Here is a 57,671-nt window from a genome sequence, read left to right as displayed (position 1 = left end):
GGAGCTAAAATGGTTTTACTATCCCAGGTTGAACGAATAAAAGCCACCGAATTTGCTAATCTTGCTGAGCATCTGGAATTGTCCACACGCATGGATTTTCAGGAAGAATTTATCGACGCTCTTTCTTTTGAGCACCAGTAGAGTGACCCATGAACTACTCGACCCAGACAGGATTTTATCCCTCTATGGTGCAACGAAAGCTACTGAGAAGTCTGTCATGTACAAGAAAAGGCAACCTGACGGTTGCCTTTTTCGCATTTCATGAAGGGGATATTATGTTTTAAGCAGCATCTTCCGTCGACTCCATGGTTTTTTTCTTGGTTTTGTTATGCCCAAGGTACAAAACTAGAGTGATAAGGATGGCGCTAAGACCCCATTCTATCAGGGCGCTCTCCCCAATAAGATCGACGACAAACTTTTCACCGGTCAGCATGGTGACGGCGGTGTGAGTAATGACTGCAGCTCCAATGGGGATGATGACTGGGAAGCGGTTAATCGCCTTAATAACTAAGGTGCTTCCCCAGACTACGATCGGAATGCTCACTAGTAAACCAAAGATGACCAGAATGGGGTGACCATGAGCAGCCCCTGCAACCGCTAGGACATTATCCAGACCCATTACTGCATCGGCGATAATAATGGTACGAACGGCTCCCCAAAAACTCGAAGCGCTTTCTACCTGCTCATCGTGGCTTTCATCGGTGAGGAGCTTATAAGCCATCCACACCAGGAGCAGCCCCCCGGCAAACATCAGACCAGGAATTTTTAACAGATAAACGGCGACTAAAGTAGCTAGGGTACGAATTAAGATAGCTCCCCCGGTGCCAATAAATATAACTTTCTTTTGCTTATCTTTTGGTAGATTACGGGCAGCCATACCGATGACGATGGCATTATCCCCGCCTAAAACGAGGTCCATGAGGATGATGGCTAATAATGCTTGAAAAAACTCGGGACTGAAAAGTTCCATCTTTTTTCTTCCTTTCGCACTCAATTTCTCTAGCATTTCTTAAAGATTGGGGTAATATTGCATAAAAAAAGACCTTCTACCCTCCTTTGGGCAAAGGTCTTGCTTACAACAATGTTGTCAACAAAGCCGGGATTTTCATCCGTAATGACGACTTTGCTGTCCAGCTACTCCCCTTTGAACAATTACGGCTTAAGTATATCGTATAGGAGGGTTTTACGTCAACGAAAAAATGCTCAACAGATCAAAAAAATATAAATTATTTATTTCTTTTAATCTCTGAAATTTAGTATTGGATTTATTGTGTTTATTCTCAATTTAGTTTAAAATTCGAATAAACACGAGATGATGAGTTGGAAGTTATAAGTTTAGTGTTTTTATAAATTGTTAAGTTATAGGAGAAAAATATCATGCATGTACTTATTGCAGTAGATTCTTTTAAAGGCAGTCTAAGCAGCCAAAAGGCCGGGGAAGCAATGACCCTGGGTATTCAACGGGTCTTTCCTAAGGCCAGCACGGAGATCATCTCCATGGCTGATGGAGGAGAAGGAACTGTTGAGGCCATTGTTAGCGCTAGTAAGGGAGAGATAGTAAAAGCCGTAGTCACTTCACCCTTGGGCGATCCTGTTGAAGGAATTTTTGGGAAGCTGCCCGATGATACCGTTGTCCTAGAAATGGCTTCGGCTTCAGGATTGCCCTTGGTTTCACCGGAAAAAAGAAATCCCTTATTAACGTCTACTCAGGGGACCGGAGAACTTATCCGAGCCGCCTTAGACTTGAATCCCAAAGAGATATTAATTGGCATTGGCGGAAGTGCCACTAATGACGGCGGAGCAGGTATGGCCCAGGCCTTAGGTGCGAGATTGCTTGATCGAGAAGGTCGAGAACTGAAGCCGGGCGGCGGAGCTCTTGAGCATTTAGAGAAGATTGATATAACTGGTCTTGATTCACGTTTGCAGACGACTAAGATTACTGTGATGTGCGATGTAGATAATCCCTTATGTGGACCAAGAGGTGCTTCTGTCGTCTACGGTCCGCAAAAAGGGGCAGATCTGGGAATGGTTCAACAGCTTGATCAGAATCTTGCTCGTTTTTCCCAAATAATCCTGAGGGATCTGGGCATGGATTTTAAGGATGTTCCCGGTGCAGGTGCCGCTGGGGGTCTTGGCATGGGTCTTCTCGCATTTGCAGGTGCGAAGCTAAAGACCGGTATCGAAGCTGTTCTCGATACAGTGGACTTCGACAGTAAGCTTCAGGCCGCTGATATAGTCCTCACAGGGGAAGGGCGTATCGATGGACAGTCTATTTATGGCAAGGTACCCATGGGGGTGGCCAAAAGAGCGCACAGATATGGTAAACCCACCTTGGCAATCGTAGGCTCAATCGGGGCAGGATCGGAAGCACTTTATGAACATGGGCTGAGTTCGATTATTACTATTGTCAATGGTCCTATGTCCCTTGAAGAGTCTATGGAAAATGCTTTTGCTTTAACAGCGGATGCCACAGAACGAGGGTTTCGTATTTTACAAATTCCACTGCGTTTTACTTAACACCGACCTTGTTTGTCCTCAGCCTCTAGAGGAGTAGGGAATCCAAGGGCGGTTAAGTTGAGTATGGACATGACTAACGTTCAGAGGGGGTTGAATCTTCCCTCTGAGCGAAGTCTGGTTCAATCACTAGGAGGGGTGCTGCTAACTACATGTAAAAAGTAGTTGTACGACGCCCCTCTTCTTACATGAAAATGCAGAGAAATAATTATTCGTTTTTATCTTTCTATTTTAAAGCTAAGGGAATAGGACATTCAGATAGGAAAGAATGTAGAATAGAAGGAGAATAGTGCAAGGTTCGTAAAATTTGAGAAAAGAATTTGGAAAATTAGTTCTGAGAGATTAGATGTGGTAAAATATCAAATGTACATAGTTTATTTCAGAAGCAAAATCTATTAATTTTTAGCTTATCGAAAATTTAAAACTCATAGAAAATCTAAAACTCATAGAAAATCTAAAGCTCATAGAAATTAAAGCTCATAGATGAAGGGTGAGGAGTCTGTGCTAGTAGAGAAAAATATCACAAGCGAATCTCTGTTAATTGGATGTTTTTATGCAGAATCCTTCTTGACAACCATTCAAGAGATGAACCGTGAGGAGAACCTCTTGAGAGCTTTGAATCTCTTTACTCAGAGAAGTCTTGAGCTTTTTAAATGTAATATTGCCGCCATTTATTTGCTTAATCAAGGACGTTATCAATCTTTTTCGGTTGCATATCGTGAGGATAAGCATCTCGACTCTTTGGAGTCGCGGAGGTTTCCACAGGATTTTCCTAAAATATCCTCTCAAGTCAATTATTTGGATGATGAATGGGTTTTGCCGCTTGCTCATTTTGATAAAAGCTTAGGTGCTTTGGTCCTCGGTGGCAACTATGCTCAGCCTTCTGACCAGCGACTTGCTCTCTTTGTCGAAAAAGCGATCTCGATGATTTCTTCCTTCATTTTTGAAAGAAAGCTAAGAAGCGATTCCTTAGATCGGGAACAAGCTTTGACTCTGCTCTTACAAGGAACTGAAATTCTTGTTCGAACGGATTCAGAGGAGCAGCTTTTGTCTGAAGCAGGAGAAATGGCTATGGAAATCCTGTTTCTGCCCGGGGGCTTTTTCTTATTGGAGAGTAGCGAGGGGAGTTGGGAGATTCGCTCACCTTTTGGGCGTCTCAAGCAAGCCATGGACTGGGATTGGCTGACATGGGTTAGGCAGTATATTTCCAAGGAAGAGTGCTACCTTAGAAATGCCACAGTACATTGTCTGGAAATCGAGGATAACCCATTTAGGTGGGAAAAAGTTTGGATCTATCCACTACAGACCCATAGCGGAGTCGTTGGTGAACTTTGGCTTATGAATACCGATGAGGATCTCACCGACCAAAAGCAGGAAATCCTGGCGGCCTTTATTCGTGTGATAGGTGTTGCTCTTGAGACAATTCGTCAGCGGGATGAGCTTGCTCGTCTGGCTAATACGGATCGTTTGACAGGAATACTAAATCGGCAAGGATTTGAGCAGCGTTTTCGTGAAGAAATGGCGAGCTCTCTGAGGAGGAATTCTAAATTCCTCTTGCTACTTCTTGATCTCGATCTTTTTAAGGAGCTCAACGATAGTCTAGGTCATCCGGTGGGAGACATAGCTCTGAAAGAAATCGCTCAGAACTTACGTGCGGCAGTTCGTGAACAGGATATCGTCGCGCGAACCGGTGGCGATGAATTTACACTGGTTCTAACCGAATTAGAGATGAATGAAGAAGCCTTGCACGTCATTGAGCGGATGAGGAAGAGCATGCATTTGGAAGCATATGATCTAGGAGTGAGTATTGGCGTTGCTGAGTTTCCCGCGGAAGGACATACCTTTGATGAATTATACCGTCTAGCGGATCAGAGGCTTTACCGAGGTAAGAACTTGGGCAAAGGGAATATCATAGCGGACTGACCCTCCAAACGGGGGGTCTTTTATTTGGGATGGCTTTCGTGTTATCCTATAATAGTATGGATTTTGGGATGGAATTAGATGATTACGTTAAGGTCAAGTGATTCTGTCAGCTAAACGAGCAGGGGTGTGACTAAAATGAAAAAATACGTACGCACGATCTTCGAGTGGGGGATTTTGATTGTCATCGCTTGGGTGCTATCCTTTGGGATCAGAACGTATATCCTTGACACGAGAATTGTCCCTACCGGTTCGATGCTTCCGACCATTCAACTTCAAGATCGCTTAATTTTTGATAAGCTATTTTTCCGCTATGATACCCTGGAACGAGGGAATATCATCATGTTTACTGCTTCTGAAGGCTCCGGTGAGCACGATGACTTGGTAAAACGCATTATTGGTATGCCGGGGGAGACTTTAGAAGTCCGCGAGAGTAAAGTGTGGATAGATGGTCAAGCTTTGGCAGAGCCTTATCTTAAGGATGCTCCTGACTACGAGTATGGACCCATCGAAATCCCTGAAGATTCCTATTTGGTTTTTGGTGACAATCGCAATAACAGCAAGGACAGCCATGTCTGGGGTTTTGTTCCTAAAGAGAATGTCGAAGGACGAGTCTTGCTGCGTTATTGGCCTCTGGAGCAGTGGGGTTCCCTAGATTAGGGAAGTAATCCTAAGCATTGCTCCGGATCGCCGGATTTTTAATGAAATGATTTTAATGACATAATGGAAAGAATGAAAGGTGAAAAATATGAAGTACGCCAACTGGATGAAAAATGTAGGGGAAGGATTTATCGGGGAAATGCTTAGGGCAGCTCAAAATCCTGAGATGATTTCCTTTGCCGGAGGCTTGCCGGCCCTCGAACTTTTTCCGACCCATGAACTTCAAGATGCATTTCAGAAGGTTTTTGAGGAGCAGGGCAGTTCCGCTTTGCAATACTCTCAGACTGCAGGATATCCTAAGCTAAGGGAATGGCTCGCTAGCCAACACCAAAGGAACGAAAGACTAGCTCGTATCCAGGAAGTGATTATCACAACAGGTAGTCAGCAAGGATTGAGTCTCTTAGCCCAGACTTTTTTAGATCCGGGAGATACAGTATTCGTGGAAACCCCTACCTATTTAGGGGCTATTCAAGCTTTTGAAGGCTTTCGCGCAAACTTCCAGATGATCCCCTGTGATGTGGAAGGTATTATTCCCAGTGAATTGGAGCGGGCACTTCAGCATACCACTCCGAAGTTTCTTTATCTCATACCGAATTATCAAAATCCTACCGGAAAAGTTATGGGATTAGAACGGAGAAAAGAGCTTCTCAAGGTGGCTCAAAAGTATGATTTGCTGCTTGTTGAAGATAATCCTTATGGTGAATTGCGTTATGAGGGAGAATCGATTCCCCATCTAGTAGAACTAGGTGAACATGTTGTCTACCTGGGAACCTTCTCCAAGGTTTTAGCACCGGGACTGCGTGTCGGCTACGTACTTGCTGATGAAGATATTATCATGCATCTGGAGCAAACCAAAGAGGGTGTAGACCTCCATAGTAACAATTTGACGCAAAGAGCAGTTTATCAATATTTAAAGCAAGATCTATTGCCGGATCATATTCAAAAGCTACGCCAAGTATATGATGTCCGCCGTAAGGCTATGGTAGAAGCAATCCATACCTATCTAGGAGAACAAATCGAGATGGTGGTTCCCTCAGGAGGACTCTTCCTTTGGGGGAAACTCAGCGGAGTTCAGGATAGCTTTGATTATGTAGAAGACATGATCAAACAAAATGTCCTCTACGTGCCGGGGGCTTTGTTTTATGCCGATGGCCGGGTATCCAATGAGATGCGCCTCAACTATTCCTGCTCAACTCCCGAAGTGATTGAAGAAGGAATTAAGCGTCTTGCCAAAGGGCTGAGAAAATAGTAATAGTAATAGTAAATAGTAAATAGTAAATAGTAAATAGTAAATAGTAAATAGTAAATAGTAATAGTAAATAGGCAAGAAGGCTCGGGTCCTGGTTTGCATATAGACAAATAACAATAAGCATAAATAAATAAACAAATGAACAAATGAAGATGCCCTCCTGTGTTCGCCTCATCGGCTCGGGAGGGCATCTTTGTATACTATCATTTCATGTAAGCTAAGCATTTCTTTAGAAGATAAAAGGAAAGGCTCCCAGCAAAAAGAAGAGCTCAGCCAGCTCAATGCTGGCTCCGTAAAGGTCACCGGTCAGCCCGCCGAGCAGGCGAGCAACCTTTCTGGTGAAGAAAAAGATACCTAGAGTGGCTAAGCTAAAACCGACAAGGCCTGACCAGTTTAGAATAGTGTAGGTTAGCAGGAGGAGCAAGAGACCCTGAGAGATGAAGATCCACTTGGTATTTTGGGAGGCTTCATGAAAGCCTTTGCCCAGACCTTTTTCCCGGGCATAGGGGAAGTAATATACCCCGATGAGGAAAATCCAGCGGGCAATGATGGGCATGAAGAGGACAAGATAAAGGGCAGCAAGGGAACCGAGGGAAAATAGTTCAGCCAGTAAAGTGAATTTGAGTAGCAAAAAGACCATCGTACTAACGGCCCCGAAGGCTCCCACGTGACTGTCCTTCATAATCTCTAGCATGCGATCCGGAGTACGAGCTGAAAGCAGACCATCCATACTATCCATGAAGCCATCCAGATGGATTCCCCCGGTTAATATGAGCTCGAGGATGAGAACTAAGGCGGCGGTAATCAGAGGTGGGTAGATGGGGAGAAGAAGAGCTAGGGAAGCCCAAAGCACTCCCCCCAGAATTAAGCCCACCAGAGGATAGTAATGTTGGCTCAGAGTGAATTCTTCGGAGGTCACATTCGCCGGCTGGGGAAGAGGGATGCGCGTTAAAAAGGTCAAGGCAATCCATAATTTGCGCATGGCTTATTTCTCATCTCCCTGCAAGGAATCCAGCAGGGCCTGACCAGCGGCTTTGATTTCCACGGGATACCCGGCAACGACAGAATAAACCTTGGATGCACTCCGACCTAAAATTTGATTAGCTCGACCGGCGAGATCTCGATACACTCGAGATAAGGGATTATCGGGAACGATACCATTGCCTACCTCATTGGTTACCATAATGACCTGTGGTGTAATCTGCTGTGCTAAGCCGGAGACGGTTCTCACTTGCTCTAGTATCCATTGCTCTAATTCATTTAGGGCTTCGCTATATTCTCGCCCTTGGAGGGCCTTTTCCTCAGGGTAGCGCGAGAGAAGGAGATTCGACAACCATAGGGTGATGCAGTCCACCAAAATAACGCCTTTTTCTTGACGGTAGCGTTCCAAGACTTCAGCAAGAGCCAGAGGCTCTTCGACCAAGGCCCAGTGGGAAGGCCGTTGATTCTGGTGTTTCTTGACACGCAGAGCCATTTCTTCATCGTAGACTTGGGCGGTGGCAACATAGATAACAGGCTGACGGGGATGGGCAGCGAGAAGTTCAGCAAAGCTACTTTTCCCGCTGCGGGCGCCACCGGTAATAAGGACAAGATTAGACATAAGTTACCTCCGAATACTGGTTAGTTTTACTTATTGCTTACTCCTGCGGATTCAAAGGTGGCCATCTCTTTAAGAATATGGATCGAAGCATCTAGGAGATGGAAAGCGATCGCCGCTCCTGTTCCTTCGCCCAGTCTGAAGTCCAGGTGCATAATCGGTTTAAGCTCTAGTTGCTTTAGGGCAGCTACATGACCAATCTCCACAGAAGAATGAGAGGGAATCAGGTAGAAACGAGCTGCGGGACAAATTGACGTGGCAATGAGGGCGGCTGCTGTAGAGATGACGCCATCCAAAACGATGGGTACCTGGGAATGCGCTGCTTCAAGGATGGCTCCGGCCAGGGCGCCAATTTCCAGGCCACCAATCTTGCTGAGAACGTCTACCCCGTCCTGAGGATTCGGTTGATTGACTTGGATGGAACGGGTGATGACTTCTTGCTTATGGATTAAGGCGGCATCATCAAGACCGGTTCCGCGTCCGGTAACATCTTGGGCCGGCAAACCGGTGTAGAAGGAGATAATCGCGGCACTGGGAGTAGTATTCCCGATTCCTACTTCGCCGGTGGCTAAAACCCGGAAACCGGAATCAATGGCTTGTCGAGCGATTTTGGCACCTGTCAGCAAGGATTGCAGTGCCTCTTGACGACTCATTGCCGGCCCTTGAGCCATGTTATGGGTTCCATTCATCACCCGATGACGCATAAGCTCCGGAGGGTCTAAGGGGAAAGCCATTCCCACATCGGTGCAGATGACTTCCGCTTTAGCATGGCGAGAAAGCACATTGATCCCGGCACCGCCGTTTAAGAAATTATAAAACATCTGGGGGGTGACTTCTTGAGGAAAGGCACTGACCCCTTCTGCGACAACTCCGTGATCCCCGGCCATGACGAGAACCGCTTTCTTTTCAATCTCAGGCCATGGATTTCTTTGGATGCCACCTAAACGCTTGGCGATCTCCTCCAAGACTCCTAAGCTACCGAGAGGCTTGGTTAAGGAATCCAGACGTGTCTGCACAGCCTCCATAGCCTTTTTATCCAGGTCTTTAACACCTTGGACCAGTAGCTTTAAGGCTGCCTGACATTCTTCAAGGGAAGTCTCAGTCAAATTTTCACGAACATAAAATTTTTCCAGGAATAGTTTGTCTTGATTTAATTCTGTTTTACTCATCTTTAATCCTCTCCTTTTTAAATAAAAAAAATAAAGCCCCGCCACATATAAAGTGGTCGGGACTTTGCCTTCGTCGCCGCTGCTTTCCAAATACCCCCGGAAAGGCTTTCTTCATTCTTGGCAGGTCTCCTGGCTTCGACTCAAGCGCCTTAGACCTCCTTCCCAGCAAGCGCCAGTGGATCTAGTCAAGGCTCATCGTTCACAGTGATGGGTGCGCACCGGAATTACACCGGTTTCCCTATTCTCCCCAGTATGGGGCACCAAAGAATGGATTCATATTCTCTTAGTAATAGATTACCAAAAGCAAAGTTTTTGTCAAGAGAATAATTTGCTCTTTACTTCATGATTTTCAAGACTTATGATAATTTGCAAAGAGATAATAAGGATGTGCATCAAGATGAACATAACAAAGCTTACCCGTGTAGCCCTACTTATAGATGGCATGGTTGTTTTTCACGGTCTAAAAGAAGATCCTGTGATTGCTTCGTTTAAAAACCTCCTGCAAAAGACGGGCTCTATAGAGTGTGATCACACGGAAGTCTATCGAGAGTACCATCATTTCTGCTCCTTAGCGACCCAGGTCCATTGGCCGGAATATCTTTGGGACCGTATTATCCGGGATGAAAATGAACTCACCCGACAGGTGACACAGTATAGAGGGGGGCATGTACCTGAGCTTCGTAAGCTAGTCGGGCGTGATCTGCTCTGCTGGCGTGAGATTGCCCAGCTTACTGCTTCTGATATCAAGGACGTGATCCTTGCTCAAATGGAAAACCATGAGGTGGATCACCCCGGGCTTTGGCAAGAGGCACCTTTGGCTCCGCAGAGCTGGCCGACTTGGCCGGATTTTGCGGATAGGAGGACAAAGGTTCAGGGGCGTTCCAAGGTAACTTCTAGTAAGGAAGAGAATTATGCGGAGAATTATCTGCAAACTGCCCAGAGAACGCTTAAAGAGAGTCTTCGCGGCGGGAGTGCAGATGAGATGGTTGATGCTCTACTTGCTTATTATCAAGACATGGGTACAGGTTTATTTAATCAAAGCATGGCCATCAAATGGGGTGGCGACACTGGAAGGCTTGAGGGGGTAAAATCTGATCCCATGCGCAAGGGTCAGCTTATCAATCAAGAGCGTGAACAAGGGATTGTCTTAGAAAACACGGAATTTTTCTTAAATGGTTATCCCGCCAATAACATCATTCTCTATGGCAATCGAGGAACGGGAAAATCCTCCTTGGTCAAGGCCCTTCTTCAAGAATACTGTGAGCGTGGGCTGCGTTTAGTCGAATTATCCAAAACAGATTTGCAGGATTATCCCAAGATTATTCGCCTTCTTGGGAAGCAACCCCTCAGATTCATCATCTTCATCGATGATCTTTCCTTCGAAGATACCGAGTCGGATTATAAGAACTTGAAGACCCTGCTGGAAGGGGGCTTAGAAGGAAAACCTGAAAATGTGCTCATCTATGCCACCTCGAACCGCCGCCATTTAGTGCGGGAAACCTTCGGAGAGCGACAAGGGGATGAGGTTCATCGCCAGGATAATATGGAGGAAAAATTGTCCCTTTCCGATCGTTTTGGGATTACGGTAACCTTCCCGACCCCGGACCAAGCCGGCTATCTCAAGATCGTGGCAGAGTTAGCAGCACAGGAGGGGCTTCAGATTCCTCAAGAAGATTTGCGGCAGCAGGCTTTGCGTTGGGTCATGAATCATAATGCCCGCTCCGGGCGAACGGCCCGTCAGTTTGTGGATTTTCTAAGGGCAAAACAAAAGGCCATCTTGGAAAATTGAAGCTGGCTAAACTGGATTTTTTATAAAATTCACTTATAAAAAGGTGCTAAAAAAGATGATCCCTGTATTGGATAGGGATCATCTTTTTATATCCAAAAGGTTTCTATAGTGATTGTAGGACGTCATGTTTTGATTTGACTCCAACTACCTCATAATGGTGAGATTACCAAAAAGATGTATAAGATTGAGCAAGGTGCTTAAGCTAATACTAGAAAATAGGATGATGAGAGTGAGAAATGATGAAATATCGGGTGTCCAATCGACAGGTGTATTCAACCTTTGCCCTTACTATAGCACTATCCTTTGGTATTCCTAATCTTATCTTGCGAGAATTACACCAAGATTTCTGGCAACCCTTGTTAATCGCTTTAGCTATTGAGGTGTGCAGCGGCTGGTTGCTCTATAAAATGGGACTTAAATACCCAGGGTTAACAATGTTCGAATACAGTGAGAAAATCCTCGGAAAGTACTTAGGGAAGGTATGCACTTTTGTAATTAGCGCTTTTTTTATTGTGGTCACCATGCAGCTCGTTCAGTCGACGGTTGAGTTTTATATTTCAATAATTATGCCGGATACTCCCAGCTATGTTTTTCTGTTTTTTATACTCTTGGTTAGTACTTATGCAGTTTGCTCAGGAATTGAAATTATCATGAGTATGTCGGAAATCATCTGTTTAGTCGTAATCGCCTCATTTCTGTTTATCATTGTCTTCAATGTTAAGATGTTTAACATTGATAATATCGAGCCGATGTTCCAGCATAGCCTCTTGGAAATAGCTAAAGGGGTCATTCTACCGGCCTCATGGCTCGGGGTCTGTATCGTGATGGGAGTTCTCATGGCTTATCATAATAAACCCAAGGATATGTTTAAGATGAAGATCGGTGGAGTCCTAACCGGGTCATCAGTGCTGATAGCTCTCATCTTTGCGATTATTGCGGTACTGGGGGTAGAGGTAGGCTCCAGACAAGTCTACTCCATTTTGATTCTTGCCCAGATGGTCTCCGTGGGTGATTTCATTGAGAGAATGGAGGCTTTTCAAGTCGTCTCCTGGATGGCTGGGTCTTTTTTCAGCATCTCCTTATTTCATTATGCGAGCTCAGAGGGATTGAGACAGCTTCTTTCGAGAAAATCACGAAATGGATTAAGTTTTGTAGTGGCAATCTTTATTTTTTTAGTTTTTATATTTTTCTTGCCGACCATTCAAAACAAGACTTACTTTGTTTCTCATTTATTCTTGAAGTTTGCTTTGTGGATTGAATTAGGGGTGGTTGTAGGTCTTTTCGGAGTGTTTATTGTAAAAGAGAGAGTTAAGAAAGCGCTGAAGAAGAGGAATTAGCTATGAGCAATAACAAGCCGGTGCAGATTTCGGAGAGTCTCGAGAAAATTGAAAATCAGATACGCAGTATTTTTGGGAATAGTGCCGATCTTTCTATGCGTGAGTTTGGCCTGGGTTCTATGAATCAAGGCTTGCTGGTCTTTATCGAAGGGCTTGTGGAACAAGAATATATTAGCACCTCGATACTTAAGCCCCTTATGGATTTTTCACCACTTCGGGTAGGTGATATTCCTCCTCAACCGCTCGTGGATGTGCTCCGCAGGCAAGTCTTGATCAATAGCAAAATCGAAAAGGTAAATACCTATGAAGAGGTAACTAAAGGGTTGTTAGTAGGGAAAACGGCCCTTTTCCTCGAGCAGGCTGAGTCTGCTTTGCTGCTGAATACTTTTGGTGGTAAGACGCGCAGTGTTGATAAACCGGAAACAGAGGTTACCGTACGTGGGCCTCGGGAAGGATTTATCGAGAACCTTAGTACAAACACTTCACTACTGCGCAGAAAAATAAGTGATGAGAATTTACGTATCGAATCCATGGTTTTAGGCCAACGAACAAAAACCCAAATCAATATTGCTTACATCGAGGGTTTGGCCAATCCTAAGCTTGTTGTGGAATTAAAAAGTCGGCTCAAGTCCATTGATATTGATGCAATTTTGGAAAGCGGCTATATCGAGCAATTAATCGAGGATACTCCCCAATCCATCTTCCCGACTGTGGGCAATACCGAGAAACCGGATAAGTTGGCGGCCAAACTTTTAGAAGGGCGAGTAGGGGTATTAGTGGATGGGACACCCTTTGCCTTAACTGTGCCCTATCTTTTTGTCGAGGCCTTCCAGAACCCTGAGGATTATTATTCCCGTCCCTACTACACATCGATTATTCGTTTGATTCGCTATCTGTGCTTCTACTTCTCTACCATGCTTCCAGCCTTCTATGTAGCGATCCAATCCTTTCATCAAGAGATGCTACCCACCAGCTTATTGATTAACATGAGCGCCGGGCGTGAGGGAATACCCTTTCCGGTCATTATCGAAGCTTTAATGATGGGGCTTATGTATGAGATTCTCAGGGAGGCCGGGGTGAGGATGCCGCGCAATGTGGGGCAGGCTGTCAGTATTGTGGGGGCCTTGGTTCTAGGTGAGGCAGCGGTTCAGGCCGGCATTGTCAGCCAGGCCATGGTCATCGTGGTGTCCCTGACAGCCATTTCCGGTTTTCTGATTCCGCCACTCACAAGTTCAATGTCACTTTTGCGTTTATATTTTCTAATCGCCACCGGGTTTTTAGGCATGTTTGGTTGGTTGATTTCCTTATTAGCGCTCTCTATACATATGGGAAATATTCGTTCCTTTGGTATTATATACCTCTCCCCCCTTATTCCTTCCAATCTCGGTGATTTAAAGGACGGTATGGTGCGATTTCCACTCTGGGCCATGATCTCACGTCCATCATTATTGGGGGGCACTGGGCGCCAGAGTAAAAAGGGTATGCTGCAAAAATTGGCAAGGTTAAGAGGAAATAAAAATTAGAAGGCTTTAAGGAGTTAAGAAAATGGATTTTCCAAGCTATAAAAGATGGTTAAGCTTGATTCCCTGTGTGCTTTCTTTACTTCTTCTCTCAGGATGCTGGAGTCACCGGGAGCTCAATGCAATTGGGATCGTCAGTGGGGTAGGGGTGGATCTGACCGAGAGTGGTAAGATACAGCTGACGGCTCAAGTCATCACTCCTGCAGGTTCCAAAGCCAAGGGTCAAGAGGGAGGTAAGGAATCGGTGCGCGTGCTGACCAGCGAAGGGGATACCTATTTTGATGCTCTTCGCGGTTTTATGAATAAATCGGGGGATAGGCTTTTTTATCCCCATACTCAGGTCATCGTCTTTGGTGAAGATTTAGCCAGAGCAGGGTTAAGCCCGGTATTAGACTTTATGCAACGGGATCCGGAAATTCGCATGTTGACCTGGCTTTTAGTGACAGAAGGAAAGGCCGAGGATGTCATGCGGGGGAAATCAAGGGAGGATAGTATTCCAGCCATGCATATTAGTCGATTAATAGATGATTATAAATCGGCTTCCCAGAGCATTCCTGTAAATCTCTTGGATTTTACGAATATGATCTATGTGGATGGTTATGAGCCCACCCTAGGTAAAATCATATTCTCTGAGGAAAAGGGAGAACCGATTTATAATGCGGAAGGGGGAGCTGTCTTCAAAGGAGATAGGCTTATCGGTTGGTTGGATGGGGAGGAGGCGCGCAGTTATCTTTGGGTTATGGATAATATCAAAGGGGGCATTATCGCTTATGTCCCAGATGAAAATAGTCTAGAGGGTAGGATAGCTTTTGAGATCATCCGTGCCAAGAGTAAATTGAAACCAATTTTGGAGGAAGACGGAACATTGCGCATGGTGGTGGAAGTAGAGGCGCAATGCAACATTGGGGAGCTCATGAATCATAAAGAAATAACTCGTCTGGAAGAATTCCAGGAATTGAAGCGCATTTTAACCCAATGTGTAATTGATGAAACCCAAGTCATTGTGGACAAAGCCCAAAAAGAGCTAGAATCAGATATTCTAGCCTTTGGACTTGCGGTCAAACGACGTTATCCACAGTATTGGAACGAGCATCAGACGGAATGGGAGACTATCTTTCCTGAGCTCGATGTGGAAATTCTCGTTCATGCTCAAATCAACACCCGTGGTTCTATTCGCTAAAGTCTAAAGTGTTCGGGAAAAGAACAGAAAAACAGGGGATAGACTCCAAGTAAATTGTGGTATACAATTGGAAATAGTAGAAATATAAAGAAAAACTAAGAATTTGCAAGGAGGAACACCTGTGTTTGAAAATGATATTCTTGTAGCCGGGGGAGATCCTGGATTTGGTGCCATTAAGTTGGACGCAGGGGACACCAAAGTATTATTTCCTGCGGTCATCTGCAAGGGCAACGAAAGAATCTTTTCGACTTTAGGCAATATGAATGTGGGAAGAGGATCCGATGAAGAATTGCAGATTGCCTCCTTGGATGTCATAGTCACCAATCATTCCACAGGAGTATCCCGCCATTATTTCATGGGGAGTTTGGCCGAAAGCCTCAATCCCAATGAAGCGCATTATTGTTGGGATGAAGATAAATCCACGGATGAAGAAGCTACGGCTTTGTTGGTGGTAGCTTTAGCCATAGCTCAGAAAGAACCCAAGGCCAATATTTATTTAGGGACAGGGGTTCCGGTGAAGTACTACGCTGCCTTGAGGGATAAATATGAGGCAGAGCTTAAAGGTTCTTGGTCGGTTACTTTCCGTTCCGGTCCTTTTAAAGGCCAGACTCGCCAGTTGACCATTATTCGCTCTCGTGTGCTGCCCCAAAGTTACGGCGTTTTCATCAAAGAAACCCTCAATGAATATGGAATTCCCATTAGTCCCAAACTGTTCAATGGTTATGTCGTCGTGATTGATCCTGGCTTTAGGACTACGGACGTAGCTACCTTTTATGATGGTGTCATGCTTGACCCGCCGAATTCTTTTAGTATTGAAAAGGGCTTAAAATGGGCTTATACAGGGGTTGCTGAGAAATTAAAGGAAATGACCGCAAATCATGCGAATCCCATCGAAACCGATGATAAAGAACTGGACAAGATTTTTCGGGTTAATGGAGGGGTGTATCCTTGGAACACAGGTTCCATTAATCTTAATCCAATCATGGAAGACATGCTAGAGCAGTTGGGGACGGATATCTCCCGTGAGGTCAAAAAGTCATTGAAACCAATGATGGGCAAGATCCATACCGTCTTGGTCGCCGGCAAGGTAGGGGAGATGATTTTTAATCATTTGCAATTTGAGAATAAAGTGCTGATTGATAATCCTCAGTTTGGCAATGCCACGGGCTTTAGAATTATGGCAGCCAATCTGGTCAATAACTTAACGAAAAAGGTCAACGAGAATCCATGAGCAAGACCATCTCCTTGACCCTTAATTTGGGGAGAGAGGAAAAAGACCAAGACTTGTGGGAGCTTCTTAGGGGACTTTCTGAAGAACAAAGGGAAGATGCTGTTAAAGCGGCGTTACATATGTACATGACGACAACTTCTCCAGTGAGCAAAACTACAAGCAGTTGGTCTTTGGAGGATTTATTGGTGTCTACCACTTCAGGAGCATCAGCATCTACCGAAGCCTCTCCCGAAGAATCTGCGGAAGAGTCTCTAAAAAGCAATGCAGTAACTAGCGGAAACCCAGTAACGAGTCAAGCTAGTGAGACCGCAGAAGTTGTAAATCATCCCCTGAATCACCTCTTTGCACTTATTGGGGAGGAAGATGATCAGGACGTGTTTGAATTCTTTCGCCCGTCGTCTGGAGCCACTTCTGTTTATGTGACGACTGGAGATCCTTATAGTGCTGATAAGGTGGAAGACTCAAGTGTTACGTTGGCTACCCCTAAGCCTGTTCAAGGGAATGGCTTTATGGGATTGGATTATATCCTCGACCAAGTAATTGGCAGAGAAGAAGATCCGGAGGTTCTCAGTTTTTTTAGAAGTCAAGAGCGTTCAGAACTTGATGAATCGTAGATGGGTGGGCATTAAGTTATTAGTGAAAAGTTGTCTCTTGACGATAGGGATATCTATACTCTATAGTATATATTAAGAAGAAAATTTAAGAGAGTAGATATTGAGGAGAGACCATAGTGGAAGACGACCCATTACCTGCGCCTATTAATTATTATGTTTTTATAGAGAGAATGGAACAACGTAAACTGAAGCAGTGCGTTGCCATTGTTGTTTGCTTATTTATAGGCTTGGCCTTGTTGCTGTGCCCTTACGTTGTTTTTGAAGATTCACAATCTGGACACGCGATTTTAAAATTAAATTCTAGTATTAATCAGGCGCCAAGAGCTTTTTTCTTCGGCGCCTTAGCTGTTTTGCCCCAAAAGGCCACTTTGGATAGTGCACCCTTATCGCTTGTGAGTCAGATTGATCGCGGAACCATAGATGGGCTTGCCCAAAATCTGAAATACTGGCTGGTCATGGTTTGGTTTGGGTCTACTTATGTCTAAGAGATTAGAGAAATGTATAGAATAAAAGGAGGAGTATCCGATCGATAGTATATTATGGAGCATAGCGAAAGTGGTTGCAGCTTTGTTCCTTGTCGCTTTAAATGCATTCTTTGTGGCAGCTGAATTTTCTTTGGTCAAAGTAAGGAAAACTCGACTTGCCGAGCTCTCCGAAACAGGGTCGAAGAAAGCTACGGTTGCTCTGGAAGTAACTTCTCAGCTAGATGCCTATCTTTCGGCAAGCCAACTAGGTATAACGTTGGCCTCCCTAGGACTGGGCTGGCTGGGCGAACCGGCCATTGCGACCTTGTTGGCGCCGCTTTTTGCGAACCTCGTGGAGTGGGATGGAGTTTTAACTCACACTGTATCGGTGGTTATTGCTTTTCTTTTGATAACGTTCTTGCATATTGTTTTAGGCGAGTTAGTTCCTAAATCGATAGCCATTCAAAGCGCTGAGAAAACAGCCTTATGGACGGCAGGTCCTTTAAAGACCTTCTACAAGTTCTTTTATCCAATCATTCGCTCCTTAAATGGGCTTGCGAACCTGATTTTAAAGCGTTGGGGTGTTTCCCCAGCTAATGAATCGGACCTTGCCCACACGGAAGAAGAATTGCGGATGCTTGTCGATGCCAGCCAACGCCATGGGGTATTGGATAAGCTGGAAGGAAAACTCTTAGATAATGTCTTTGAATTTTCGGATCGAGTGGTTAGTGAGGTTATGGTTCCCCGACAAGATATGGTGTGTCTTTATATTCAGGATTCCATGGAAGAGGTTCTCCATGTCGTGAAAACAACGGGGCACACACGCTATCCCTTATGTGATGATGATAAAGATAATGTCATCGGCCTAGTTCATATGCTGGATTTGCTTTGTCTCCCTGAAGAACGGGCAACAAAGAGTATTGCTGACTTGAAGCGAGATATACTCATCGTACCGGAAGGCATGCCCATCTCGCATTTAGTCCAGAAAATGCGCGCCCAAAGAACCCATCTTGCGGTAGTAGTCGATGAGTTTGGGGGTACTGCCGGAATGGTGACCATCGAAGATCTTATCGAGGAATTAGTTGGTGAAATCTATGATGAATTTGAGAGTAAAGAACAAGCGGAAATCATCAAAGGCGCGGAAGGTGAATACCTAATTAACGGGCGGGTCTTGCTCGATGACTTAGTTGATTTACTAGAAATTGACTTTGAAGAGGAGACCGTTTCCACTTTGGGTGGTTTTGTCTTCAATCGCTTAGGTCGTAAACCGGCCAAAGGTGATACAATTGATTTTCAGAACTATATCTTTTCCGTAATAGAAGTCGTTGGCTTTAGAATCACCCTGGTGAAAGTGAGTAACAAGCCTGCTGTGAGTTCTTTGCCTTCACTGGTAGAAGCTCAAGAAGATATTGCAAAATAAGCGGTAATTTAGACTGTATTACTGACATAATTGAAAGGGGATGTTGTCGATGAGTGGAATCGGAAACCAGCTGAAAACTGTTCTTCTGATGAGTTTATTAACTGTACTTGTGATTTTAGCCGGAGGGGCACTAGGTGGCCGAGGCGGTATGCAAATGGCCTTCTTGTTTGCTATGGTTATGAATTTTGGTAGCTATTGGTTTAGTGACAAGATGGCTCTAGCTATGACTAAAGCTGTTCCGCTTAGCCGCGAACAAAGCCCAGAACTCTACGAGACGGTGGAAAATCTTGCTGATAATGCCGGTCTGCCCATGCCAAGGCTCTATATGACTCCTTCGCCTCAGCCCAATGCTTTTGCTACGGGAAGGAATCCTAATCACGCGGCCATTGCCGTGACCCAGGGCCTGATGCAGATCCTTAACCGCGAAGAGCTGGAAGGGGTATTAGCCCATGAAATGGCACATATCAAGAATCGGGATATCCTCATCAGCACCCTTGCGGCAGTCATGGCCGGGGTCTTAACCATGCTTGCCAATTGGGCACAGTGGGCATTGATGTTTGGGGGATTAGGTGGGGATGATGACGAGGGTGGTTCTGGTCTAGCGATGCTTCCGATGATTATTCTGGGACCACTGGCTGCCATGCTGGTACAAATGGGGATTTCACGTTCGCGCGAGTATCTTGCTGATTCTACCGGTTCGGAGATTGCAGGTAACTCGTATGGCTTAGCCAATGCTTTACAAAAACTAGAACGTAGCTCACAAGTTATTCCGATGAATGTTAACCCTTCAGCAAGTCACATGTTCATTGTCAATCCTTTGAAGGCCAAGAGAGTGGCCAATTTATTTAGTACGCACCCTCCCATAGAGGAGAGGGTAAAGCGTCTCTATGATATGGAACGTCGGTAATAGTAATGAGAGAAGGGCCGAGGCTGTTTAATGCAGCCTCGGCCCTTTTGATTATACGTATCAGACATACTGAACGCATTAGGATATTTCATGGCACTAGCGAAGTCCGAGCGCACCGCGGGTCTAAAAAGTAGAGCCGATGCGGAAAATGCCGAATTCGCGATGCCCGAGACTTTCGGACTTAGTGAATTTACCGTTTGCGACCTCAACCATCTCTGCGAAGATTCGTCGACCAGCCTGCTCGATGGTTTCCTCACCGGAAATGATGGAGGAAAGGTCAAGATCGATGTTGTCTTCCATGTTTTGATAGGTATCGCTATTGGCGGTGACTTTGATGACAGGAGCAATAGGTGAACCGGTCGGAGTACCACGTCCGGTAGTAAATACAACAACCTGAACACCACCAGCAAGCATTCCGGAAATAGATTCCACATCTTGACCGGGGGTATCCATAACATAAAGGCCTTTTCCGCAAGGAGGTTGACCATAGGGGAGGATATCCTGAATTGGTGAGTGTCCGGCCTTGTAGATACAGCCCAAAGATTTTTCCTCGATGGAACTGATCCCCCCTGTTATGTTTCCTGGGGTAGGTTGACCTTGTCGCAGATCCACATGCAACTGTTTAGCACGAAGCTCTGTTTGTTGGACAATCTCCATTAATTTTTGAGCTACTTCGGGTGATATTGCTCGTTTGGCCAGTACATGCTCAGCGCCGATAAACTCGGTAGTTTCGGAGAGCATGGCAGTACCACCGGCCTTAACCAGAAGATCTGAGGCGGTGCCCACAGCAGGATTGGAGGCTAAACCTGAAGTAAAATCAGATCCTCCGCATTCAATCCCCAGGGAAAGCTCGCTAAGCGGAGCCTCTACCGGCTTGAGAAGTGTGATGCTGCGAGCCATTTGACTGGCGATCTGAACACCTAGAGCGGTGGTTTTCAGGGTGCCACCGTGTTCTTGAATAATGATCACTTGCACGGGTTTACCTGATTTGGCGATCTCAGCAGCGGTTTCTTGGATGGGTATCCCTTCACAGCCTAAGCCCACCACAAGCACTGCCCCGACATTAGGGTTTTTGCCTAAACCGATGAGTGTCCGCAGGGTCTGTGTATAATCCGCACCTACTTGACAGCAGCCATGTTGATTGGGGATGGCTACAGCCCCGGGAACTTGGGCGGCAATATTGAAAGCAACAGTAGTTGAACAGACTGAAGTAGGAAGGATAAGAAGATGGTTGCGGATGCCAAACTGACCATCGGAGCGTCGATAACCGAAGATATTCATATCAATAATCCCCCTTACACTGCTCCAAATCGCCCCTACCGCGTTTGGATTCCAGGTTATGCACATGAACGTGCTGGCCGGGTTGAATATCTATCGTAGCAACACCGATGCTCTCAGCGTATTTCCGGACATCTTCATTTTTAGCAATGGTACGAATAGCAAATTTATGTCCTAAAGGAATATCTTGACAGAGTAAAACTTGCTCTTCTCTATCCCCACGAAAGTAGGAAATGGCTGTTCCGGCGGTAAAATGATCGACACAGGTAGCCACATTATCAAGTTCATGAATGACAACGGCTTGTTTTTTCATAGTTTATCCTCCAATAAAAGCAATTATCTATAGTATAACACTGTTTATTATAGCATAAGATTTGCGTTGTTGTGTTAATACAGTTCAAGAAAGTCGAGTGTAACTTAGGGTCGTTATTACATCAAATTTAGGGTCGTTATCCCCATCAAGCTTAGCGGACGAATAATTGCGAATAAACTGCGGCGATTTAAGGAATAATAAAAGGCATTCCAGTCTTAATGCCCTCAGGCATAATAAATATGAGGGGCTGATTAGTGCAAATAAAGCACCTGAAAGGAGTTGCCACATGAAGCGATGATGATAATTGCCATAAGAACATTTATTCTCTATATGATTGTCATTATGGCCTTGCGCCTCATGGGAAAACGCGAAATTGGTCAACTGCAACCTTTTGAGTTAGTCGTTATTCTTATGATATCGGATATGGCGGCCATCCCCAGTGAAGATATTGGGATTCCTCTTATTTCGGGGATTATTCCCATTATGATCTTGGTGTTGATGAGTGTTGCCTTGTCTTATCTGGAGTTAAAGAGTGAGCGCGCTCGGGATATCTTGAATGGGACTCCCTCGATATTAATTGAACGAGGTAAAATAGTCGAGCATGAATTGGTGCGCAATCGTCTGCCCCTAACAGATTTGATTGAAGAGCTTAGAATGCGGAGTATACCCAATATTGCCGATGTAGAATTTGCGATTCTGGAGACGAATGGTCAAATTAGTGTCCTGCCCAAAGCAACCAAACGCCCCGTGACCCCAGGGGACTTGAAACTCCAGCCTGAATATGAGGGATTGCCGGTGGTATTTATTATGGATGGCCTCTTGAATAAAAGAGCTTTTGCCTTATCCGGCAAAGATCAGACCTGGCTGGACCGGGAACTCCAAAAGCATCAATTGAAGGGAATAGAAGAGGTTCTGTTTGCCAGCCTTGATTCTTCGGGGCAATTATATCTTCAAGAAAAGAAGCGCACGCATAGAAAAAACAACGGTAAGTAAGTTTCCATATGAAAGTTTGAAGCATCGAGAGGAGAGATAGATATGCTGAGAACCTATCTTACAGTTGGTATAATTATCTTGGTGCTTGTCTTGGGAAGCTATTGGCACAACCAATATATTAATTCCTCCGCATCCTCTTTAGAAGGAATGCTCATCGCGGTGGAAGACATCATTCAAAATAGACATTGGGGAAATGCTAATCAGCAGATGGATCAGCTGAAAAAAGAGTGGGATGAAACAAAAAAACTATGGAGTATTTTACTCGATCACCAAGAAATTGATACTATAGACCTTAGTTTAAAGCGTGCCGAAAAATACATCCTAGAACAGGAGGCTGCTCTAAGCTTGGGGGAGGTTGCAGCCTTACGTCTATTGTTCCATCATATTGCGGATACCGAGACAATTACCCTACAGAATATCCTTTAACTCACTATAAACGAGAATCTCCTTAGTCAAGACATAGAGGAGGTTCTCGTTTTTTGCGTAATTTATCCCCTTTGATTGAGATGAATAATTAGGAGATGTGCCATATGGAAATTTAATAGCTATAATTAAAAATAATTATTGAGATTCACTATAAAAATACCTAGAAGTGGAAGGGAAATGGGTGTATGATTAAGAAAACACATTGATAAAATATTCACATTTTTGTATTTAGTCTTTATTTTTACTTATTTGATTAAAGTTATTTAATAAACATGTGTTTTTAGTGTTATATTTCACATTTTAATATCTCATCGGACTTAATTTTACTTCTTAGAAAAAATAATTTAACGAGGTGAGGATTGTGAAACGAGAGGGTAACCCATCTGAAAGTGGATATCAGCTTCTCGAAAGAAAAGGGATATCCAGAAGAGACTTTCTGAAAATGTGCACAATCACATGCACGGCACTTGGACTTGATTTGTGTTTGGCTCCCCAAATTGCGGAGGCAGCAGCAGCAAACTTGTCAAAGAAACCATTGATTTGGATGCAAGGACAGGGGTGTACTGGATGTAGTGAATCATTATTAGCTTCCCTTGATCCGAGTCCGGACCAAATTATCCTTGATGTCCTTTCCGTACGCTACCATCCCACATTAATGGCAGCCGCTGGAGAGCAAGCAGTTCAAAGTATGGAGGAATGTATAGCCAAAGGAAATTACATACTGGTTCTTGAGGGATCGATTCCAACGGCCGATCCTCGTTATTGCATGGTGGAAGGTAAATCTTTTATTGACCAATTTAAGAAGGCTGCTGCTAACGCTGAAGTTGTAATTGCTGTGGGTTCCTGTGCTTGCTATGGCGGCATTCCACGGGCAGGCTTCACGGGAGCAGTGGGGGCGCAAGATGTGCTTAGTGGGGCTAAGATTGTAAATCTACCGAGTTGCCCGGTTAAGCCGGATCGTTTAGTCAGCGTAATTCTATATTATTTGAGCGAAAACGCTTTGCCTTTACTGGACGAACTTAAGCGGCCAGTAGCCTATTATCGCTATACCTTACATGATAGTTGTGATCGCCGGTTGCACTTTGAAAAGGATGAATTCCTAGAGGATTGGAATGACGCCGAAACAACAGACTATTGCCTCTACCATAAGGGGTGTAAAGGACAAGATACTTACACCACTTGCGCCGCTTCATGGTGGAATGATGGAGTGAGCTATTGTGGTCATGCAGGGTCACCATGTGCCGGTTGTAGTGAGCCTGAGTACTATGATGGATTTGCGCCCCTATTTGTGAATCCTAAGGAGGAGAAGTAGATGGCTAAGAGAATCGTTGTAGATCCTGTAACAAGAATCGAGGGCCACTTAAGGATTGAGGTGGAAATCGATAGGGGTGTCGTTACGAATGCCTGGGCTCAAGGGACAATGTACCGAGGTATTGAAGATATTCTCCGTGGGAGAGATCCCCGTGATGCAGTATACATCACGGAACGAGTCTGCGGGGTATGTGTGGCATCCCATGGTTGGACATCGGCAATGGCGGTTGAAGATGCACATGGAGCTCATGTTCCTCGAGCAGCGCAGCTCATACGCAACTTGCTGACAGGGGCTTTATGGTTGCATGATCACCCCTTACATTTCTACCATCTCTCCGCTTTAGATTATCTCGATGTCATGGCGATTGATCACTACAAAGGAAAAGATCAAGAGCTATTGGCTGTTAAGAATAAAATTATGTCCTTAGTAAAAGCTGGAGATACCGCTCCTCTGACTCCTAGGTATCAACCCGATCGTTTTTCCATAGGCGATCCGGAAATCGTCATTACCGCTCTTGCTCATTACCTTGAAGCACTAAAGGTACAGGCTAAAGCAAAGAAAATGTCGGCCATTCTGGGAGGGAAGCAACCCCACCAATCCAGTATTGTTGTAGGCGGGGTGACAATCTACCCCCAAAAAGAGCAACTCGATAATTTTAAAGAGATATTAAACGAAGTTGTAGCTTTTATTGAGACTAAATATGTTCCTGATGTGGTTAATATTTGTACAGGTCCACTGGGTCAGCTAGGAAGGGCCGGAGTCGGTGCCGGGTCCGGTAGTTACTTAGCTTATGGTGGCTTCCCAATGGATGATCTTGGTAATGATAAGTTATTTAAAGGCGGCTTTATCAGTAGCACGTCTCCGGGTGTTGTTCAAGAGCTAGATATTAGCAAGATTACTGAAGCGGTAGCGAGTTCCTGGTACCGCGATGCAGAACCTGCTAATCCTTGGCAAGAAAGTTCGGAGATCGATCTTGATAAAAAAGGCGCATATACCTTTGTTAAATCTCCCCGCTATAACGGTGAAGTGACTGAAGTAGGACCGCTGGCCCGCATGATGGTAATGCAACATCAGCCCTTACTCAACTTAATGGGTAAGTACGGAATTAAGCCTGGGTCGGTGGCTCGTCATCTCGCACGGGCACAGGAAACATTGCTGATGACTGAGGCCATGTATCGTTGGCTTGATGAATTAGAGCAGTTGCAAAGCAGCAAGGCTAGCCGTCCTGCCATTCATGACCAGGAGCACTGGGATCCGCCGAAGCAGGGGCAAGGGGTGGGGCTTAATGAAGCTCCGCGGGGTGCCTTAGGACATTGGATTAACATCGATAACCATGTTATCAGCAATTATCAACTCGTTGTTCCCACAACATGGAATGTTTCCCCGCGTGATGATCATGGGTTAGCTGGCCCCATTGAACGGGCTCTAATCGGAGTTGCGGCGGACCCGGATAATCCGGTGAACGTTGTTCGCGTGATTCGTTCCTTTGATCCCTGTATGGCCTGTGCGGTACACCTTATTGACGCCGATGGGGTGAGAATGTTCAGGATTTAAGGAAGTTAAGCTCAATACATTAATTTGATATAAGAAAAGAAGTTGAATAGGTGAGGTGATAAAAGAAGTTATAGCATTTTTAAAATGTGGGATGCCGAGGTCAAAAGGAATTGTATTCGAGAAAGGGAGGGCTTTTTGATGTATGAAGAAAAAGACTTATCAAGGAGAAAATTTCTCAAATCGGGAATCCTGGCTGCGGGAGCGCTAGCCGTTGGTTCAAGTATCTTCAATACCACGAAGGTTGTAGAGGCAGTTGAAACAACACCAACACCAGCCCCATGTGATAGTAATTGTGAAATTCCGAGTTTTCCATATCCATATGCACATCTCGACGCGGAAAAGGCGAAGCTAGACGGTTATGCAGGGTATGGCAAATCGAAATGCTCCTATGGTGCTTTTGAAGCCATTATTGGACAGCTCGGAGATAAGGTAGGATATCCATACACTATGGTTCCAACCCAAGTTTTGGGTTGGGGTGGAACCGGCGGTGGCGGTTGGGCGACACTGTGTGGAGCGCTTATCGGTGCGGCCACGGCCATCAACTATACCATGGAAAAGAAGGATGCTGATAAAGTCGTAAGCGAACTATTTGGTTGGTATTGTGATCATTCATTCCCCGAATTCGCACCGGCCGCAGGTAAAGCGCTGGAATATGATGGGGTTATGGAGAAAAGCGTTGCCGGGTCTCCTCTCTGCCATGTATCCGTAAGTAATTGGTGTGATGCCAGTGGTCTCAAAGCTGAAAGTAAGGCCCGTAGTGAACGTTGCGCTCGTGTAACAGCCGATGTGGCAGCTAAGACGGTAGAGCTATTAAATCAATTCCACAGCAAAACCTTTAAGGCAGTTTACAAAAATGAATCGGTCGAGGACTGCATGATGTGTCATGGTAAAGGTCATTCTTTAGAAAATACCCGCGGATTAATGGATTGTGATCAATGTCATACCAATGTTGAGCCCGATAACCTCGTTGAGCATATTAAGAGAAGTTGGGATATTAAAGACTAAGCAAGTTGCGGCAAAGTTAAGGTATTCAAACTAAGCGAAGATTATATCGATACTCAAGAGAGACAGTGCCCTGTAGGTGCTGTCTCTCTTGTATGTATCAGCAGGCCTCCCAAAGCTTTTTCAAACTTTAGATAATCCAACTCTTCTCCTGTAGCATGTATATAAAACAAAAAATGTAGAACACTAAAGGGTGTTGGCTAAGGAGGTGGTATAGCAAGGAATGGGTTATTATGGAGAGAAATTTGCGAAGTGGAGCAGCATTATTGCCACCATCGGCACATCAATCTTGGCAATTACGGCTACGATTACGGTTACGGTCACCTTGAATGCCTGGAAAATTGATAGGGAATCCTCCCGACCCTACTTATCTCTTCAGGACTCGCCTAAGATTGAAGCAAAGTCAGGGTTAAGCTTGGAGTTCAAGTTTAATAATGTGGGTACTCACCCCGTTGTAAATCTGGCCAGTCGAACCCTTGTTATTGAACAAGAGCTTGAAAATAAACCCCTTCAAAATGATACGTATTATTTAGCTAATGAAATACCGCAGAATATGGCATCAAGCTTACTTATTAAGTTTAAATCTTATGAAGTCGATAATAGTGAGCCCGACGTAAGCCCCTATTATATAGTGCTTCACCTAGAATATACTGATCCCTTTATTAACCAAAAGTATCAACAAACCTTGTACTACCGCTGGGATGGCATTGCCGGAAACGAAGTTCAACCTATAGTGCATGTGGAAGTCCGGGAAAAAGAGAGCATCCTTAATTACCTTAAAAAACAAAAAATTAAAATCCAAACGTGACCTCCGTTAAAGAAAACCCGGCTTCGCCAAGCCTTTAAGGCCCACATCCGAAAAAAGCGAAGCCGCTCGTTGCCTTATGCAGAAGGATAGTAGGTAATGAAGTTACACTTTCTGACAGTGGAGATTAATCATAGAAAGCGAGAACTCAAAAATAAACTTGAGTTCTCGCTTTTAATTCGTTTAATCCTATTAAGTAAAGCTATTAGGTAGATGCTTTTAGGAAAATGAATTGACGCTTGAAAGAGAGGAGGTTATTGATTGTCCATAACAATACAATAGAGTTCCACCGGTCCATGGACACCAATCGATAAATCCATCTCGATATCCGAAGTACGACTAGGTCCAGAGATGATTTCGATGGCAGCAGGAATAGGTGACTGCTTAAGTTCAGCAAGCACTTGATCCAGACGATCTCGAATCACCGAGGCTGGGATAAAGGCGAGATGACGGATGGGAATTAAGCTCACGGCTCTTCCCCGTTGGGTGTTGCTCTTTAAGACGAGGGAACCGGATTGGACGATACCGTAATCGACACCAGTAATACCAAGTTCGGCTTTATCCATAATGGCATAGCGTTCCTCGCGATTGGCAGGAAGGTCGGCGTAGACTCGCGCAGACCATCCTAACCCCTCGAGACAGGCTCGAGCCATGGTGGGGAGTTCATTCCAGGTGATCACTTTATTGGAGCCTAACCATTCGGGCTTTTCGCCAAACCATGCCTTTAGGGCCTCGGTAGCTTCTGCAGAGGTAGCAGCTTTAGCCACTTTGCCGCCCATAGTTTCAAACATCTTGAGAAAATGTTCCAACCGTTCCTCTGGGGAGTTCGTCTGAAATAGTGGATAGGTTACTTCCACGGGGGTCACAGAGCTTGGGGTAGGGCGACCAAGTTTTTTAGCGATATTTGCGATAAATTCTTGACGATTGCTCATTATTTATCACCTCGCTTCATATTCTCCAGACTCTTCTTAAGCTCGGGCCACTGATCCCGGAAAGTCTGTTTAGCTACAGGAGGTAAGGTCTTGCTGTTTGTCCAATTGGAGAGCGGGGGCGGTCCTCCGTTAATTCTACCGTTGCGCATTAAGATAAATTGGAATTTTGAACCTAAGCGGATAAATTTGTTAAGGGTTTTTGGATGGGAGAAGTAGTAGCCATAGTATTTGAATATCTTCTTCTCCAGGCCGGGAGTATGACCCTTGAGGACCTTACGGTCGCGGTGCTTGACGATTAAATCATGGAGTGGAATGCGTACAGGGCAGGCTTCGGCGCAGGCCGCACAAAGGGAGGAGAAGTAGGGAAGATGTCCCCATTTCTCATAATCTTGTTCTAATAAAGGTGTAATTACCACCCCAATCGGCCCGGAATAGACGGAACCATAGGCATGACCGCCGACTTGGCGATAGACGGGACAGACATTAAAGCAAGCACCGCAGCGGATACAACGGAGTGAGGAACGGAATTCCTCGTCACCGAGAATCTCTGAACGGTTGTGATCAAGAATAACCAAATGCCATTCTTTAGGTCCATCTAATTCCTCTTCGCGTCTAGGCGGGGTTGTCATTGTTGTATATACGGAGAGACGTTGTCCAGTTGCACTGCGAGCTAGAAGATTAAGGAGCACACTAAGCTCTTTGAAGGATGGGACAATCCGCTCCATGCCCATCATCGTGATTTGCACTTCAGGTATGGTGCTGGTCATCCGCCCATTGCCTTCGTTAGTTACCATGGTAATGGTCCCGGTGTCGGCTACCGCAAAGTTGCAACCGGTGATGCCGATTTTACTGGCAAGGAATTTTTGGCGCAATTGCTCACGAGCAAATTTGGTCAGGGTAGGGGTATCAGATTCTAGGGGATGCCCGGCAATGGGTTCAAAGAGCTTAGCAATCTGATCCCGGTTTTTATGCATAGCGGGAACAATAATATGTGAGGGTGGTTCATCCGCAATCTGGATAATGTACTCGGCTAAGTCTGTCTCCACAACCTCGATGCCGTCTTTTTCTAAGGCGGGGTTAAGGTGGATTTCTTCCGTAATCATGGACTTGGATTTAATGACCGATTTAAAACCATGCTTTTCGAAAATATCCTTTGTAATTTTTACGGCTTCTTCAGGAGTTTTAGCTAAATGGACAATGCCACCATTTTTCTCAACATTGTCGATGAGCATATTGAGGTAATAGTCTAAGTTGAGAACCACATGATTGCGGATCTTCTCGCCGGCTTGACGCCATTCTTCCCAATTGCCTAGTTCATCAGTGATCGCTTTTTTATTATTTCTTAGCCGATCAGTTGCCCGGCGGGTGGCCTTCCGTAAAAAATCGTCGCTTAAGGCTTTATCAAGAGCTGCATTTACATCATAGTGATTATCCAGTGACATTCTTACATCCCCTTCCCGAGCAATTGTATGAGATGCATGGCTGGTATGGAACGGCCATGTTTCTCCATATATCCGGAGATATTCATAAGACAGCCCATGTCAAGTCCTGTCAGGATATCGGCCCCGGATTCCAAGACGTGCTGGGCCTTTTCGGCCACCATGGCTTCCGAGATGCGTGGCATTTTAATCGAAAAGGTACCGCCGAACCCGCAACAGAGATGAGCTTCCGGGAGAGGAACTATTTCGAGATCTTGGATATGTTGCAATAGGGTCAAGGGTTCCTCCTTCAATCCTAATAAACGAGTAGCATGACAGGAGGGATGGTAAGTAACTTTAGCTTTATAGCGAGCACCAAGGTCAGGTGTCTTAAGGACATTAACGATAAACTGGGAAAATTCATAGCTCTTATCGATGAGCTCTTTAGCTTTTTTCGAATAAACCGGATCGTCCTTAAATAAGTCTGGATAATTATGATGGATCATACCGATGCAAGAGCCGCTGGGGCCAACTACTACTTCGCTGTCTTCGAAAGCGTCAATAAGGGCACGGGCTACTGTGCGGGTATCATCCATATAACCAGAATTAAAGGAAATCTGTCCGCAACAGAATTGTCCTTCAGGAAAATCAACTGTATGCCCTAAACGGGTAAAAATCTTGGACATAGTTACACCAATATCAGGAAACATGGTGTCTCCCAGACAAGTGATAAAGAGCGAGATTTTCATGAAGCTACAGTCCCTTCCGTTTTGAAACTTAATTTTTCTTATTATTATGGCATAGACTATTCGGCTTTATCCGAGGAAAGGCACATTTGGTTCTTCATACCAAATGCTGACCAAATGGGTTTGAGCAGAGCTTTGAGTTATATTTACGATTTTGATCCAACTGGTGTCTTCAAGCCATTGATTGACCTCTTTCTCGAGAAGACGGGGGTCAGGTGAGCTAAAAGTTTTGACTCGCAAATTTAACCTCCTTACTTTGCTAAAATTCCTCTTTGTTTTATATTATACCAAAGTGGCATAAATTACTAAAGTCCTTTCCGAAAAAACTGTCTTTTCGGAGTATCTTGATCATCGAAGAGGGAAAAATAATGGAGAGGTGATGATGATGCCAAGAAATGACGGAAATAAAAAGCAAAACGAAGATTTGAAAAAGATTGAGTTGACCTTAAACAACATTCAAAAAAATGAGCAATTTCTAGCTGAAAATGCCGAAGAGCTTACCCCCCACCAACTTAAGGATGTGAGAAAACACTTAGATTCAAAAAAGAAGTTTCTCGCGGAAACAGATGGGACAATCAAATATTAAGAAAAAAGGCGGGTACCCCCCGCTTTTTCTTAATATTTAAATTTAAGAGAGGTATCCGCAAGGATACCTCTCTTAAGGAATGTATGGTTAGATGCGGGTACCTCTTTTGAGGTTTTCTTCAGCAAATTGAATCATGCGTTTGGTCATTTGGCCGCCAACAGAACCGTTTTCACGGCTGGTGCGATCGCCGCCCAATTGAACACCTAATTCATTAGCAATCTCATACTTGAATTGATCAAGTGATTGTGCAGCACCAGGGGCTGCTGGTTGGTTAGTACTTCTTTCTCCTGCCATGTAGGGTCCCTCCTTAAATGTATTAAAATATAGGTTAGTGAGACAATCTTATTATCTGAAGCCGTAACATAAAATAAACAGGTAATTGCTGGCGGTAATTAGGCAATATGCTAATGTTACTAATAAAAGGAAAAAAACCTGCTTTCATTCCTCGCTAGCAAGGAAAAGCAGGCTATCTAATGCTATCAAATACGATTATTTTTCATCTTGAGAGCAAGCGCTCACAGCTTCTTCGGCTAAATAATCTTCAGAAATGATTTTAATAAATCCTGGGTAATAGATATCAAAGGTTTGGGCGCCGTTCCATAAGAGATTGAGCAACTGTTCTCGTGATGGTTCAGAATTGGCGGAATCTAGGTAAGTGCGAAAGCGAATTTCTCCATCATCCATATCCAATTCGAAATTTCCAATCGCCAGTTCATAATTCACTCGATTTATAAAGTTGCAAACCTCTAAGCGCTTCGCAAAGGGAATTTTCTGCTTGATGTGAGTATTACAGAGTAGAGATTCTTGTTCCTCATCCACAATAATAAACGAGACAAATTCAGAATTAATTCCCCTGATTTCAATACGAAATAATTCATTTTTTTCATCATATTCAAAATTCCAGCCGTCTTGTTTTAGTGCACGATATAGAATTTCAAATAGTGTCATAGCAGGTCCCCTCCTTTACATCATAAATATTTCCACATCTTTTGGGCGATTCCTGCTAATGCCAAAAGATAATAAGCTGGAATCTTGTCCTTCTATGTCAAAAGGATTGCTTTTTTCGTAGAATTTATTGTGCTATAATAATAAGCTGGATGTTTATAGTCATCGAGACCATTGTTTTTTAGGCAAATGATAAATAAGAGATCCAAAGATCTTAATCTATACAGTAAGGAGTTAATTCTGTGAGCTTATCTCTTCAAGAACAAATCTGTTCTCGAAAAACCTTCGCTATCATCTCTCACCCTGATGCGGGGAAGACAACCTTGACTGAAAAGCTACTGTTATTTGGGGGAGCCATTCACTTAGCAGGGAATGTTAAAGCGAGGAAAACTCAACGCTATGCTACCTCCGATTGGATGGAGCTTGAGCGGCAAAGGGGTATTTCTATTACCTCGAGTGCAATGCAATTTAATTACAAGGGATATGTCATAAATATATTGGATACCCCCGGGCACCAAGATTTTAGTGAAGATACCTATCGCACCTTGACAGCTGCAGATAGCGCAGTCATGCTTATCGATTCAGCGAAGGGTGTGGAGATGCAGACGATTAAGCTTTTTGAAGTCTGTAAAAAACGCGGGATTCCCATTTTTACTTTCATTAATAAAATGGACAGAGAGGGTAAATCTCCTATCGACCTCATGGATGAGGTGGAGAAGGTCCTGGGTATCGAGTCTTATGCCATGAATTGGCCAATCGGCGGAGGAGCAGACTTCAAAGGAATCTATGACCGTCAAACAGGCAATGTCGAACGTTTTTCTGCTGAGCTACGCAAAGGGAATGATGATGTTCGCCAATCCGGCCATATCGACGAGACTGAGACGCAAGAATGGATCGGGGATGAACTATTAAATCGCCTTAACGATGAGATTGAACTTTTAGATATGGCAGGGAACACCTTCGATAAAGCGCGAATCGACAAAGGTGAAGTTACCCCCGTGTTTTTTGGAAGTGCCCTCAACAATTTTGGTGTTCCTAACTTTTTAGATAGTTTCTTGACGCTGGCCCCGCCTCCGGCTCCTCGGTTATCCAATCAAGGGGTATTAGAACCAACCCATCCGGAATTTGTCGGCTTCGTTTTTAAGATACAGGCCAATATGAATGCCATGCATCGGGATAGGATTGCTTTCATTCGTGTGTGCTCGGGTAAATATGAACGGGGTATGAACGTTATTCATAACCGAACGCATCGTAAAATGAGATTGGCACAACCTCAGCAACTTTTTGCCCAAGAGAGAACGATCCTCGATGAGGCCTTTGCCGGAGATATTATCGGTGTTCATGATAGTGGGATCCTCCGGATTGGCGATGTTTTAGCAGAAAAAGATGGCATTGAATTTGAAGCCATGCCTTTTTTCAGTCCGGAGAATTTTGCGCGAATTAGCATTGCGAATGCTCTAAAACGAAAGCAATTTATCAAGGGTATTCAAGAACTCCAAGAAGAAGGGGCTATTCATGTTTATCGAGATTTGAACATCGGGGTGGAAGCACCCATAGTTGGAGTCGTCGGGCAACTTCAGTTTGAAGTCCTGGAGTATCGTTTGCGAGATGAATATGGGGTGGAAGTTCAGATTAACAGTTTGCCCTATGAAATCGTGCAATGGATACCCAAAGATGAAGAGAAGATCCGTATTCTAAGAGATTCCAGCCTGAGTATGGTCGTGTTGGATCAAGATGAGAACTATGCTGTGCTCTTGTTAGATAAGTGGAAAGCCAATTGGTTAAGTGAGCGATATGATATCGTCTTCCATCCTCAACCTCTAAAAGATGAACTACAATAAAGCTCAATAGCCCAAGACAAAAAACACCGAATGATTTCCTAAAATCATTCGGTGTTTTTTAAATCTAGAGGACGCGCTTGGCTCCTATGAAATGGGATTGCCAATAGGAACCTAGGTTATAAATGGTGACCCCTTTTGAGCTGGAAGCATTGATGAACTGTCCATTGCCAATAAAAATCCCCACATGGTCGATGACTTTATCACCATCAAGGGAGAAGAAGACTAAGTCTCCAGCTTTAAGGTTACTAAAAGAAACTGCGGTCCCTACATTATACTGGTCACGAGACACTCGAGGTAAAGTAATACCGTGCTGAGCGAAGACATATTTAGTATATCCGGAACAGTCAAAACCACTGGTCGTAGTACCACCCCAGACATAGGGGACCCCTATATATTTTTTGGCCGTATTAATAACTGCGGTTGCTTTCGAAGTGCTGCTGGGGGTGGTGCTTGCTTTAGCTGGAGCCTTAGCTGGAGCGGGAGCTTTTGCTTTAGCGGGTGCCGTTGGCTTACTGGCCGTAGAGCTTTTAGGTTTTACAGGGGGCGCGGTCGGCTTGCTTGGAGCAGAACCACGGGATATCTCGCCGGTCTGGGTACTCGGACTAAGAGCGATGGTTGTTCTCGCAGCTTCTCTGGTCTTGGCGATAATACCTGCTGTCGATTCCGAAGTGGCAATTTTTTCAGCAACGAGAGGCTGAGAAATGGTTTGAGGGTATGCAAAAAGGGTAGTGGTGAATAGTCCGATAGATACTATTGAGATAATTCCTATTTCGATAATTTTTTTATTGTTATTTCGGTTAAATATCTTTTTCATAAATGCTCCTTTCAATTTCCACGAGAAAACAGAAGACAACCTATCAATCGTTGACGGGTTGTCTTTAGTATAAATTATATAATTCACATTTTCCTTAGTGAAAGCTTGGTTGTTTTTCTAAGTATTGTAAGGTCGAGGATTTATTTACCACTTAATAAAAACTGTGGCACACCTAATTTCGGATGGTGCACTTGGACCAAATCCGCTTTGTACACTTGGGTTAAAACTTCTGCCGACATGACTTCATCTTTTTTACCCCATGTGACGATTTTTCCCTGATCAAGGAGAAGGACATAATCACAATACTGTCCGGTGATATTGAGATCATGTAAGACCATGATGATTGTAATCCCCAGCTCGACATGCCATTGTCGTACATGATCCATGACCAAGAGCTGGTGTCCTATATCAAGATAAGTGGTCGGTTCGTCTAAGATAAGAACTTGAGGCTCTTGTGCCATGGCTCTGGCTAAAGAAACGAGCTGGCGTTGTCCGCCGCTTAAGGTACTTATCTTCTGCGAACGCTTAGTCCAGAGGTTCAGTTTTCTCAAGATGTTTTCAACGACAGCTTTATCCTGAGGACCCAAGTCGGAAAAAGGCTTTAACCAAGGAAAACGTCCCATGGAAACGACTTGCTCGACGGTAAAGGGCAGGGCAGGGGTGCCGTCTTGCTCTAAGACAGCAATTTGAAGGGCCAACTCCTTTGCTGAGTAGGAGGAAAGGGGGCGCCCGTTGAGAAGGATACTTCCAGAGGTTGGAGGAAGAATACCGCTAATGGTGCTGATTAAGGTTGATTTACCACTGCCATTAGGGCCGATAATACCGAACATATCCCCCTGTCCGATAGTGAATGAGAGGTCTTGCAAGACAGCAAGCTCCCCATAATGCTGATTAAGGTCTTGAATCTTATATAAGTTCATCTTAACCCCTCCTTAAACCGCTTTTTAATAAGTAGGCGAAAAAGGGAGCACCAACAAAGGCGGTAATCACGCCAATAGGAATCTCTTGAGATTGCAGAAGGGTACGGGCAATCGTATCAGACCATAAGAGAAAAGTTGCCCCAGCTAGGGTGGACACGGGCAAGAGAATTCGGTGGTCCGGTCCCACAAGTAGACGCATGAGATGAGGGATGATTAGTCCTACGAAGCCGATAATTCCGACGATTGATACAGCCGCTGTGGCTAACAAAGACCCTACCACAAGTATAGCTAGTTTTTTTCGCTCGACATTAATCCCCAGATGGGTAGCCGCCCGTTCACCTAAAGCGATGACGTTGAACTCTCTTTTCTGAAAGTGAAGATAGGTCAGTCCAAAAAGAAGATAGGGGAGAAGGATGAGGACATCCTGCCAAGTGCTGCTGGCCAAGCTTCCCATCATCCAGAAAATGATTTCCTGCATCTGCTGACCGGAAACTGCGATTAAGAAGGAAAGAAATGCTCCTAGTAGAGCCTGCACCACTACCCCGGCCAGAATTAAGGTTTCGCGTTCGAATTGCCCATTTTGCCTGGACAAGGAAAAGACAAAGGTCAAGGAAATCAGACCACCGGCAAAAGCGAAGAGAGGTAAGACCGATTGACCCAAGAAAGAGGAGGTCCGAAAAAAAAGAATAGCCGAGGCAGCGCCAAGGGCTGCTCCAGAGGATACGCCGAGGATATAAGGATCAGCCAAGGGATTTCTCAAAATCCCTTGGAAAGCAACTCCTGAGGTTGCTAACATGGCCCCAACGATTAAGGCTAAAAAAACCCGGGGGAGGCGTAAATTCCAAACAATAGATTCTTGAGCTACAGACCAGCTAGGATCAAGATTAATCAAGGGTAGCTGGTTCGCAATTATTTTCAAGGTCACACCCAGAGGAAGAGAAACCGAACCCATCATGACACAAAAAACAATGGAAAGTAAAAGGAGTAATGCTAAGCCCAAGGTCCAAGTCAGAGCCTTGGGGGACTTGTTTTTTAAGTTCAAGCCTTGTCATCCTCCTTTTACATAGTAACGCTCATTCTGGGAGCACATAGGGTATTTAAGGGCTTTGGTAATATTGAAAGTATTTAAAAGGGTTCACATATTTAGAAAAGTTCGGGATAAAGGGTTTGGGCGATGCTGGCCAAGCCATCAATGATTCTCGGTCCAGGTCGAGTGACCATATCACTATCCAGCGTATATACCCTAGCGTTTTTTATTGCGTCGAGGGATTGCCAGGCCGGACGTGCTAAGATGGTATCTTTCACATTCTCCATATAGTAAGAATAGGTTTCGAGAATGACTTGAGGATTTTTCGCGATGATTTGCTCCTCGCTATATTGTGCCCAATCCTTCACATCATGGGCAATGTTGATACCACCAGCTTTAACAATTAATTCATTGAGGAAGGTCCCTTCACCCGCTGTAAACAGCCCGGGGTCAACCTCGATCCAAACGTTAACTCGTTCGGAATCCTTGAGGGAGCTGATTTTATCAGCAATGGTCAGTTCCTTTTCTTTCATTACCTGAACTAATTCTTGAGCTTGTTCTTGAGTGTTTGTCAAATAACCCAGCTTTTCAATGGCTTGGTAAGTTACTGCGATGCTTTGGGGGTTGAGCTGAACCACAGGAAGCTTCAAACTGCGAATGGCGGATACGAGTTTTTCATCATGCATTCCCATAACCACTAAATCAGGGTTGAGCTGTAGGATTTGTTCCATGTTAGGGTTTAAACTATCTTCAAAAACAAACTCGACTTTATCTTGGATTCCTACGGGATAATTGTCATAGATGGTGACAGCTACGAGTTTGCTTTCAAGACCCAGAGCATATAGGATTTCCGTTGATGCAGGAGCTAAACAGACAATGCGCTGGGGCTCTGTGGTAAGTGTTGATTCTACCCTGGAATCGTCAGTATATGTCAGGGGATAGCTTGTTTGCTGAGCGGTCTCTTGCTCTGCAGTAGATTTCGGGGGCTGCGAGGTGTTAGAGATGCTCTGACAGCCGCTGATCAAAAGGAACGAAATAGAGAGGGCAATTAGTGTGAATAGAGACAGGGCTTTTTTATGCATAGATTATTTCTCCTTTGTACCGTCGATAAATACGTAAAATAAAAACCTTCTATCACGAGGATAAAAGGTTTTGCTGCACTATAGATTATTTTCGCAGCGCCTATTCCCTATCCTCGAGGATGGTCGCTCATGATTAGGCAGGTTCCTGACTTTAGAATGATGAATCATTCTATTTACAGTGGCGGGACCGTGCCGGAATTGAACCAGCTTCCCTTTTAACTCTTCCCGTAAGGGATAGAGAACCTAATCGCTAGAATATGTAGTTAAGGCAATTATAAAGCATTCAGCAATCAAAACCAAGAGAATTTTAGTAAAGAATAGGATAAGTGAAGAATAACTTTACATGAGTATCTATATTAGCAATTCTTAGAATCTTTTCCAATCAACGTGCTAATACTAAACTATAGTTTCACTCGGTACCGTCAGGAGGTAGTAAAAGATGAAAGATTTATTGAAGAAAGGTCTAGCTTTAGGTTTAGGATTTGCTATCGTAAGCAAAGAACAAATCGAAAAGACGATGGATGAGTTGGTTAAGAAAGGTGAACTATCGGCCAATGAATCCAAGGACTTGGTAGACGAGCTGATAAAAAAGGGTGAAGAACAGCAAAGTGAAATTAATACGAAGCTCAAAGAACAGGTTCAGCAAATTTTGAACGAGCTTAATCTTCCAAATAAAGCGGATATCGAAAGGCTGGAAAATCGCATCGCCCAGTTAGAAAAGGAACCATCTCAGGAGTAAATTATTAATATATTCCGGATGACTAGGGGAATCGGGATGATTAGTAGAAGAATACGTCATGCTCATCGTTATCGTGAAGTCGCAACAATCCTTGCTCGCAATGGTTTTGGCCTCATCCTTGAAGAGATGGGGCTTATTAATTTAATCTCATTTTCCAGGAGAATTTTGCGTAAGGAAGAAGAAGTGGATACCAAAACTCTTGGTGAGCGTTTGCGCAACGCTCTCGAGGAGTTGGGTCCTACCTATGTTAAAATCGGTCAAATTGCCAGCACAAGGCCAGATCTGATTCCTGATTATCTCATCAGGGAACTGGAAAAACTGCAAGACCAGGTTCCACCCTTTTCTTTTGCAGAAGTAACGCAAATTATTCGTGAGGAATTGGGAGCTGCTCCTCAGGAGGTTTTTCAGCATTTCGAGGAGAGACCACTGGCAGCGGCCTCCATCGGACAGGTTCACTATGCTGTACTTAAAACGGGGGAGAAGGTCGCTGTGAAAGTCCAACGCCCCCTGATCAGCGATACCATCGAGACTGATCTGGAGATTCTCTCAGATTTAGCGGCATTAGCAGAAAGACGAATGGACTGGGCAGCATTCTACCATGTACGCGACATGGTAGAAGAGTTTGCCACCTCTTTGCGCAATGAATTAGATTATGAGATTGAAGGTAGTAACGCAGAACGAGTCGGCAGACAATTTGTAGAGGATTCGTCCATTTACATCCCTAGAGTCTATAAAGAATACTCAAAAAAGAGAGTTTTAACCCTTGAATATATTCAAGGAGTAAAGCTCAGTCAATTTCAAGACCTAGCTGAGCTTGGTTATAATCGTAAGGTTCTCGCCGAGAATCTTATTAAAGCTATGTTTAAGCAAATTCTTATTGAAGGTTTTTTTCACGGAGATCCTCATCCAGGAAATATCTTCGTTCTGCCTGGACAAGTGATTGCATTAATCGACTTCGGTATGATTGGCAGGCTTTCACCCGATATGAAGGATCATTTTGCGTCTCTTGTCATCGGTATGATGCGACGCAAGACAGAGGACATGATCGAGGCTGTGTTTGCTATGGGGATTGTGCCAGAAGATATCGATCGTAAAATTCTGTTTCGGGACGTGGATCTCTTACGGGAAAAATATTTGGATGTGCCCTTAAGCGAGGTGCATCTCGGCAATGCCGTCAATGATCTATTTAAAGTGACCTTCAAACATCGGATTATTATCCCCACTGATCTGGTGTTACTGGGTAAATCCCTGCTGAGCCTAGAAGGGCTGGTCGAGCAACTGGATCCTGAAATCAGCATTATCGATATTGCTGAGCCTTTCGGAGAACAGCTGTTCCTCGAACGTTTAAATCCCGGCTTTATTGCCGAAAAGACCTATAGGCATGTCAAAGAGTACTTAGAATTGATGTTGGAACTTCCTAAACAAGCCAGAGGAATCTTCAATAGTATTCAACGGGGGAAGATCCGGGTGGAGATTTATCTACCTGAGTTAGCCACTTTCATACGCAAGCTGGATCGCATAAGCAATCAGCTTTCTTTCAGCATACTGTTATTATCCTTCAGCATTATGATGACCGGATTGATTATCGCCTCGGCACTGGGTAATGAGCCCTTGGTCTTCTGGAGGATTTCGGCCATCGAGGCTGGCTTTATTGTCACAGGGTTGATGTTCCTTCTGCTCCTCGTGTCGATTTTACGTTCAGGGAGATTTTGAACACACAGAAGTGACAAAAAAGATTAGGCAAGTTACAATTGAAGCAAAACCCATGAGACTAAGATAACTTAAAGGAGCATGCTAATGATTAATGGGATAATCTTCGATTTAGATGGAACTCTTGTCGATTCACTGGTGGATCTTGCTGATTCGATGAATAAAGTTCTCGCGAATAAGAGCTACCCTACCCATACCTTGGCAGAATATCAATATTTCATCGGCAATGGAATTCGCAATCTGGTTCGCAAGGCTTTGCCAGATACTGTGCAAAATGAGGTAGAGATTACTCAGTGTTTTGATGCCATGATGGAGGATTATGCCCAGCACTGTTTGGACAAAACCAAGCCTTATCCGGGAATAATTGAGCTTTTGGAGCAAATCAATCAAAGAGAAATTAAATGCGCGGTCCTCTCTAATAAAGTAGATGATTTAACGAAAAAGATTGTCCGTGAACTCTTTCCGAAGCAAAGGTTCGAGGAGGTCCTCGGGTCGAGATTTGACATACCAAGAAAGCCTAATCCGGAGGGGGCCCTCTTTATCAGTGATAGCTTGCAAATCCCGACTTCAGAGCTTATATTCGTTGGGGATACTGGGGTGGACATGGAAGTTGCTCAGAATGCTCAGATTCGCTCTGTCGGTGTAACCTGGGGTTATCGAACCAGAGAAGAATTGGTGGACCATGGTGCTCAGCACCTTATCGATGACCCTCTGGAGCTACTGCAGTTATTAGGCTAAGTAAGCTAGAGCACGGATGTCCACAAACAGGGTACATATAGGTAAATAGGATATTTATAGTAGTATTAGTTGTGCTACTAGTTGGGCTACTAGTTGGGCTACTAGTTGGGTTAATAGTTAGTTTACGGAGTGGGGAATAGCAGATGAGAGTTGTTGAAATAAAAGATAATGAGTTAGAGGATGCCTTTCAAATTCGCAGAGAAGTCTTTGTTGAAGAACAGAGAGTACCTTTGCAGGATGAGTTCGATGAGCAGGGAGCACCTGCCCGTCACATTCTTGTAGAATATGAAAATAAAGCAGCGGCCACAGGTAGGGTGCGCTGGGTAGGAGATACAGCCAAGCTGGAGCGGATTTGTGTCCGTGCCTCCATGCGAAAATTTGGCTTAGGTAGTATTGTCGTGCAAGCCCTTGAGAAAATAGCTCAAGAGAAGGGTTTCCAAAAAGCTAAGATACATGCCCAAACCCAAGCTCAAAGCTTCTATAAAAAACTAGGCTATGCCCAAGTTTCTGAGGAATTCATGGAAGATGGGATTCCTCACATTGTGATGGAGAGGAAATTGTAAAATGATTTTCCCATACGGATTAAAAGAAATTGAACACTTAAAAGCTCAGGATCCGGTTCTGGGGCAAGCTATTGACCAGATCGGCATGATTGAACGGGAGGTTACCCCACAGCTCTTTGAAGCCTTGATCTCCAGCGTAGTCAGTCAACAGATTTCTAAGAAAGCCGCTGAAACCGTTTGGAACCGACTGCAGACCCTCTTAGGAGAAGTCAATGCGGAACAGATCGACCAAACTGAGCTGGAGGCTATTCAAGGTTGTGGTATGTCCATGCGCAAGGCAGGATATATCAAAGGAATCGCTGAGGCCGCCCAGAGGGGTGAGGTGGATTTCGAAAAGCTTCCTACCCTGAGTGATGATGAAATTATTAAATTATTACCTGCCTTACCCGGTGTGGGAGTATGGACTGCAGAAATGCTGCTCATCTTCTCCCTTTGTCGCCCTGATGTGGTAAGTTTTAAAGATTTAGCCATTCGGCGGGGAATGATGAATTGTTATGGACTCAATGAGTTGACTAAGGAAACCTTTGACCATTACCGTCAGAAATACTCACCTTATGGCTCAGTGGCTTCGCTCTACTTATGGGCTTTATCGTAAAGGAAGGAAGTTCGATTCGATTGTGTGAATTATGTTTGCAACATGGGGAAGGGAAAAAGTGGTATGAGGTCATGAGGAACTACTCTCAAGAGCTTTATTCCCAGAATAACCGGGAGAAGTATGCTCAGGAGTTTATCGCCAACAGTCAGACATCAATGCTGCCTATGATTGAGAAAATGGCGGAAATGAAGAAGCATAAGCCCGCACTCTATCGGCCCTATCGGAGTATTGGAACCCGGTATATGAAGCGAAATCATATTGGCCAGGTTGTTCCCCTTGAGGATGCCCTTCAAGTCCTAGAAAGAGCCCAATCCATTACCAGGATTCCTTGCGTCTGTCGAAGTGCCATTAAGGGAGTCAAGAATGCTCGTTACTGCTTCGCCCTAGGTATGGATCCCTTTAAGGTATTTGGCGGTTTCCCGGAATTAAAAGGAAGCCTTGAAGTGCTGACGTTGGAGCAGGCTAAAGCCTTAGTTGCACAGTTTGATCAAGAAGGCTTGGTTCACTCTATCTGGACCTTTAAAACCCCCTTTATCGGCGCCCTCTGTAATTGTGATCAAGACTGCATGGCCTATAAGTCCACCGTTTCCTTAGAGGTTATGGAAGTTATGTATAAAGCAGAATATCTAGCTCACATCGATCCCGCTGAATGTGTAGGCTGCCGCAATTGTATGAAGTATTGTCAATTCGGAGCCATTGAATATTCATCCCTTGATCAAAAATGCTGTGTGAATCTAGAGAAATGCTATGGCTGCGGCCTCTGTCGTAGTGGATGTAAGAAGGATGCCGTGAGTATAGAGGCGAAAGCGCTCTTCTAGAATGATTGGGGTCATAAGTCTATGAAAGTAAGTAGTGAGTCACAGTCATATCTGCTCAAATTCCCAAGCGCTTGGGAATTTGAGCTATACACAGACAGTATGGTTCACGCTACTTGAACTAATTCTAACGGGAGTCCATGAGATATCCCTTTTCAGCGTTGTATTCCTTGAGGCCGCGGTAATAAAACAACTCTGTTATCATCTTTTTTGTTTGCAAAGAGGTGGCTCCCATAAGTGGAGCCACCTCGTACTATTTATCCTTTGGAACGGCGAGTAGGGAGATTCTCGAAGAGGGTTTGCTGTTGAACGGGTGCTTGTTGAACGTTTGCGAATTGAGCACTCTGTTGAACGGGATAAGGGGGGCGGGCAAAACCCTGAGTTTGTTGAACGTTGAAGTGTTGAGCGTGATGGCCATGATGGCCATGATGGCAGGGATGAGGAACGCAGCATTTGTTAAAAAGATGCATTATGATTCACTCCTTTATTTATAATAAGAGGAACTTTTAAAACTAGGTCCTTCTAGTGGCAATATATGGAATATTATCCAGTTGGAAAGTTGACCAACGTGATTAATTTGGATAGGATAATAGAAACCCTATTAAGACTAATCTTGACCAAGATACTATCCTTTGAAAACTCAAACCTAAGGAGTGAGCTTATGAAAAAAATATTATGGTATCTGATTGCTTTTTTACTGGGAATACTGCCAGGATTCTTTATTGTTTTTAACTCAGTCTTCTCCGACCCCAGCGGTAACTTCTTCGAGCGACTCGTTACCTATCTGTTGGTGATTGTGTCCTTTGGAGTTCTAGGCTTCTTGTTGGGGCGTACTCGGGAAAACCCATTGATGATGGGGACGATGCTCAGTTTGTTTTCGATTATTCTTCTCGTTTTATATCTTTTCAAAGAGCCGGGTTCACTGCTGTTGATTCTTAGTTATTTAGTGCTCACCTTGGGAGCATCCTATTTGGGTGCCAAATGGGGGGCTCCGAAAACAAAAGATTGAAATTGCATCTTGTTGGTGGGTAGTGACTGTATTATAATAATGGATATTGTTATTTAACAGTGATCTTAATCTGATGAGGTGTTTTATGTTAACGGTAGAAAAAATCGGGGGCACTTCGATGTCCCAATTTGAAGATGTCTTAAAAAATATTATTGGGGAACCGGATTCTCAGCGTTTTAGCTTTGGCAGAGTTTTTGTTGTCTCTGCCTATTCCGGTGTGACCAACAAGCTTTTAGAAGATAAAAAGACCAAAGCCCCGGGGATCTATCGTCATTTTATCAACGGAGAAGATTGTGAAGAAGCCTTGAATGTCTTATTACGGGATCTGCTTAAGGTTAATGAGGGATTCATAAACATTGGTTTAGATTATGAAGTCGCTATGGAGTTTCTAACCGAACGAATCAATCAGACAAAATCCTATTTGCATAGTATGCATGAGATTATTTCCTCAGGTTATGTAGATCGGGAAAATATTTTCTCGGCAGCTCGGGAGCTTTTGGCTTCACTAGGAGAGGCTCATTCGGCATTTAACTCCGTCAATATCCTCCAAAATCGCGGGATACCCGCTCGACTTGTGGACTTAACGGGTTTTCGTGATTCCCGCCAACTGACCATTGAGGAGCGGATTACGAAAGCCTTTAGAGATGTGGATCCCTTCAAGGAGATCGTCCTTGTTACCGGATATACCAAGGGCAAAGAAGGCATTATGCGTCAATTCGAGAGGGGTTATTCGGAGATCACTTTCTCACGGATCGCAACCCTTCTCCAAGCCGATGAAGCCATTATTCATAAGGAGTTCCACTTATCATCTGCTGACCCGAAGATTGTGGGAGTGGGAAAAGCTATTCCTGTAGGTCGTACCAACTATGATGTAGCTGACCAGCTAGCAGATATCGGTATGGAAGCCATTCATCCCAATGCATCGAAACCTTTAGAAATGGCCGGAATCAATTTACGTCTGAAGAACACCTTTGAGCCAGACCATCCGGGGACATTAATATCCAAGGATTATATTGGCCCCGAAGCGAAGATCGAGATTGTTGCCGGATCGGACAAGGTCGTAGTGGTGGAAATTCATGATTCCTTGATGGTCGGGGAAGCCGGTTATGATAAGCGGATCATGGAGATGTTCATGGAGCATTCCATAAGCTATATCATGAAAGCTACCAACGCCAATAGTATCTCCTTAGTGATCTGGGAACACGACTTGGCTGAGGATTTGGTTTCCGAGTTGAAGGGAGCATACCAAACGGTCACCATTCTACCCGCAGCTATCGTTTGTGTGATCGGTTCCAATATTGCTGTTCCTAATATTTTGGCTCGTGCCACCGGTTCTTTAGCTAGGAATCATATCAATGTGAACTGCGTGTCTCAATCTCTCCGTCAGGTCAATATGCAATTTGTCATTGACCGGGATAAGTATACCAACGCAATTTACCATCTGAATGAAGATTTGTGCGTAGGTTAATACGAAGAGTAAAACAAAAAAGATAGGGCGCCTTTATTCGGTGCCCTATCTTTTTTAATATATCGGGACGTTCTTGTTGTATGAACAATATCACCGAAGATATGAACACAAGCCAAGCTTCCTTTAATATACATCCGCGACCTTCGGGCGTGATCTCCTGAAACCATTCACCGGATGGTTTCTTTATCGGAGAATCAGGTGTTCAGGCGCTCCAAGGCTAGCAGTAGGGGAGTATAGACTTACCCCTTGTCACTCGTGTCACCCGCTTCTTCATTTTCGCGTGGGCGTCTGGGGGGCTTGGGTCCGAAGAACTGATAATAATGGCACTCCAAGCGGCCATTGTAGAGTTTTCTGCTTTTATCCCAACGACGGCCAATTAGAAGTTCTGGATGCTTGTCCGTAGTAATCATATGCAAGGACCAAGTTTCCATTTGTTTGAACATCTCTCCGAGGTCTCGATAGAGTTGTTTAACCTCTTCTTCTTCACCCAAGCGTTCCCCATATGGGGGGTTCGTGATGATATGACCATATTGAAAGCGAGAGCGGACTTCAGAGGCGGGTAGGCGTTGAAAGAAGATTTTATCCGTAAGTCCGGCATCTTCGCAATGGGCCCGGGCTAGCTGTAAGGCCTTGGGATCGATATCCGAACCATAAATGTGGAGTTCCTCATCCCGCTTATAAAGGTCCTCGGCTTCTTCACGAGCTTCTTGCCAAAACTTCTCTTTAATGGTGGGCCAAGTCTCGGCGACGAATTCACGTTTGAGGCCGGGTGCACGATTAAGGGCGATCATAGCAGCCTCGATAGGAATCGTGCCTGTGCCGCAGCAAGGATCAATTAAAGCGCGGTCGGCCTTCCAGTAGCTAAGGTTAATCATAGCTGAGGCTAAGGTTTCCTTCAAAGGGGCTTGACCTGCCAGCTTACGATAGCCGCGTTTATGTAGCCCAGCACCGGAAGTGTCGATGGTCAGGGTGGCAATGTCCTTTAACAAGGCAACCTCAATCTTGTACTTGGGACCGGTTTCCTTAAACCAACTGATGCCGTAAACCTCTTTAAGTCGTTCCACGATTGCCTTTTTGACAATGGCTTGACAATCGGAAATACTAAAAAGCTTCGATTTGATTGATTTCCCCTCTACGGGAAATTCAGCATCGATGGGCAGCCATTGCTCCCAGGGCAGGGCTTTCGTTTGTTGGAATAGCTCTTCAAAGGTCAGTGCCTTAAATTCGCCCATTTTCAAGAGTACTCGTTCTGCTGAACGCAACCAAAGATTAGTTCGACAAACTCCTAGTTCATTAGCCATAAAGGTAATTTTGCCATTTTCAACTTTCGTTTCTGTATAGCCAAGATTATGGAGCTCTCGATTCACTATAGCTTCAATGCCAAAGGCGCTTGTGGCAATTAATTCGATTTTAGCCAATCTGGTATCACCCTTCATTTTATAAATTCTTCTTCTATCATAATGACTGAAATGCAGAAAGGCAAGTCAAGCTCACTTGTTGGGTGAATTATAAAGGTAGGAATTTACTTGTCAACCTGCGCAAATCCCGATAGGATAAGCATAGAGTATTGCGTGTGAAAAGGAGGAAAAACACAGTGTCGAATAGGGAGGACGATCATAATCAGCTTCAGCAGGGGACCCAGCTTCGAGCGGCACTACTTCCTTCGTTTTGGCTTACTCAGCTTCTGCTCTTGATTCCCGGGGGTGGGCTCTTATGGCTATTCTATCTCCGAACAGGCTACTCTTTACAGGGGTTTTTCTCTTGGGATAATGCTGGGGGCATTTGGATTATTGGAACAGTAGTAGCAATTCTAGGAATGGTTATTCAACTCGTAGCTTGGCGAGTTTTTCCGGTGGATGCTTTCGATGATGGGGGAGTGAATCAACTCTTATTGGAGCTGCCATCCCCAACTCTCGGTCCCATGTTTTTGGTTGGCGCATTCTCCGAGGAACTTCTGGTCCGTGGAGTGCTCCAAACAGGGCTTAGTGCGGCATTTGGTCCCATCCAGGGAATCTTCTTCACCAGCATCTTGTTTACAGCGATGCACATACGTTACCTGAAAAAGCCGGTTCTCATGAGTGGGGTATTTCTCATCAGCTTAATTCTCTGTACGCTCTACGGATTCACTGGCACTCTTTGGGCCACCGTATGGGCTCATTTTCTCTACAATTTGGGAGCCTCCATCTTAGCCAAAAAGTACTATCTGCCCTATCTACAAACTAGCCAAACGCCTAAGAAGTAGAGTAGATTGACAAACATTCCCTCTATAAGTCCTTGCCTTGCCTAAGGTATAATAAAGAAAAGAGGTACAAGATGAGGGGGATTTAATGTTTAGTCAAATGATGCTTCCCGGACTATTGTTAGCGATCGGCTTTGCCGGATTAATATGGTGGATTTTAGAGCACTTCACCTCATTAAACCCCTCGAAAATAGATGGAATGGCAGTTGTCGGTGGATTGGCCGTGTCCTTTATTATTTCATTAAGCATGCGAGGTCTCTTGGGTCAGCCAATCCAGGTCTTTTCGGCAATTTTTATCCTTGCCTTTAGTTATCTATTTGTTCAATGGCAACAAAAGCGGAAAATTCCCCGTGATCAGCCGTGATTCGCCAGAGGATGGACTGTATGATGACAAGATGATTTGCATAAGAGGTATCCAGACATATGAAAGAAAAGAGCAAGGCAAGCCTTGCTCTTTTCAGTTTTAAAAGGGTTTTGGCAATTCAGGATGGAATAATCATTTATAGTTCGAATGATTACTTCAAGGTCCCATTTGGAACGAAGGTTGCGCAGTCAGTCATTTCAGAGGTTTTCGCATTGGGAGCTTGAACTTCGATTTCTTGGGCAAAACAGTGGTCGTTTCCCCAATAATGGCAGCTGTTAACTACACATTTGACTCCTTGAAGGTGGGAATTTATTTTGTCTACACGTCCAGGCATTAGCATATCCTCCTTTTTTTCTCAGGCATTAATTTACGCCTGAATCCACTACTTAATCTCCCACAAAGTACATTTTTTATCCGATGAAATATTTTGATTTTGATATTGAGGTGGAAGAATTTTGAGCAAGACATTACTCGTTGCCGAGAAACCCTCCCAAGCCAGAGAATATGCCAAAACCCTTGGTGTAAAGGGCAAAGGAGAAGGATATTTTGCCAATGAAGAGTACATCATTTCCTGGTGCATTGGTCATCTCTTTGAGCTGAAGTCTCCCGAGAACTATATGGATCTCAACAAGGTAGGTAAGCGTTGGGGTATCCACCGTCTACCGGTACTTCCGCAAGTGGGGGAATTTAAACACGGTTTAAAGCTCAGCACCCAAAAACAATTTAAGGTATTGGAACGTCTCCTTAAATCGAAGGAGATTGAACAGGTTATCTGTGGAACAGACGCTGATCGCGAGGGACAGCTACTTTTTCAAGAGGTTTGGGATGCGGTAGGCTGCCAGAAGCCGCTTTTCCGGCTCTGGATTTCATCCTTGACCCAGGAGGCAATCCGCGAAGGAATGGCGAAATTACGCCCCTTTCACGAAGTAGAAGGTTTAGCACAGGCAGGCTATGGACGGTCCTATGGCGATTGGGATTTCGGGATGAATTTGACGGAAGGGTTTAGCGCTCTTTTTGGTAGCTTTGATCCGGTCAGGAAGAAACCCAATGTCATCTCCATGGGTCGAGTTCAGACTCCGACTTTAGCCCTTGTGGTAGAACGAGAGTGGTCTATTCTAAACTTTGTACCTGTTTCCTATGTGGAGGTTGAAGCGGAGTTTGAAAGTATGAAGGGACTATACAAAGGAAAGTGGTTTGATCCGGCTGCGAAAAAGTCCCGCGCAAGCAAAGGCCAAGCTAAGAAGCTTGAACAAAACCAGGAGCAAGAAAAATCCTCGTTAGACTTAGCGCGAGGGAATGAGATCATCGCCATGGTTCAAGGGAAAGCAGGAAGGGTTCATTCGGTAAAAGAGAAGGAGAGCATGGAGCATCATCCTTTGCTTTTTGATCTCACCTCCTTAACAGTTGCAGCATCCAAACGCTATGGCTTTGGAGCGGAGAAGGTGCTAAAGATTGCTCAATCCCTCTATGAGAAGAAGGCGATTACTTATCCCAGAACCGATTGTAATTTCTTGCCCCCCGATCTCCTCCCTAAGCTTAAAGCTCACCTGCAAGCATTAGAGAACGGACCCTATGGACAGTGGGCCAAGAAAGCTTTAGACCTTCCTCTTCCCAAAGGAAAACGGGTCATCAATGAGATTACAGCTCACCATGCGATTATTCCTACCACGGAAAAGGTTGCCTCGAACTTAAGCCCGGATGAAGTGAAGGTTTGGGAAATGATTGTTCTGCGTTTTCTAACCATCTGGTTTCCGGCGGCCCGCTATGCAGAAAAAGAGATCATCACGATGGTGGATGATGAGTCGTTTATGACGAAAGGAAGAGTTTTACTGGAGCCAGGCTGGAAAGAGGTTGAAAGCTCAGCAAAGCATCATGCTTCATCAGGGAAGAGCAAGGACGAAAAAGAAAATGACGATCAACCGGCCGGGTTGCTCCCTAATATGCTTAAGGACGAAGAGGTTGAAACTAAAAATTGTCAGGCACTTCAGAAGGAAACCAAACCGCCGAAACGCTATACCCAAGGGGATTTGATCAAAGCCATGGAAGGAGCCGGCAAGGAGATTGAAGACGAGATGCTGCGTCAGCAACTAAAGGGTAAAGGCTTAGGAACTGTGGCCACTCGGGCAGCGATTATTGAAAATCTTTTGGATCGGGGGTATCTGATTCAGCTGCAGAAAGTCCTCGCTCCGACAGAAAAGGGTGTCGAGCTTATCGGTTTGATCAAGGAACGTTTGCCACAAGCACAATTGCTGATTAGTGCAGAAATGACCGGACAGATGGAATATGAATTGGCGCAGGTGGAACGAGGAGAAATTCCTTTAAGTCACTATATGTCAAGGGTGGAGCAGGCTATACGCAATATTATTGAAGAATTGCGTCACTTTGAATCCACCTATGGGAAAAAGCCCATTGCTTTTGGAGGAGATACAAAAAAAGGAATGCATAGTGAGACGGTAACGAACATAAAGAGTACTCAACCGGAGAATGAGCGATTAAAGGGACAGGCGGTCGAGGTTCTGGGGATTTGTCCAAGCTGCGGCGGCGGAATCGTCGAGAGGGAAAAGGGCTATGGCTGTCAGAACTGGCAAACGGGATGTCCGTTCATTGTATGGAAAAACTCTATCTGCGGAAAAGTATTGACCCCTACTCAAGTAAAGAGTCTCTTAGAAAAGGGAAAGACTCCCTTGATTAAAGGATTTCGCTCCAAGACCGGAAAAAGCTTTGCGGCCTATTTAGTTTGGGAAAACCCTTCGACTGGAAAGCTGCGCTTCGAATTTGAGAAGAAAGACGGAAGATGACAACTGTCTTGAATTTTGCTAAGATAAATTAAGATGGGAACTTGCTTTTTTCCTGAGAAGTGGAAAAAAAGCGCACCCTTCCGAATAAAATGAAGCAGGCTACCTTAGATATAGAAATGATAGGGGGAGAGAATATGGGAAGTAGCTGGGAAAGTCTCGCCGTTGCTATCGTTATCATCCTCTTATTTTATTTTGGGAAGCGTTTTGCCCCTCAATTGAAAGAAACCCAAAAAAGAATTAAAGTAAAACAGCCCAAAGATGAAAGCAAAGCCATGGCAATAATCCTATCGAAAAAGGAAAATAAAGCTAAGGCTACCCAGCCACGTCCTTCTCATTCGTCAAGCACAGTGGCCAGCCTTGTTCTGCACCCCCACACCTTTGAGCGGGCCAAAAGAGAGTATATACAATATGCGCAACGCTTTTTGGGTGCTTACGAGCTGCTCTATTTATCCTGTTATGGAAATATTGGCGGAGAAAGAAAGGTGCAGCTAATAAATAATTGGGAGGAAGGAATCCTCAGCACAGATGCTCCCAATTTTATTTTGGCGTGGAATACATGCGTTCAAAAACATTGTGGTAGGAATTTTTACGGCAGAGGGAATTCAAAAGGAAATTCTAAGGAAAAAATTGATTATGAAATGGTGGATTTGATTCTCCAAGATTGGCTTAAGCTTTTGCTCAGATGGGGACTTCATCGGGAACCCAGAGGGTATATCCAGTCTGAGTTGCAGGGAGGAGAGCCCATAGGAACTACAGAACTAAATTATTACTGGCTACTTAATGGCGAAGTTCTCGAAGAAGGGCAATTAAAGGCACAATCTTTGGGACAGTAAGCTCCGGGGTGGTAAATCAAAAGAGATGCAGTTTTTGCATCTCTTTTGATTTTTCTTGACAGGTGAGGGATCTCATAGGAAACTATAGATACTGACATAGTTTCCTATGAGGGGAGGAAGCAGATTTTGCACGATCGCATTTTAGGGAAAGCTTATGAGTTGATTCAGCGCTATGGTTTGCGCGGATTGACTATGGATGATGTGGCCAGTGAGCTAGGGATCAGTAAAAAGACGATCTATAAAATCTTTGAGTCCAAAAATCAACTGATCAGCGAACTGGTGGATACTATTGTTGAGATGGAAAAACAGACCTTTTGTGACGCAATCGCTGAGCACGTTACTTGGCTAGAGAAGTTTGAGGCAATGCTTACTATGTATACCCCGGAGGATATACCGTTTCGACTAGTGGATGAGCTTTACCGTTTCTATCCCCAAGAAAAAGACAAAATTGAAAAATTGGCGGAGTTTCGGCAAGCCATACTTTATCCACTCATTGAAGAGGGTCAGAAGGAGGGGAAGATTCGAGCGGACCTCAATCCGGTGATTATCGTAGCCATGATCCATAATCTATTTATGACTCCGGCTGATTCGAAAATGTTGGAGTCCGAAGATATTACAATTAAACAGCTTCTTGAGCAGATGAGGAAGCTCTTTTTTTATGGGATACTCAAGAATGGGGAGGACAACTAAATGTTTAGGACAAAAAGGTGGACCTTAACTTCATTTTTTCTTATTTTCATTTTTATGCTCAGCGGATGCACAAAGCAAGCCGCGGTAATCACTCCTGAAAAAGAAAAACTGATCCAAGTGCAAGAAGCAATAGAAGAAATATATCCTGTTGAATTACGCTATACAGGTCTGACATCTTCTGGGGAGGTATCGAAGTACAGCTTTAAGATTCCAGGAAAATTAAGTGAGATTGCTGTAGAAAAAGGTAGTGCTGTAAAGGCCGGACAAAGACTTGCTTCCTTGGATACCCAGGAGTATAATTTGGCACTTCAAGCCGCACAACTGGATGTCACCAAGTCAGAGAAGGCTTATCAGGAAGCTCAGGACAATTATGGGAAAATGGAACAGCTCTTTCAGGCAGGCGCCTTGCCGGAAGCTGATCTACTTAAGCTTAAGCTAGATCTTGATGTGAAAGAAGCAACCTATCAGCAAGCCAAGCTAGGCCTTCAAGCCAAACAAATACAGCTAAACGACGCTCAGCTCTATACCAATAGGGAAGGCTATGTAGTGGATATTCTCTTCCAAGAAGGTGAGATCATCGCTGCGGGCTATCCCGTGGTGGTCATTCGGTCCCCTGAACAAAAGGTTACAGTAGGTCTGTCCCAAAATGATATCCAGAAGGTTAAAGTGGGAGATGCCGTTGAAGTCACATTAGAAGGGAAAGCAGTCAAAGGAAAGGTTGAACGACTTGATGCCGTCCCTGATAATCAGACCCGCACTTATAATGCAGAGATCCTAATCACTGAGCCCTATCCCGCCGATGCTTTTTATCTAGGGGCCACCGCTGAAGTAAACTTTGCACAGGGTGAGTCTGGCGGCATCTGGGTCCCTTTGGCCTGTGTTCTTAACGATGGGGAAGATTATATCTTCGTCGTGGAAGACGAACGGGCTATCAAGAGAAATATTAAGCTCATAGATGTCCAAGGATTCAATGTACGGATAGAAGGACTAAGGAGCGGAGAGCAATATATAACCAGCGGGATGAAAACCTTAAAGGAAGGCAATAAGGTGAAGATTCAGAGTGAGGTTAGCCCCAATCTGCAAAGTGAGGTTAACTCCAATGAGCAATAAGAAGGGAATCATTTACCATATTATTAAGAATTGGCGTTTTACGATTTTCTTTACGATTATAGCTATTGCTTTGGGCTTTTACAGCTATTATTTAGTCCCCAAACAGGAGAGTCCGGATGTATCGTCTCCCTATGCAGTCATCACCACCATCTATCCCGGGGCTTCTCCTGAGGATGTGGAAAAATTAGTAACCCGGGTTATTGAAGAAGGAATCAGGGAAGTACCAGGCTACAAAACTTCTCAATCCATAACGAAAAACAGTTTGTCTGTTGTGGTGTTGGAGCTAGAGTATGATGTGGATGTGAAGGAAGCTTGGAATGAGCTAGGGCAGATTGTTGATGATGTCCAAGGGGATATTCCTGCGGAATGCTTGGACATAGAAGTGGATACTGACCTCGTGGAAACAGCAGGAATGATTATCAGCCTTTCCGGAGAAGGGTATTCCTATGAGCAATTGGCTGACTATGCTGACCAATTCAAAAGCAGGCTCGCCAAAATTGACGGGATTTCGCGTTTTACCGTGGCCGGTGTTCAAAATAAAGTGGCCAAGGTAGAAGTAATGACCAGCGAGTTAAATAAATACACTATCTCTCTTAACGAACTTGTTAGTCTAATCCAAGCCCAAAACCTGCAAATTCCCGCGGGCTCCTTAAGCGATAATAAGGTAAAGGTTAATGTCACCTCCCCGGGTCTCTTCACTTCACTGGCAGAGATAGAAAACCTGATTGTGGATATTTCCAGAGAGACAGGGGCCCCTATTCGCTTGAAGGATGTGGCAAAAGTTGCTTGGGATATTGAAGACTCCAGTTATCAGCTCCATCACAACGGGCAAAATGCGATCATGCTCAGCGGCTTCTTTGTGGAAAATCGCAATATTCTTCTCACAGGGGAAGAAATTCGGGCAGAGCTAGATCTGCTTAAAGCCGAAATGCCGGCTGGATTAGTCATTGACGAGATCGTTTACCAGCCTACGGATGTCGAGATAAGTGTAGCCAAGTTTTTTCGGAATCTCTTAGAGGGGATGGCCTTGGTTCTCATCGTCGTCTTTCTGGGAATGGGTTTTAGGAATGCTTTGGTGGCTTCCACGGCGGTTCCTCTCTCCATAATTCTTACCTTCATTGCCATGTATCTTTTGGGAATACAGCTTCATGAAATCTCCATTACCGCTTTGATTCTGGCCTTGGGAATTCTCGTGGATGATGCCATCGTGATTATCGATGCTATCCAAGTTCACATTGACCAAGGGTTAGAAAAAATGGAGGCCTGTATCAAGGGTATGAAACAGGCCGTGATTCCGGTTTTTTCTGCCACCTTAACTATTGTGGCAGCTTTTTCGCCGATGCTTTTTGTCCCCGGTCCGGCAGGGGAATTCCTAAGGTCCTTACCCCAAACTGTTATTATTTCCGTAGTAGCCTCCTTTCTGGTAGCTATTACGGTTACCCCGGTCCTAGCCTATTTGTTTTTCAATAAGCTAAAAGAAGAACGTGGTAAAAAAGCTATCCTACGCCGTTTTTATGAGTACTTCCTGAAAATTGGCATGACATATAAGAAGACTACAGTTCTTACCTCCATACTCCTCATTGCCTTAGCAGGCTATAGTGCCTTACAGCTTCATATTGAATTCTTTCCTAAGGCCGATAAAAATGTGTTTTATATTAATCTGCATTCGGAAAGTGCCTCAGATATTGGGGCTACGGCAAATCTTGCTAAGCAGGTGGAAAAAGTTCTGCAAAGCAATGAGGAAGTCATCAGCTATTCTACGGCGGTAGGGGAGGGCTTGCCTAAGTTCTATATTACTTTGCCCAAAGCTACACCCTCCAAGGACTTTGGCCAGATTATGCTGAAAGTGAATCTGGAAAGCAGTGAATTTGCTAATAATGAAGAGTTAGCTCTCCATATCCAAGAGCAGTTAGATCGGCAATTAATCGGTGGAACTGCAGATGTGTTGCTCTTGGAGAAGGCCTTTCCGGGAGCACCCTTAGAAATCAGAGTCAGTGGCGAGGATCCTTTGCAAGTTAGGGATGCCGTGGCATTAATTCGCCATGAGCTGGAGGGTATTGCCGGGTCCATGAATGTTGAGGAGGATTATGTCGCTAATGAGTATGAATTTGTGGTGGATGTAGACACAGAGCGGGCCATTTCCATGGGAATGACCAATTATGATATTCAACGGCAGATCAATATTGCCTTAAGTGGCGCGGAAGCTTCCGTATTCCGCCTTGCTGGTAATGAGTACTCGATTATTGTCAAAGGGGATATTAAGACCAAAGAAGACTTAGAGAACCTAGCCATCAAATCTTCCCTAACCGGCAATAAGGTGCTCCTGAAGCAGTTAGGGGAAATCCATCTTCAATCCACTGTGCCTACGATTAACAAGTATGATGGAGTTCGTGCTGTCACGATTTCCGGTAAAGTTCAACCGGGCTACAGTGCCGTGACCATCGAGAACACTCTAAAGCAACGGTTGGGGTCATCAGGCTTTGACTTTTCAGGGATGACTCTGAGCTATGAAGGAGAAGCCAAGGATATCAAAGATAATTTTGGTAATCTGGGGATCACAGCGATTTTTGCTCTCCTCCTGATCTACACCATCCTGATGCTTCAGTTCCGCTCCTTTTTGCAGCCGGCGATCATTTTTATTACCATTCCGTTATCCATCATCGGGGTAGCTGCGGGGTTGATTTTATTCGCCCAGCCCTTATCCTTCACCGCTTTGGTAGGGGTGGTCAGCCTCATGGGGCTAGTCATTCGGAATGCCATCTTGCTTATTGAGTTTATCAAGTTAGCTCGAGAAGAAGGAATGTCCATCGACGAGGCCTGCACCTTTGCTGTCAATCGCCGTTATCGTCCCATCATTCTAGCTGCGGTGACCACTGTTATCGGTCTTGTGCCCTTGGCCCTTTCGGGAAGTGATTTATTCACCCCCATGTCCGTGGCCTTGATGAGTGGACTCTTAGTCTCTACTCTCTTTACTTTAGTGGTGGTTCCGGTATTGTATAGTCTCCTGGTTCGGGAAGATAAAGGAGAGTTAACATCTCCCTTGGGGAGTAAAGACTTGGGGCAATCTTTATACCTAGATTCTACGTCAGTACTTCAAAAAGCATAATCAAAGCCTTGATAAATATGCGTTCCTTCGAAATTCAGCTTTCACCCATTGGGTGAAAGAAAAGTGCTCAAAAATATGTTAAATTATCAGCTTTTATGACTCGATATATGGTAAAATAATAGTAAGAAAAGTAGTAAAAAGGGGTTCTAATTATGATTAATAAAATTGATTTCAAAGCTAAGAATCTAACATCAAATGCAGGTCTTTTTCTGCTCCTTGAGAATGCAAAAAGCAATGGGATTTTTGATTTTATTGAAAATGACCTCGTATTTGATAATGACTCAACAAATAAAATCAAGATGAATCATATAAAGACCATGCTCTGCGGTCACTTCATTGGCATTGATAAGTTAGAACGTCTAAAGCTACTTCAAAATGATCCCCTCGTCAACGAGTTTGATATTTCCGTAAAAGAACCTGAAACAGTGTCACGGTTTCTAGGAAACTTCAACTTCAAGACAACCCAAATGTTTAGAGACATTAATTTTAAAGTCTTTAAAAACTGCTCACTAAAAGTAAATTGACATCCATTACGATTGATATTGATAGTAGTGTAATTAACGTAGAAGGTCATCAAGAAGGTGCGTCAAAAGGATATAATCCTAAGAAACTGGGAAACCGATGCTACAATATCCAATTTGCATTTTGCGACGAATTAAAAGCATATGTTACCGGATTTGTAAGAAGTGGCAATACTTACACTGCAAACGGTGCTGCGGAAATGATCAAAGAAATTGTTGCTAACATCAAATCAGACGATTTAGAAATTTTATTTCGAATGGATAGTGGCTACTTTGATGAAAAAATTATCGAAACGATAGAATCTCTTGGATGCAAATATTTAATTAAAGCCAAAAGTTATTCTACACTCACCTCACAAGCAACGAATTCATCAATTGTATTCGTTAAAGGAGAAGAAGGTAGAGAAACTACAGAACTGTATACAAAATTAGTTAAATGGGAAAAAGACAGAAGATTTGTCGTATCTCGCGTACTGAAACCAGAAAAAGAAAGAGCACAATTATCACTTTTAGAAGGTTCCGAATACGACTACTTTTTCTTTGTAACAAATACTACCTTGCTTTCTGAAAAAGTAGTTATATACTATGAAAAGCGTGGTAATGCTGAAAACTATATCAAAGAAGCCAAATACGACATGGCGGTGGGTCATCTCTTGCTAAAGTCATTTTGGGCGAATGAAGCCGTGTTTCAAATGATGATGCTTTCATATAACCTATTTTTGTTGTTCAAGTTTGATTCCTTGGACTCTTCAGAATACAGACAGCAAATAAAGACCTTTCGTTTGAAGTATGTATTTCTTGCAGCAAA

56 protein-coding genes, 1 pseudogene and 2 riboswitches (2 of these 59 only partly in view) are annotated in these 57,671 nt (G+C 44.3%); of the genes and pseudogenes, 38 read left to right on the top strand and 19 right to left on the bottom strand.

Features of this window, described 5'->3' with window-relative positions; genetic code table 11:
* On the top strand, positions 1–141 hold the 3' end of the coding sequence (locus DESDI_RS11055; RefSeq protein WP_015262699.1) for an ASKHA domain-containing protein. It extends 1,692 nt beyond the left edge of the window; the window shows 141 of its 1,833 coding nt (coding positions 1,693–1,833); its start codon lies beyond the left edge, outside the window; the stop codon is at positions 139–141.
* Between the two features lie 139 nt (positions 142–280).
* On the opposite strand, the gene DESDI_RS11050 is transcribed toward DESDI_RS11055, so the two are convergent.
* Complete coding sequence (locus DESDI_RS11050; protein ID WP_015262698.1) at positions 281–970, bottom strand: TerC family protein; 690 nt, start codon at positions 968–970, stop codon at positions 281–283.
* Positions 971–1,377: 407 nt separating this feature from the next.
* On the opposite strand from DESDI_RS11050, the gene DESDI_RS11045 reads away from it, so the two are divergent.
* The 4 genes from DESDI_RS11045 to DESDI_RS11030 all read left to right on the top strand — a co-directional run bounded on the left by DESDI_RS11045 (position 1,378) and on the right by DESDI_RS11030 (position 6,343).
* Positions 1,378–2,517: a glycerate kinase gene (locus tag DESDI_RS11045; RefSeq protein WP_015262697.1), complete on the top strand. Its 1,140-nt coding sequence runs from the start codon at positions 1,378–1,380 to the stop codon at positions 2,515–2,517.
* Positions 2,518–2,997: 480 nt separating this feature from the next.
* Positions 2,998–4,437 carry a GGDEF domain-containing protein gene (locus DESDI_RS11040; RefSeq protein WP_041219422.1) on the top strand — a complete coding sequence of 480 codons (1,440 nt, stop codon included), beginning with the start codon at positions 2,998–3,000 and terminating at the stop codon, positions 4,435–4,437.
* Positions 4,438–4,572: 135 nt separating this feature from the next.
* Positions 4,573–5,094 (top strand): signal peptidase I, encoded by a 522-nt coding sequence (lepB, locus tag DESDI_RS11035; RefSeq protein ID WP_015262695.1) that lies wholly within the window; start codon positions 4,573–4,575, stop codon positions 5,092–5,094.
* Positions 5,095–5,182: 88 nt separating this feature from the next.
* Positions 5,183–6,343, top strand: coding sequence for an aminotransferase-like domain-containing protein (locus tag DESDI_RS11030; RefSeq protein ID WP_015262694.1), 1,161 nt, complete (start codon positions 5,183–5,185; stop codon positions 6,341–6,343).
* Between the two features lie 229 nt (positions 6,344–6,572).
* On the opposite strand, the gene cobS is transcribed toward DESDI_RS11030, so the two are convergent.
* Genes cobS through cobT form a run of 3 tightly spaced genes read right to left on the bottom strand, consistent with a single transcriptional unit; the run spans position 6,573 to position 9,109 of the window.
* The gene (gene cobS / locus DESDI_RS11025; RefSeq protein WP_015262693.1) at positions 6,573–7,325 is read right to left on the bottom strand and encodes an adenosylcobinamide-GDP ribazoletransferase; all 753 of its coding nucleotides are present in this window, start codon (positions 7,323–7,325) and stop codon (positions 6,573–6,575) included.
* A 3-nt stretch (positions 7,326–7,328) separates the two neighbouring features.
* Positions 7,329–7,943: a bifunctional adenosylcobinamide kinase/adenosylcobinamide-phosphate guanylyltransferase gene (gene cobU, locus DESDI_RS11020; RefSeq protein ID WP_015262692.1), complete on the bottom strand. Its 615-nt coding sequence runs from the start codon at positions 7,941–7,943 to the stop codon at positions 7,329–7,331.
* A 26-nt stretch (positions 7,944–7,969) separates the two neighbouring features.
* Positions 7,970–9,109, bottom strand: coding sequence for a nicotinate-nucleotide--dimethylbenzimidazole phosphoribosyltransferase (gene cobT, locus DESDI_RS11015; protein WP_015262691.1), 1,140 nt, complete (start codon positions 9,107–9,109; stop codon positions 7,970–7,972).
* 102 nt (positions 9,110–9,211) lie between these two features.
* Positions 9,212–9,390, bottom strand: a riboswitch (cobalamin riboswitch).
* A gap of 116 nt (positions 9,391–9,506) precedes the next feature.
* Between cobT and DESDI_RS11010 the strand changes: the two genes are divergently transcribed.
* The 9 genes from DESDI_RS11010 to DESDI_RS10970 all read left to right on the top strand — a co-directional run bounded on the left by DESDI_RS11010 (position 9,507) and on the right by DESDI_RS10970 (position 19,571).
* Positions 9,507–10,898: an ATP-binding protein gene (locus tag DESDI_RS11010; RefSeq protein WP_015262690.1), complete on the top strand. Its 1,392-nt coding sequence runs from the start codon at positions 9,507–9,509 to the stop codon at positions 10,896–10,898.
* Positions 10,899–11,134: 236 nt separating this feature from the next.
* Entirely contained in the window at positions 11,135–12,235 is a 1,101-nt protein-coding gene (locus tag DESDI_RS11005; protein ID WP_015262689.1) for a GerAB/ArcD/ProY family transporter, read from the top strand.
* A 2-nt stretch (positions 12,236–12,237) separates the two neighbouring features.
* The gene (locus tag DESDI_RS11000) at positions 12,238–13,758 is read left to right on the top strand and encodes a spore germination protein (protein ID WP_015262688.1); all 1,521 of its coding nucleotides are present in this window, start codon (positions 12,238–12,240) and stop codon (positions 13,756–13,758) included.
* A gap of 22 nt (positions 13,759–13,780) precedes the next feature.
* Positions 13,781–14,935, top strand: a complete 1,155-nt coding sequence (locus DESDI_RS10995) for a Ger(x)C family spore germination protein (protein ID WP_015262687.1) — start codon at positions 13,781–13,783, stop codon at positions 14,933–14,935.
* Between the two features lie 121 nt (positions 14,936–15,056).
* Complete coding sequence (locus tag DESDI_RS10990) at positions 15,057–16,166, top strand: ParM/StbA family protein (protein ID WP_015262686.1); 1,110 nt, start codon at positions 15,057–15,059, stop codon at positions 16,164–16,166.
* Positions 16,163–16,780, top strand: a complete 618-nt coding sequence (locus DESDI_RS17330; protein WP_015262685.1) for a hypothetical protein — start codon at positions 16,163–16,165, stop codon at positions 16,778–16,780. Before DESDI_RS10990 ends, DESDI_RS17330 begins: the two co-directional genes overlap by 4 nt.
* A gap of 116 nt (positions 16,781–16,896) precedes the next feature.
* Positions 16,897–17,265 carry a hypothetical protein gene (locus DESDI_RS10980; protein WP_015262684.1) on the top strand — a complete coding sequence of 123 codons (369 nt, stop codon included), beginning with the start codon at positions 16,897–16,899 and terminating at the stop codon, positions 17,263–17,265.
* Between the two features lie 70 nt (positions 17,266–17,335).
* On the top strand, positions 17,336–18,664 hold the full coding sequence (locus DESDI_RS10975; protein WP_015262683.1) for a hemolysin family protein: 1,329 nt from the start codon (positions 17,336–17,338) through the stop codon (positions 18,662–18,664).
* Between the two features lie 49 nt (positions 18,665–18,713).
* Complete coding sequence (locus DESDI_RS10970; RefSeq protein WP_015262682.1) at positions 18,714–19,571, top strand: zinc metalloprotease HtpX; 858 nt, start codon at positions 18,714–18,716, stop codon at positions 19,569–19,571.
* 123 nt (positions 19,572–19,694) lie between these two features.
* Here DESDI_RS10970 and DESDI_RS10965 read toward each other — a convergent pair whose 3' ends face one another.
* Both DESDI_RS10965 and DESDI_RS10960 read right to left on the bottom strand, forming a co-directional pair.
* Complete coding sequence (locus tag DESDI_RS10965; RefSeq protein WP_015262681.1) at positions 19,695–20,852, bottom strand: UxaA family hydrolase; 1,158 nt, start codon at positions 20,850–20,852, stop codon at positions 19,695–19,697.
* Between the two features lies 1 nt (position 20,853).
* Positions 20,854–21,162: a UxaA family hydrolase gene (locus DESDI_RS10960; RefSeq protein ID WP_015262680.1), complete on the bottom strand. Its 309-nt coding sequence runs from the start codon at positions 21,160–21,162 to the stop codon at positions 20,854–20,856.
* Between the two features lie 294 nt (positions 21,163–21,456).
* On the opposite strand from DESDI_RS10960, the gene DESDI_RS10955 reads away from it, so the two are divergent.
* The 6 genes from DESDI_RS10955 (at position 21,457) to DESDI_RS10930 (ending at position 27,257) form a co-directional block, all read left to right on the top strand.
* Positions 21,457–22,155: a DUF421 domain-containing protein gene (locus tag DESDI_RS10955; protein WP_015262679.1), complete on the top strand. Its 699-nt coding sequence runs from the start codon at positions 21,457–21,459 to the stop codon at positions 22,153–22,155.
* A gap of 42 nt (positions 22,156–22,197) precedes the next feature.
* Positions 22,198–22,581 carry a DUF4363 family protein gene (locus DESDI_RS10950; RefSeq protein ID WP_015262678.1) on the top strand — a complete coding sequence of 128 codons (384 nt, stop codon included), beginning with the start codon at positions 22,198–22,200 and terminating at the stop codon, positions 22,579–22,581.
* A gap of 352 nt (positions 22,582–22,933) precedes the next feature.
* Complete coding sequence (locus DESDI_RS10945) at positions 22,934–23,893, top strand: hydrogenase small subunit (protein WP_051015679.1); 960 nt, start codon at positions 22,934–22,936, stop codon at positions 23,891–23,893.
* On the top strand, positions 23,894–25,447 hold the full coding sequence (locus DESDI_RS10940; RefSeq protein ID WP_015262676.1) for a nickel-dependent hydrogenase large subunit: 1,554 nt from the start codon (positions 23,894–23,896) through the stop codon (positions 25,445–25,447). It abuts the gene before it with no gap.
* A 138-nt stretch (positions 25,448–25,585) separates the two neighbouring features.
* Positions 25,586–26,452 carry a C-GCAxxG-C-C family protein gene (locus tag DESDI_RS10935; protein ID WP_015262675.1) on the top strand — a complete coding sequence of 289 codons (867 nt, stop codon included), beginning with the start codon at positions 25,586–25,588 and terminating at the stop codon, positions 26,450–26,452.
* 220 nt (positions 26,453–26,672) lie between these two features.
* Positions 26,673–27,257, top strand: a complete 585-nt coding sequence (locus DESDI_RS10930) for a hypothetical protein (RefSeq protein ID WP_015262674.1) — start codon at positions 26,673–26,675, stop codon at positions 27,255–27,257.
* A gap of 251 nt (positions 27,258–27,508) precedes the next feature.
* Here the strand turns inward: DESDI_RS10930 and DESDI_RS10925 are convergent, their stop codons facing one another.
* The 4 genes from DESDI_RS10925 to DESDI_RS18100 all read right to left on the bottom strand — a co-directional run bounded on the left by DESDI_RS10925 (position 27,509) and on the right by DESDI_RS18100 (position 30,590).
* Entirely contained in the window at positions 27,509–28,186 is a 678-nt protein-coding gene (locus tag DESDI_RS10925) for a LutC/YkgG family protein (protein WP_015262673.1), read from the bottom strand.
* Positions 28,186–29,628, bottom strand: coding sequence for a LutB/LldF family L-lactate oxidation iron-sulfur protein (locus tag DESDI_RS10920; RefSeq protein ID WP_015262672.1), 1,443 nt, complete (start codon positions 29,626–29,628; stop codon positions 28,186–28,188). The genes DESDI_RS10925 and DESDI_RS10920 overlap by 1 nt, the downstream gene beginning before the upstream one ends.
* Positions 29,629–29,630: 2 nt before the next feature.
* Positions 29,631–30,353, bottom strand: coding sequence for a (Fe-S)-binding protein (locus DESDI_RS10915; protein WP_015262671.1), 723 nt, complete (start codon positions 30,351–30,353; stop codon positions 29,631–29,633).
* A 66-nt stretch (positions 30,354–30,419) separates the two neighbouring features.
* Positions 30,420–30,590 carry a hypothetical protein gene (locus DESDI_RS18100; RefSeq protein WP_015262670.1) on the bottom strand — a complete coding sequence of 57 codons (171 nt, stop codon included), beginning with the start codon at positions 30,588–30,590 and terminating at the stop codon, positions 30,420–30,422.
* 145 nt (positions 30,591–30,735) lie between these two features.
* On the opposite strand from DESDI_RS18100, the gene DESDI_RS10910 reads away from it, so the two are divergent.
* On the top strand, positions 30,736–30,936 hold the full coding sequence (locus tag DESDI_RS10910) for a hypothetical protein (RefSeq protein WP_041219921.1): 201 nt from the start codon (positions 30,736–30,738) through the stop codon (positions 30,934–30,936).
* Between the two features lie 87 nt (positions 30,937–31,023).
* Here DESDI_RS10910 and DESDI_RS10905 read toward each other — a convergent pair whose 3' ends face one another.
* Both DESDI_RS10905 and DESDI_RS10900 read right to left on the bottom strand, forming a co-directional pair.
* On the bottom strand, positions 31,024–31,230 hold the full coding sequence (locus DESDI_RS10905; protein WP_015262668.1) for an alpha/beta-type small acid-soluble spore protein: 207 nt from the start codon (positions 31,228–31,230) through the stop codon (positions 31,024–31,026).
* A 195-nt stretch (positions 31,231–31,425) separates the two neighbouring features.
* Entirely contained in the window at positions 31,426–31,884 is a 459-nt protein-coding gene (locus DESDI_RS10900; RefSeq protein ID WP_015262667.1) for a YbjN domain-containing protein, read from the bottom strand.
* A 239-nt stretch (positions 31,885–32,123) separates the two neighbouring features.
* Between DESDI_RS10900 and DESDI_RS10895 the strand changes: the two genes are divergently transcribed.
* Positions 32,124–33,722 (top strand): peptide chain release factor 3, encoded by a 1,599-nt coding sequence (locus DESDI_RS10895; RefSeq protein ID WP_015262666.1) that lies wholly within the window; start codon positions 32,124–32,126, stop codon positions 33,720–33,722.
* A gap of 64 nt (positions 33,723–33,786) precedes the next feature.
* On the opposite strand, the gene DESDI_RS10890 is transcribed toward DESDI_RS10895, so the two are convergent.
* The 4 genes from DESDI_RS10890 to DESDI_RS10875 form a co-directional block, all read right to left on the bottom strand.
* Positions 33,787–34,536, bottom strand: coding sequence for a C40 family peptidase (locus tag DESDI_RS10890; RefSeq protein ID WP_015262665.1), 750 nt, complete (start codon positions 34,534–34,536; stop codon positions 33,787–33,789).
* A 140-nt stretch (positions 34,537–34,676) separates the two neighbouring features.
* A complete protein-coding gene (locus DESDI_RS18285) occupies positions 34,677–35,456 on the bottom strand; it encodes an ABC transporter ATP-binding protein (RefSeq protein WP_015262664.1) in 780 nt (259 codons plus the stop codon).
* A 1-nt stretch (position 35,457) separates the two neighbouring features.
* Complete coding sequence (locus tag DESDI_RS10880) at positions 35,458–36,498, bottom strand: FecCD family ABC transporter permease (protein WP_015262663.1); 1,041 nt, start codon at positions 36,496–36,498, stop codon at positions 35,458–35,460.
* A gap of 101 nt (positions 36,499–36,599) precedes the next feature.
* A complete protein-coding gene (locus tag DESDI_RS10875; RefSeq protein ID WP_015262662.1) occupies positions 36,600–37,565 on the bottom strand; it encodes an ABC transporter substrate-binding protein in 966 nt (321 codons plus the stop codon).
* A 119-nt stretch (positions 37,566–37,684) separates the two neighbouring features.
* Positions 37,685–37,827, bottom strand: a riboswitch (cobalamin riboswitch).
* Positions 37,828–38,004: 177 nt separating this feature from the next.
* Between DESDI_RS10875 and DESDI_RS10870 the strand changes: the two genes are divergently transcribed.
* The 6 genes from DESDI_RS10870 to DESDI_RS10845 all read left to right on the top strand — a co-directional run bounded on the left by DESDI_RS10870 (position 38,005) and on the right by DESDI_RS10845 (position 42,728).
* The gene (locus tag DESDI_RS10870; protein ID WP_015262661.1) at positions 38,005–38,304 is read left to right on the top strand and encodes a phasin family protein; all 300 of its coding nucleotides are present in this window, start codon (positions 38,005–38,007) and stop codon (positions 38,302–38,304) included.
* A gap of 36 nt (positions 38,305–38,340) precedes the next feature.
* Positions 38,341–40,017 carry an ABC1 kinase family protein gene (locus DESDI_RS10865; protein WP_015262660.1) on the top strand — a complete coding sequence of 559 codons (1,677 nt, stop codon included), beginning with the start codon at positions 38,341–38,343 and terminating at the stop codon, positions 40,015–40,017.
* Between the two features lie 84 nt (positions 40,018–40,101).
* A complete protein-coding gene (locus tag DESDI_RS10860; protein WP_015262659.1) occupies positions 40,102–40,752 on the top strand; it encodes an HAD family hydrolase in 651 nt (216 codons plus the stop codon).
* A 143-nt stretch (positions 40,753–40,895) separates the two neighbouring features.
* Positions 40,896–41,315, top strand: coding sequence for a GNAT family N-acetyltransferase (locus DESDI_RS10855; protein ID WP_015262658.1), 420 nt, complete (start codon positions 40,896–40,898; stop codon positions 41,313–41,315).
* 1 nt (position 41,316) lies between these two features.
* Positions 41,317–41,910, top strand: coding sequence for a DNA-3-methyladenine glycosylase family protein (locus DESDI_RS10850; protein WP_015262657.1), 594 nt, complete (start codon positions 41,317–41,319; stop codon positions 41,908–41,910).
* 35 nt (positions 41,911–41,945) lie between these two features.
* A complete protein-coding gene (locus tag DESDI_RS10845; protein ID WP_242825392.1) occupies positions 41,946–42,728 on the top strand; it encodes a 4Fe-4S binding protein in 783 nt (260 codons plus the stop codon).
* Positions 42,729–42,982: 254 nt separating this feature from the next.
* Here DESDI_RS10845 and DESDI_RS17900 read toward each other — a convergent pair whose 3' ends face one another.
* Complete coding sequence (locus tag DESDI_RS17900; protein WP_015262655.1) at positions 42,983–43,195, bottom strand: hypothetical protein; 213 nt, start codon at positions 43,193–43,195, stop codon at positions 42,983–42,985.
* 191 nt (positions 43,196–43,386) lie between these two features.
* On the opposite strand from DESDI_RS17900, the gene DESDI_RS10835 reads away from it, so the two are divergent.
* On the top strand, positions 43,387–43,734 hold the full coding sequence (locus tag DESDI_RS10835; protein ID WP_015262654.1) for a DUF6954 family protein: 348 nt from the start codon (positions 43,387–43,389) through the stop codon (positions 43,732–43,734).
* Positions 43,735–43,819: 85 nt separating this feature from the next.
* Positions 43,820–45,202, top strand: coding sequence for an aspartate kinase (locus DESDI_RS10830; RefSeq protein WP_015262653.1), 1,383 nt, complete (start codon positions 43,820–43,822; stop codon positions 45,200–45,202).
* A 239-nt stretch (positions 45,203–45,441) separates the two neighbouring features.
* Here the strand turns inward: DESDI_RS10830 and DESDI_RS10825 are convergent, their stop codons facing one another.
* Positions 45,442–46,620: a THUMP domain-containing class I SAM-dependent RNA methyltransferase gene (locus tag DESDI_RS10825; protein ID WP_041219917.1), complete on the bottom strand. Its 1,179-nt coding sequence runs from the start codon at positions 46,618–46,620 to the stop codon at positions 45,442–45,444.
* Between the two features lie 176 nt (positions 46,621–46,796).
* Here DESDI_RS10825 and DESDI_RS10820 point away from each other — a divergent pair, with 176 nt between their 5' ends.
* Entirely contained in the window at positions 46,797–47,444 is a 648-nt protein-coding gene (locus DESDI_RS10820) for a CPBP family intramembrane glutamic endopeptidase (RefSeq protein ID WP_015262651.1), read from the top strand.
* An 85-nt stretch (positions 47,445–47,529) separates the two neighbouring features.
* The gene (locus tag DESDI_RS10815; protein ID WP_015262650.1) at positions 47,530–47,805 is read left to right on the top strand and encodes a hypothetical protein; all 276 of its coding nucleotides are present in this window, start codon (positions 47,530–47,532) and stop codon (positions 47,803–47,805) included.
* 151 nt (positions 47,806–47,956) lie between these two features.
* Here DESDI_RS10815 and DESDI_RS10810 read toward each other — a convergent pair whose 3' ends face one another.
* On the bottom strand, positions 47,957–48,139 hold the full coding sequence (locus tag DESDI_RS10810) for a DUF1540 domain-containing protein (RefSeq protein WP_015262648.1): 183 nt from the start codon (positions 48,137–48,139) through the stop codon (positions 47,957–47,959).
* Between the two features lie 121 nt (positions 48,140–48,260).
* Here DESDI_RS10810 and DESDI_RS10805 point away from each other — a divergent pair, with 121 nt between their 5' ends.
* The 6 genes and pseudogenes from DESDI_RS10805 to DESDI_RS10780 all read left to right on the top strand — a co-directional run.
* Positions 48,261–50,603: a type IA DNA topoisomerase gene (locus DESDI_RS10805; protein ID WP_015262647.1), complete on the top strand. Its 2,343-nt coding sequence runs from the start codon at positions 48,261–48,263 to the stop codon at positions 50,601–50,603.
* 134 nt (positions 50,604–50,737) lie between these two features.
* On the top strand, positions 50,738–51,436 hold the full coding sequence (locus DESDI_RS10800; protein WP_015262646.1) for a hypothetical protein: 699 nt from the start codon (positions 50,738–50,740) through the stop codon (positions 51,434–51,436).
* Between the two features lie 126 nt (positions 51,437–51,562).
* Positions 51,563–52,126 (top strand): TetR/AcrR family transcriptional regulator, encoded by a 564-nt coding sequence (locus DESDI_RS10795; protein WP_015262645.1) that lies wholly within the window; start codon positions 51,563–51,565, stop codon positions 52,124–52,126.
* Complete coding sequence (locus tag DESDI_RS10790; RefSeq protein ID WP_015262644.1) at positions 52,127–53,236, top strand: efflux RND transporter periplasmic adaptor subunit; 1,110 nt, start codon at positions 52,127–52,129, stop codon at positions 53,234–53,236.
* Positions 53,226–56,342, top strand: coding sequence for an efflux RND transporter permease subunit (locus DESDI_RS10785; protein WP_015262643.1), 3,117 nt, complete (start codon positions 53,226–53,228; stop codon positions 56,340–56,342). The genes DESDI_RS10790 and DESDI_RS10785 overlap by 11 nt, the downstream gene beginning before the upstream one ends.
* A gap of 152 nt (positions 56,343–56,494) precedes the next feature.
* A pseudogene (locus DESDI_RS10780) lies at positions 56,495–57,671 on the top strand (IS1380-like element ISEcp1 family transposase); it runs 85 nt beyond the window's last position.

It is taken from the genome of Desulfitobacterium dichloroeliminans LMG P-21439, from assembly GCF_000243135.2.
Taxonomy (GTDB): domain Bacteria; phylum Bacillota; class Desulfitobacteriia; order Desulfitobacteriales; family Desulfitobacteriaceae; genus Desulfitobacterium; species Desulfitobacterium dichloroeliminans.
Note: the sequence above shows the minus strand (reverse complement) of the source record. Positions and strands in the feature narration are given on the sequence as shown.

Excerpts from the sequence above, each read along its gene's own strand:
- DESDI_RS10905 (WP_015262668.1), bottom strand. The coding sequence starts at position 31,230 with ATGGCAGGAGAAAGAAGTACTAACCAACCAGCAGCCCCTGGTGCTGCA.
- DESDI_RS10920 (WP_015262672.1), bottom strand. The coding sequence starts at position 29,628 with ATGTCACTGGATAATCACTATGATGTAAATGCAGCTCTTGATAAAGCC.
- DESDI_RS10925 (WP_015262673.1), bottom strand. The coding sequence starts at position 28,186 with ATGAGCAATCGTCAAGAATTTATCGCAAATATCGCTAAAAAACTTGGT.
- DESDI_RS10930 (WP_015262674.1), top strand. The coding sequence starts at position 26,673 with ATGGGTTATTATGGAGAGAAATTTGCGAAGTGGAGCAGCATTATTGCC.
- DESDI_RS10910 (WP_041219921.1), top strand. The coding sequence starts at position 30,736 with ATGCCAAGAAATGACGGAAATAAAAAGCAAAACGAAGATTTGAAAAAG.
- DESDI_RS10900 (WP_015262667.1), bottom strand. The coding sequence starts at position 31,884 with ATGACACTATTTGAAATTCTATATCGTGCACTAAAACAAGACGGCTGG.
- cobT (WP_015262691.1), bottom strand. The coding sequence starts at position 9,109 with ATGAGTAAAACAGAATTAAATCAAGACAAACTATTCCTGGAAAAATTT.
- DESDI_RS10835 (WP_015262654.1), top strand. The coding sequence starts at position 43,387 with ATGAAAAAAATATTATGGTATCTGATTGCTTTTTTACTGGGAATACTG.
- DESDI_RS10960 (WP_015262680.1), bottom strand. The coding sequence starts at position 21,162 with ATGAAAAAACAAGCCGTTGTCATTCATGAACTTGATAATGTGGCTACC.
- DESDI_RS11030 (WP_015262694.1), top strand. The coding sequence starts at position 5,183 with ATGAAGTACGCCAACTGGATGAAAAATGTAGGGGAAGGATTTATCGGG.
- DESDI_RS10810 (WP_015262648.1), bottom strand. The coding sequence starts at position 48,139 with ATGCCTGGACGTGTAGACAAAATAAATTCCCACCTTCAAGGAGTCAAA.
- DESDI_RS11005 (WP_015262689.1), top strand. The coding sequence starts at position 11,135 with ATGATGAAATATCGGGTGTCCAATCGACAGGTGTATTCAACCTTTGCC.
- DESDI_RS10800 (WP_015262646.1), top strand. The coding sequence starts at position 50,738 with ATGGGAAGTAGCTGGGAAAGTCTCGCCGTTGCTATCGTTATCATCCTC.
- DESDI_RS11000 (WP_015262688.1), top strand. The coding sequence starts at position 12,238 with ATGAGCAATAACAAGCCGGTGCAGATTTCGGAGAGTCTCGAGAAAATT.
- lepB (WP_015262695.1), top strand. The coding sequence starts at position 4,573 with ATGAAAAAATACGTACGCACGATCTTCGAGTGGGGGATTTTGATTGTC.
- DESDI_RS10860 (WP_015262659.1), top strand. The coding sequence starts at position 40,102 with ATGATTAATGGGATAATCTTCGATTTAGATGGAACTCTTGTCGATTCA.
- DESDI_RS10790 (WP_015262644.1), top strand. The coding sequence starts at position 52,127 with ATGTTTAGGACAAAAAGGTGGACCTTAACTTCATTTTTTCTTATTTTC.
- DESDI_RS11050 (WP_015262698.1), bottom strand. The coding sequence starts at position 970 with ATGGAACTTTTCAGTCCCGAGTTTTTTCAAGCATTATTAGCCATCATC.
- DESDI_RS17900 (WP_015262655.1), bottom strand. The coding sequence starts at position 43,195 with ATGCATCTTTTTAACAAATGCTGCGTTCCTCATCCCTGCCATCATGGC.
- DESDI_RS11045 (WP_015262697.1), top strand. The coding sequence starts at position 1,378 with ATGCATGTACTTATTGCAGTAGATTCTTTTAAAGGCAGTCTAAGCAGC.
- DESDI_RS10950 (WP_015262678.1), top strand. The coding sequence starts at position 22,198 with ATGCTGAGAACCTATCTTACAGTTGGTATAATTATCTTGGTGCTTGTC.
- DESDI_RS10785 (WP_015262643.1), top strand. The coding sequence starts at position 53,226 with ATGAGCAATAAGAAGGGAATCATTTACCATATTATTAAGAATTGGCGT.
- cobS (WP_015262693.1), bottom strand. The coding sequence starts at position 7,325 with ATGCGCAAATTATGGATTGCCTTGACCTTTTTAACGCGCATCCCTCTT.
- DESDI_RS10830 (WP_015262653.1), top strand. The coding sequence starts at position 43,820 with ATGTTAACGGTAGAAAAAATCGGGGGCACTTCGATGTCCCAATTTGAA.
- DESDI_RS10815 (WP_015262650.1), top strand. The coding sequence starts at position 47,530 with ATGTTTAGTCAAATGATGCTTCCCGGACTATTGTTAGCGATCGGCTTT.
- DESDI_RS10855 (WP_015262658.1), top strand. The coding sequence starts at position 40,896 with ATGAGAGTTGTTGAAATAAAAGATAATGAGTTAGAGGATGCCTTTCAA.
- DESDI_RS10935 (WP_015262675.1), top strand. The coding sequence starts at position 25,586 with ATGTATGAAGAAAAAGACTTATCAAGGAGAAAATTTCTCAAATCGGGA.
- DESDI_RS18285 (WP_015262664.1), bottom strand. The coding sequence starts at position 35,456 with ATGAACTTATATAAGATTCAAGACCTTAATCAGCATTATGGGGAGCTT.
- DESDI_RS10970 (WP_015262682.1), top strand. The coding sequence starts at position 18,714 with ATGAGTGGAATCGGAAACCAGCTGAAAACTGTTCTTCTGATGAGTTTA.
- DESDI_RS10940 (WP_015262676.1), top strand. The coding sequence starts at position 23,894 with ATGGCTAAGAGAATCGTTGTAGATCCTGTAACAAGAATCGAGGGCCAC.
- DESDI_RS10915 (WP_015262671.1), bottom strand. The coding sequence starts at position 30,353 with ATGAAAATCTCGCTCTTTATCACTTGTCTGGGAGACACCATGTTTCCT.
- DESDI_RS10965 (WP_015262681.1), bottom strand. The coding sequence starts at position 20,852 with ATGAATATCTTCGGTTATCGACGCTCCGATGGTCAGTTTGGCATCCGC.
- DESDI_RS11010 (WP_015262690.1), top strand. The coding sequence starts at position 9,507 with ATGAACATAACAAAGCTTACCCGTGTAGCCCTACTTATAGATGGCATG.
- DESDI_RS10870 (WP_015262661.1), top strand. The coding sequence starts at position 38,005 with ATGAAAGATTTATTGAAGAAAGGTCTAGCTTTAGGTTTAGGATTTGCT.
- DESDI_RS10865 (WP_015262660.1), top strand. The coding sequence starts at position 38,341 with ATGATTAGTAGAAGAATACGTCATGCTCATCGTTATCGTGAAGTCGCA.
- DESDI_RS11040 (WP_041219422.1), top strand. The coding sequence starts at position 2,998 with ATGAAGGGTGAGGAGTCTGTGCTAGTAGAGAAAAATATCACAAGCGAA.
- DESDI_RS10850 (WP_015262657.1), top strand. The coding sequence starts at position 41,317 with ATGATTTTCCCATACGGATTAAAAGAAATTGAACACTTAAAAGCTCAG.
- DESDI_RS10995 (WP_015262687.1), top strand. The coding sequence starts at position 13,781 with ATGGATTTTCCAAGCTATAAAAGATGGTTAAGCTTGATTCCCTGTGTG.
- DESDI_RS10955 (WP_015262679.1), top strand. The coding sequence starts at position 21,457 with ATGATGATAATTGCCATAAGAACATTTATTCTCTATATGATTGTCATT.
- cobU (WP_015262692.1), bottom strand. The coding sequence starts at position 7,943 with ATGTCTAATCTTGTCCTTATTACCGGTGGCGCCCGCAGCGGGAAAAGT.
- DESDI_RS17330 (WP_015262685.1), top strand. The coding sequence starts at position 16,163 with ATGAGCAAGACCATCTCCTTGACCCTTAATTTGGGGAGAGAGGAAAAA.
- DESDI_RS10890 (WP_015262665.1), bottom strand. The coding sequence starts at position 34,536 with ATGAAAAAGATATTTAACCGAAATAACAATAAAAAAATTATCGAAATA.
- DESDI_RS10875 (WP_015262662.1), bottom strand. The coding sequence starts at position 37,565 with ATGCATAAAAAAGCCCTGTCTCTATTCACACTAATTGCCCTCTCTATT.